The sequence below is a fragment of the Paenibacillus sp. J22FR83 genome, from assembly GCF_059691955.1.
The window spans coordinates 288,358-346,028 of record NZ_JCAUAM010000005.1 but is presented as its reverse complement, the minus strand read 5'-3'; the positions used below and the strand labels follow the sequence as shown (position 1 = coordinate 346,028).

General features: G+C 44.6%; 49 protein-coding genes and 1 pseudogene (1 of these 50 running past the window's edge). 32 read left to right on the top strand and 18 right to left on the bottom strand.

Translation table 11 applies throughout. The annotated features are described in order from the left end of the window. From AC58PV_RS12095 to AC58PV_RS12015, 17 genes are all read left to right on the top strand, one after another. A protein-coding gene (locus AC58PV_RS12095; RefSeq protein ID WP_497432478.1) for a carbohydrate ABC transporter permease crosses the window boundary here: on the top strand, positions 1-488 show its 3' portion. It extends 331 nt beyond the left edge of the window; the window shows 488 of its 819 coding nt (coding positions 332-819); its start codon lies beyond the left edge, outside the window; its stop codon occupies positions 486-488. Positions 489-525: 37 nt separating this feature from the next. Then, a complete protein-coding gene (locus AC58PV_RS12090; RefSeq protein WP_497432477.1) occupies positions 526-2,094 on the top strand; it encodes a response regulator transcription factor in 1,569 nt (522 codons plus the stop codon). A 285-nt stretch (positions 2,095-2,379) separates the two neighbouring features. Then, positions 2,380-3,033, top strand: a complete 654-nt coding sequence (locus AC58PV_RS12085) for an SGNH/GDSL hydrolase family protein (RefSeq protein WP_497432528.1) — start codon at positions 2,380-2,382, stop codon at positions 3,031-3,033. A gap of 162 nt (positions 3,034-3,195) precedes the next feature. Beyond that, positions 3,196-5,244: a beta-galactosidase gene (locus tag AC58PV_RS12080; protein WP_497432476.1), complete on the top strand. Its 2,049-nt coding sequence runs from the start codon at positions 3,196-3,198 to the stop codon at positions 5,242-5,244. Beyond that, positions 5,244-7,709 (top strand): glycoside hydrolase family 95 protein, encoded by a 2,466-nt coding sequence (locus tag AC58PV_RS12075; protein WP_497432475.1) that lies wholly within the window; start codon positions 5,244-5,246, stop codon positions 7,707-7,709. Before AC58PV_RS12080 ends, AC58PV_RS12075 begins: the two co-directional genes overlap by 1 nt. A gap of 109 nt (positions 7,710-7,818) precedes the next feature. Beyond that, positions 7,819-10,419, top strand: coding sequence for a family 78 glycoside hydrolase catalytic domain (locus AC58PV_RS12070; RefSeq protein ID WP_497432474.1), 2,601 nt, complete (start codon positions 7,819-7,821; stop codon positions 10,417-10,419). Positions 10,420-10,437: 18 nt separating this feature from the next. Beyond that, positions 10,438-12,165: a glycoside hydrolase family protein gene (locus AC58PV_RS12065; RefSeq protein ID WP_497432473.1), complete on the top strand. Its 1,728-nt coding sequence runs from the start codon at positions 10,438-10,440 to the stop codon at positions 12,163-12,165. 55 nt (positions 12,166-12,220) lie between these two features. Beyond that, entirely contained in the window at positions 12,221-12,892 is a 672-nt protein-coding gene (locus tag AC58PV_RS12060; RefSeq protein ID WP_497432472.1) for an aspartate/glutamate racemase family protein, read from the top strand. Positions 12,893-12,894: 2 nt separating this feature from the next. Continuing rightward, on the top strand, positions 12,895-14,160 hold the full coding sequence (locus tag AC58PV_RS12055; RefSeq protein ID WP_497432471.1) for a ribulose-bisphosphate carboxylase large subunit family protein: 1,266 nt from the start codon (positions 12,895-12,897) through the stop codon (positions 14,158-14,160). Continuing rightward, positions 14,160-15,602 (top strand): four-carbon acid sugar kinase family protein, encoded by a 1,443-nt coding sequence (locus AC58PV_RS12050; protein ID WP_497432470.1) that lies wholly within the window; start codon positions 14,160-14,162, stop codon positions 15,600-15,602. The genes AC58PV_RS12055 and AC58PV_RS12050 overlap by 1 nt, the downstream gene beginning before the upstream one ends. A gap of 54 nt (positions 15,603-15,656) precedes the next feature. Continuing rightward, on the top strand, positions 15,657-16,757 hold the full coding sequence (locus tag AC58PV_RS12045) for a Gfo/Idh/MocA family protein (RefSeq protein ID WP_497432469.1): 1,101 nt from the start codon (positions 15,657-15,659) through the stop codon (positions 16,755-16,757). Between the two features lie 17 nt (positions 16,758-16,774). Next, positions 16,775-17,926 (top strand): CaiB/BaiF CoA transferase family protein, encoded by a 1,152-nt coding sequence (locus tag AC58PV_RS12040; RefSeq protein WP_497432468.1) that lies wholly within the window; start codon positions 16,775-16,777, stop codon positions 17,924-17,926. Positions 17,927-17,939: 13 nt separating this feature from the next. Continuing rightward, positions 17,940-19,100, top strand: coding sequence for a CaiB/BaiF CoA transferase family protein (locus tag AC58PV_RS12035; protein ID WP_497432467.1), 1,161 nt, complete (start codon positions 17,940-17,942; stop codon positions 19,098-19,100). Between the two features lie 34 nt (positions 19,101-19,134). Further along, complete coding sequence (locus AC58PV_RS12030) at positions 19,135-19,584, top strand: MaoC family dehydratase (protein WP_497432466.1); 450 nt, start codon at positions 19,135-19,137, stop codon at positions 19,582-19,584. A 14-nt stretch (positions 19,585-19,598) separates the two neighbouring features. Continuing rightward, complete coding sequence (locus tag AC58PV_RS12025; RefSeq protein WP_497432465.1) at positions 19,599-20,750, top strand: ABC transporter substrate-binding protein; 1,152 nt, start codon at positions 19,599-19,601, stop codon at positions 20,748-20,750. 18 nt (positions 20,751-20,768) lie between these two features. Next, positions 20,769-21,602 (top strand): amidohydrolase family protein, encoded by an 834-nt coding sequence (locus AC58PV_RS12020; protein WP_497432464.1) that lies wholly within the window; start codon positions 20,769-20,771, stop codon positions 21,600-21,602. Between the two features lie 30 nt (positions 21,603-21,632). Continuing rightward, on the top strand, positions 21,633-22,628 hold the full coding sequence (locus tag AC58PV_RS12015; protein WP_497432463.1) for a hypothetical protein: 996 nt from the start codon (positions 21,633-21,635) through the stop codon (positions 22,626-22,628). 809 nt (positions 22,629-23,437) lie between these two features. Here AC58PV_RS12015 and AC58PV_RS12010 read toward each other — a convergent pair. Next, positions 23,438-24,079 carry a peptide-methionine (S)-S-oxide reductase MsrA gene (locus tag AC58PV_RS12010; protein WP_497432462.1) on the bottom strand — a complete coding sequence of 214 codons (642 nt, stop codon included), beginning with the start codon at positions 24,077-24,079 and terminating at the stop codon, positions 23,438-23,440. Positions 24,080-24,315: 236 nt separating this feature from the next. Between AC58PV_RS12010 and AC58PV_RS12005 the strand changes: the two genes are divergently transcribed. From AC58PV_RS12005 to AC58PV_RS11975, 7 genes and pseudogenes are all read left to right on the top strand, one after another. Beyond that, complete coding sequence (locus AC58PV_RS12005; RefSeq protein ID WP_497432461.1) at positions 24,316-25,422, top strand: DUF2332 domain-containing protein; 1,107 nt, start codon at positions 24,316-24,318, stop codon at positions 25,420-25,422. 203 nt (positions 25,423-25,625) lie between these two features. Continuing rightward, a pseudogene (locus AC58PV_RS12000) lies at positions 25,626-26,057 on the top strand (2'-5' RNA ligase family protein); the annotation flags it as partial. 250 nt (positions 26,058-26,307) lie between these two features. Then, complete coding sequence (locus AC58PV_RS11995) at positions 26,308-26,517, top strand: PH domain-containing protein (protein WP_497432460.1); 210 nt, start codon at positions 26,308-26,310, stop codon at positions 26,515-26,517. Positions 26,518-26,648: 131 nt separating this feature from the next. Then, a complete protein-coding gene (locus AC58PV_RS11990; protein WP_497432459.1) occupies positions 26,649-28,016 on the top strand; it encodes a hypothetical protein in 1,368 nt (455 codons plus the stop codon). A gap of 978 nt (positions 28,017-28,994) precedes the next feature. Beyond that, positions 28,995-30,953, top strand: coding sequence for a carbohydrate-binding protein (locus AC58PV_RS11985; protein WP_497432458.1), 1,959 nt, complete (start codon positions 28,995-28,997; stop codon positions 30,951-30,953). Positions 30,954-31,320: 367 nt separating this feature from the next. After that, complete coding sequence (gene pgsA, locus AC58PV_RS11980; RefSeq protein ID WP_497432527.1) at positions 31,321-31,722, top strand: CDP-diacylglycerol--glycerol-3-phosphate 3-phosphatidyltransferase; 402 nt, start codon at positions 31,321-31,323, stop codon at positions 31,720-31,722. 115 nt (positions 31,723-31,837) lie between these two features. After that, entirely contained in the window at positions 31,838-32,302 is a 465-nt protein-coding gene (locus tag AC58PV_RS11975; RefSeq protein WP_497432457.1) for a GNAT family N-acetyltransferase, read from the top strand. A gap of 270 nt (positions 32,303-32,572) precedes the next feature. Here the strand turns inward: AC58PV_RS11975 and AC58PV_RS11970 are convergent, their stop codons facing one another. Continuing rightward, positions 32,573-33,604: a DUF4303 domain-containing protein gene (locus tag AC58PV_RS11970; RefSeq protein WP_497432456.1), complete on the bottom strand. Its 1,032-nt coding sequence runs from the start codon at positions 33,602-33,604 to the stop codon at positions 32,573-32,575. Between the two features lie 170 nt (positions 33,605-33,774). Here AC58PV_RS11970 and AC58PV_RS11965 point away from each other — a divergent pair, with 170 nt between their 5' ends. From AC58PV_RS11965 to AC58PV_RS11940, 6 genes are all read left to right on the top strand, one after another. Further along, positions 33,775-34,161 (top strand): hypothetical protein, encoded by a 387-nt coding sequence (locus tag AC58PV_RS11965; RefSeq protein WP_497432455.1) that lies wholly within the window; start codon positions 33,775-33,777, stop codon positions 34,159-34,161. After that, positions 34,127-34,603, top strand: coding sequence for a hypothetical protein (locus AC58PV_RS11960; protein WP_497432454.1), 477 nt, complete (start codon positions 34,127-34,129; stop codon positions 34,601-34,603). The genes AC58PV_RS11965 and AC58PV_RS11960 overlap by 35 nt, the downstream gene beginning before the upstream one ends. Positions 34,604-34,987: 384 nt before the next feature. Continuing rightward, entirely contained in the window at positions 34,988-35,332 is a 345-nt protein-coding gene (locus AC58PV_RS11955; RefSeq protein ID WP_497432453.1) for an ArsR/SmtB family transcription factor, read from the top strand. Positions 35,333-35,383: 51 nt separating this feature from the next. Then, a complete protein-coding gene (locus AC58PV_RS11950; RefSeq protein ID WP_497432452.1) occupies positions 35,384-36,022 on the top strand; it encodes an MIP/aquaporin family protein in 639 nt (212 codons plus the stop codon). A gap of 16 nt (positions 36,023-36,038) precedes the next feature. Further along, positions 36,039-36,461 (top strand): arsenate reductase (thioredoxin), encoded by a 423-nt coding sequence (arsC, locus tag AC58PV_RS11945; RefSeq protein WP_497432451.1) that lies wholly within the window; start codon positions 36,039-36,041, stop codon positions 36,459-36,461. Between the two features lie 5 nt (positions 36,462-36,466). Next, positions 36,467-36,955, top strand: a complete 489-nt coding sequence (locus AC58PV_RS11940; protein WP_497432526.1) for an ArsI/CadI family heavy metal resistance metalloenzyme — start codon at positions 36,467-36,469, stop codon at positions 36,953-36,955. A gap of 301 nt (positions 36,956-37,256) precedes the next feature. On the opposite strand, the gene AC58PV_RS11935 is transcribed toward AC58PV_RS11940, so the two are convergent. Genes AC58PV_RS11935 through AC58PV_RS11895 form a run of 9 tightly spaced genes read right to left on the bottom strand, consistent with a single transcriptional unit; the run spans position 37,257 to position 48,242 of the window. Further along, complete coding sequence (locus AC58PV_RS11935; RefSeq protein ID WP_497432450.1) at positions 37,257-39,068, bottom strand: putative phage tail protein; 1,812 nt, start codon at positions 39,066-39,068, stop codon at positions 37,257-37,259. A gap of 57 nt (positions 39,069-39,125) precedes the next feature. Next, positions 39,126-39,956 carry a carbohydrate ABC transporter permease gene (locus AC58PV_RS11930; RefSeq protein WP_497432449.1) on the bottom strand — a complete coding sequence of 277 codons (831 nt, stop codon included), beginning with the start codon at positions 39,954-39,956 and terminating at the stop codon, positions 39,126-39,128. After that, on the bottom strand, positions 39,949-40,827 hold the full coding sequence (locus AC58PV_RS11925) for a carbohydrate ABC transporter permease (protein ID WP_497432448.1): 879 nt from the start codon (positions 40,825-40,827) through the stop codon (positions 39,949-39,951). Before AC58PV_RS11925 ends, AC58PV_RS11930 begins: the two co-directional genes overlap by 8 nt. Before the next feature lie 29 nt (positions 40,828-40,856). Next, the gene (locus AC58PV_RS11920) at positions 40,857-42,176 is read right to left on the bottom strand and encodes an ABC transporter substrate-binding protein (protein WP_497432447.1); all 1,320 of its coding nucleotides are present in this window, start codon (positions 42,174-42,176) and stop codon (positions 40,857-40,859) included. A gap of 49 nt (positions 42,177-42,225) precedes the next feature. Next, on the bottom strand, positions 42,226-43,785 hold the full coding sequence (locus AC58PV_RS11915) for an FAD-dependent oxidoreductase (protein ID WP_497432446.1): 1,560 nt from the start codon (positions 43,783-43,785) through the stop codon (positions 42,226-42,228). A gap of 58 nt (positions 43,786-43,843) precedes the next feature. Next, entirely contained in the window at positions 43,844-44,965 is a 1,122-nt protein-coding gene (locus tag AC58PV_RS11910) for a hypothetical protein (protein ID WP_497432445.1), read from the bottom strand. Beyond that, on the bottom strand, positions 44,962-45,750 hold the full coding sequence (locus AC58PV_RS11905) for a creatininase family protein (protein WP_497432444.1): 789 nt from the start codon (positions 45,748-45,750) through the stop codon (positions 44,962-44,964). Before AC58PV_RS11905 ends, AC58PV_RS11910 begins: the two co-directional genes overlap by 4 nt. Then, positions 45,747-46,505 carry an SDR family NAD(P)-dependent oxidoreductase gene (locus tag AC58PV_RS11900; RefSeq protein ID WP_497432443.1) on the bottom strand — a complete coding sequence of 253 codons (759 nt, stop codon included), beginning with the start codon at positions 46,503-46,505 and terminating at the stop codon, positions 45,747-45,749. Before AC58PV_RS11900 ends, AC58PV_RS11905 begins: the two co-directional genes overlap by 4 nt. Before the next feature lie 12 nt (positions 46,506-46,517). Beyond that, complete coding sequence (locus tag AC58PV_RS11895; RefSeq protein WP_497432442.1) at positions 46,518-48,242, bottom strand: amylo-alpha-1,6-glucosidase; 1,725 nt, start codon at positions 48,240-48,242, stop codon at positions 46,518-46,520. A 230-nt stretch (positions 48,243-48,472) separates the two neighbouring features. On the opposite strand from AC58PV_RS11895, the gene AC58PV_RS11890 reads away from it, so the two are divergent. Next, positions 48,473-49,291: a helix-turn-helix domain-containing protein gene (locus AC58PV_RS11890; protein ID WP_497432441.1), complete on the top strand. Its 819-nt coding sequence runs from the start codon at positions 48,473-48,475 to the stop codon at positions 49,289-49,291. 109 nt (positions 49,292-49,400) lie between these two features. Here AC58PV_RS11890 and AC58PV_RS11885 read toward each other — a convergent pair whose 3' ends face one another. Continuing rightward, on the bottom strand, positions 49,401-50,318 hold the full coding sequence (locus tag AC58PV_RS11885; protein WP_497432440.1) for an AraC family transcriptional regulator: 918 nt from the start codon (positions 50,316-50,318) through the stop codon (positions 49,401-49,403). Between the two features lie 184 nt (positions 50,319-50,502). Here AC58PV_RS11885 and AC58PV_RS11880 point away from each other — a divergent pair, with 184 nt between their 5' ends. Beyond that, positions 50,503-51,918 (top strand): MFS transporter, encoded by a 1,416-nt coding sequence (locus AC58PV_RS11880; protein WP_497432439.1) that lies wholly within the window; start codon positions 50,503-50,505, stop codon positions 51,916-51,918. Between the two features lie 89 nt (positions 51,919-52,007). Here the strand turns inward: AC58PV_RS11880 and serC are convergent, their stop codons facing one another. The 6 genes from serC to AC58PV_RS11850 all read right to left on the bottom strand — a co-directional run bounded on the left by serC (position 52,008) and on the right by AC58PV_RS11850 (position 57,467). Next, entirely contained in the window at positions 52,008-53,090 is a 1,083-nt protein-coding gene (gene serC, locus AC58PV_RS11875) for a 3-phosphoserine/phosphohydroxythreonine transaminase (RefSeq protein ID WP_497432438.1), read from the bottom strand. A 263-nt stretch (positions 53,091-53,353) separates the two neighbouring features. Beyond that, on the bottom strand, positions 53,354-54,055 hold the full coding sequence (locus tag AC58PV_RS11870; protein ID WP_497432437.1) for a DUF421 domain-containing protein: 702 nt from the start codon (positions 54,053-54,055) through the stop codon (positions 53,354-53,356). A 99-nt stretch (positions 54,056-54,154) separates the two neighbouring features. Next, positions 54,155-54,847 (bottom strand): DUF7002 family protein, encoded by a 693-nt coding sequence (locus AC58PV_RS11865; protein ID WP_497432436.1) that lies wholly within the window; start codon positions 54,845-54,847, stop codon positions 54,155-54,157. Further along, complete coding sequence (locus AC58PV_RS11860; protein ID WP_497432435.1) at positions 54,844-55,749, bottom strand: LysR family transcriptional regulator; 906 nt, start codon at positions 55,747-55,749, stop codon at positions 54,844-54,846. The genes AC58PV_RS11865 and AC58PV_RS11860 overlap by 4 nt, the downstream gene beginning before the upstream one ends. Positions 55,750-55,840: 91 nt before the next feature. Beyond that, complete coding sequence (locus AC58PV_RS11855) at positions 55,841-56,830, bottom strand: SLAC1 anion channel family protein (RefSeq protein WP_497432434.1); 990 nt, start codon at positions 56,828-56,830, stop codon at positions 55,841-55,843. A 220-nt stretch (positions 56,831-57,050) separates the two neighbouring features. Continuing rightward, positions 57,051-57,467: a hypothetical protein gene (locus AC58PV_RS11850; RefSeq protein ID WP_497432433.1), complete on the bottom strand. Its 417-nt coding sequence runs from the start codon at positions 57,465-57,467 to the stop codon at positions 57,051-57,053. Positions 57,468-57,671 lie beyond the last annotated feature (204 nt).

Sequence of the window (57,671 nt, the reverse complement as noted above, 5' to 3'; positions counted from 1 at the left end):
GGCTTATTGTGCCGGTATCCATCGTGCCTACGATTAAGCTGCTTGGAGATCTTCATATTAGAGGCACTTATTTCAGTTTGATTATGTATTACACCGCAGTGCTGCTGCCATTTGCAGTGTTTCTGCTCGTGGGCTTTATGAAATCGATCCCAAGAGAATTAGATGAAGCTGCTTTGATGGAAGGCTGTGGGTATTTCCGGTTATACTGGCAAATCATTTTACCATTGCTGCTAACTGTACTCGTCACCGTCTCCATTGTCGTGATGGTTTCAGTTTGGAACGACTTCTTCGGTCCGTTCTATCTGATGACAGACAGCACGAAATGGACGATTGTACTGCAAATCTTTAATTTCGTGACGATGTACAGCACGAATTGGGGTGTTGTGTTTGCCTTCATGGTGATTGTAATCTCCCCTATTCTGATTATTTACTTACTGCTGCAAAGATATATTATTGATGGTCTGACAGCGGGTTCCATGAAAGGCTAGTGCAATTCAAATCCGAAGCTTTAAGGAGGTACAGGAAATGCGAAGAGTCATGATAGTTGATGATGAAAAGTGGATACGCAGAGGATTGATTCAATCCATTTCCTGGAACAAATGGGGCTTAGAGCTTGTAGGCGAAGCAAGTGATGGGGCAGAAGGATATGAAATGGCCATGGACAAAAAACCAGATCTGCTTTTCCTCGATATGCGTATGCCCGGTCTCGACGGTAAACAGCTGCTTGTCATGCTGAGCCAAGAGGTGCCGGACTTGTTAACGATCGTCATTAGTGGCTATTCGGATTTCGAGTATACAAAGGAAGCCATTCGCCATAAAGCATTTGACTACTTGCTGAAGCCGGTTAAAAAGGAAGAGCTCGCTGCGGTCGTGGAAAAAGCGCTCCTTGAGCTGGATCGACGCGAAGCGGATAAGCTTAAGGCAACCCGTGTCCAAGGAGGGGATTGGTTGAGGCATTATCTGCTGAGTACGGGGGAAAGGGGGGAAACTTTCGTTCCGTCCAGTTGGCAGATGGGCGAATATGCTTTGCTTGTTGGCCGCATGGACACCTTCCACGAGTATTATAATCTAGCAGGTCATCTGCCGGCTATCCATGAGCAATTATCCCGAATGAAGCCATTCCTTTTCGGGGGACGCTGGGAATATGAGCTTACGACGCTTCAGGAAAGCGGCCATGAAATGATCATTGCCATTAGGGGGGCGGTGCTAGATACCAAGGATTTTTGCAAACTGCATGCAACTGTGCAAAATGCCTTAAAACAGGCAGGGAGCGTGAGTTTCAGCTTTGGCTTGAGCATGAGGAAGCTGGAGATTGCCATGTTGGAGGAGGCATACAACGAAGCGAAAAAAGCTTTATCAAGCAAACCTTTGGTAACGGCAGGCAGCTTGCTTTTTGCAGAAAAGACTGGTATTCACTTATCTGGGAATTATCCACAGGATAAGGAGAATTCGTTCTTATGGGTGCTCCAATCAGGAAATATACAGGTTGTAGAACAAGAGTTTGAGCGATTGTTTGCTTCATTCGTAAGTGACTCTACGACAGTAGGGCATATGCAGTGGTGCGCGGATTTGCTTCTTCATGCGATTGAGAAGCAGCTTCAGGCGAAGGATATACGAGTTGAGGAGATCTGTGGTAAAAATACGCTGATATATTCCGAATTGATTCACCAAAGAAATGATTTGAGTTCTGTGAAGAAGCTATTCCAAGAGGATCTGATCCCTGCCGTGCTTGGCTTTTACAGCCATTCCGGTGAAAAACAAGGGGAAAAGGTTGTCAGCGAGTTGAAAAAATGGATGGAAAATAATTACGACCAAACCTTTTCTCTGCAACAAATTGCCAGCAGTTGTTTTTTTAATCCGGACTATTTAAGTCGGATTTTCAAAAAGATGACGGGGAAGAGCTTTGTCGACTATTTAACCGATATCCGCATGCATAAAGCCAAAGAATTGATGAATAAATCAAAATATAAAAATTATGAAGTCGCGCAAAAAGTTGGCTATGAGGATTACCGATATTTCAGCCAGATTTTCAAACGAAAAGTCGGCATGACCATCGGTGAATACCGTAAAGTCATCGGAAAGGCGGACCACTAAGGAGAGAAATAAGTGATGTCTAAACATCTAATTCCCGATACGCTTATGCTCGAAGAACGTGCGGCTCATGCCATCAATGCGATGATTGGCATGGCGGATCACGACCATAACTATATCCCGTTTTTTGCCTCGGTTCTGATGCACAAACCTGCCTTGGGCGGATCCTTACGCTGGCTAGAGAATCAAGTAGAATTAATAACGAACGCTATATTGCGGCCATTCTGCGATTACAATTTACGGAGCCGAATTATTTATAGAGTAGAAGATAGAGAGGTGCTGAAGAATATGCCGCAATGCAAGACGATTCTGTTCCAAGGCGATTCCATTACTGACGGTGGCAGGGGATGCAACAAAGATCTTAACCATATATTAGGACATGGCTATGCTTATATTATAGCCAGCAAGCTGGGGCATGAACTGGCCGAGAAACAGCCCTTGTTTATCAATCGGGGTGTCAGCGGAGACCGCGTTTTCGATCTGTACGCCAGGTGGAACGAGGATGCCATAAGTCTCCGACCCGATGTGATAAGCATCCTGGTCGGAGTCAATGACGCTGGGCGGATCATCAACGGAGAACACGTTGGTGCAACGGACCGGTTCGAGAGAGCTTATCGACATCTGTTGGATGAGACGTCTGAAGTACTTCCGGGAGCAGGTATCGTGCTGTGCGAACCATTTATACTCAAAGTTCCTCCAGTCTCCGATAGATGGGAAATCTGGCAAGAACGGATCGTGCGCTATCAAGATATCGTAAGGAAGCTTGCCGACGAATTCGGAGCCGTCTTCGTTCCACTGCAGTCCACTATTAATGAGGCATGCATGCTGGCAGAACCGTCCTACTGGATTTGGGATGGCGTTCACCCGACGGCGGCGGGACACGGTTTGATCGCTAAACAATGGCTATCTGTCGTTCAACAAAGCTGCCTTCGCATCGATTGAAGGTTATCACATGTGTTTATTCTGTGCAAAATCTAAAGCAAATTCATTAATAATGAACGCTGTATTACTGCCATTCTGCGATTACAATTAAAAGAAAAGATAGCGCTTACCAAATGTGTAATAGCACTAATTATTCTTTGAAGCCAAGGGGACGAATCGCTGATGTTTACGGAGAACTTACCGAAAATCATGTACGGAGGAGACTATAACCCGGAACAATGGCCACGCGAAATCTGGGATGAGGATATGCGGCTGTTCCAGATCGGCGGCGTTGATATTGTCACGCTCAATGTTTTCTCGTGGGCACTTAATCAGCCGGATGAGAACACATATCGTTTCGACTGGCTGGACGAGATGATGGATAAGCTTCATACACAGGGGATTAAGGTTTGCCTAGGTACATCGACTGCGGCACATCCTGCATGGATGGCGACGCGATATCCCGATGTCACGATCGTCGAGTTTGACGGCCGCAAGCGCAAGTTCGGACGACGGCATAATTCCTGTCCGAACAGCCCGACATTCCGGCTGTATTCGGAGCGTATGGCGCGAAAACTTGCAGAGCGTTACAAAGATCATCCAGCTTTGCTGTTGTGGCATGTGAATAATGAATACGGTTTGAGATGTTATTGCGACAACTGTGAGAAAGCGTTTCGCGTGTGGCTGCGTGAACGGTATGGCACGCTTGAGGAGCTGAACCGCGCTTGGTATACCCGATTCTGGGGCCATACGTTCTATGATTGGAACGAAATCGTGTTGCCAAGCTCGCTCAGCGAGCACCTCAGTTTGATCAATCCGGATGAAACCGCCTTCCAAGGCATTTCACTCGACTATGACCGCTTTAATTCGGATGCCTTTCTGGCTTGCTACAAGCTGGAACGGGATGCAATCAAGGCGCTAAGTCCGGATGCGGTAGTGACGACGAACTTTCAAAACAACGGCACGTACAAGCCGCTAGACTATTTCAAGTGGGCGAAGGAACTGGATGTGATTGCGCTCGATATGTATCCGGGAGACGACATGACTCCAAGCCAGATGGCGATGCGCTACGATTTGATGCGTGGATTAAAAGGCGGAGACCCGTTCTTGCTGATGGAATCGTGTCCGACCCAGCTTAACTGGCGCCCCCGCAATGCAGTGAAGCGTCCTGGCGTAAACCGTCTATGGAGTCATCATGCCATCGCTCGCGGTGCGGATGCGGTGATGTATTTCCAACTGCGCCGCTCGCTCGGCGCTTTCGAGAAATTCCACGGGGCCATGATCGATCATGCAGGCCATGAGAATACCAGAGTCTTCAGGGAATGTGCCAAGATCGGCAGCGAGCTTCAGCAGATCGGCGATACTTTGGTAGGCTCGCGCTCTGATGCGCGGGCGGCGATCGTGTTCGACTGGGATAACTGGTGGGCAATCGAGCATTCCAGCGGACTTACCGTGGATCTACGTTATATCAAGGAAATAGAGAAGTATTATGATGCCTTCTACAGTCGGAATCTACAGGTTGATTTGATTAGCGTGGAAATGAATCTGGCTGATTATGAGATTGTGGTTGCACCGGTGATGTATTTGCTTCATCCAGGCTATGCCGCACGTTTGGAACATTTCGTGGAGCAAGGCGGCACGCTGGTTACCACAACATTTAGCGGCATCGTGAACGAAAGCGATCTGGTTACGCCTGGCGGCTATCCAGGCGAGCTTCGCGAGTTGCTCGGGATATGGGTGGAGGAGATCGACGCACCGATGGAACATCAGCGAAATCGCGTCGTCATGACATCGCAGCTTGGGGAGCTGGAAGGCTCGTATGATTGCGGCGTTCTGTGCGACGTGATTCATCTTGAGGGAGCAGAGTCGTTTGCCGTTTTCGAACGCGACTTCTATCAAGGATTCCCTGCTCTCACACGTAACCGACGCGGAACGGGTGAGGCATGGTACGTTGCGACCTCGCCAGAGTCAACGATGCTGAGCGGACTGATTGGGCATTTATGTGAAACACGCGGCATACAGCCGTTGCTGGATACGCCTTCTGGTGTGGAGGCGTCCGTCCGCATCAAAAATGAAAAAAAATTCCTATTCCTGCTTAATCATAACGAAGCTGAAGCCGAGATTCAGATCGGTGCGGGCACCTACGTGGATTTGTTAACCTGCACTTCACACGAAAGTACCCTGCTACTTCCCGCGTTGGATGTGCGGATTTTGGCAGTCGTTCATGCGTAATGCACGAAGTGTTAAGAGCATACACAACACTAGGGGGAGCTAAACCAATGAGAGACAATAAAGGCGGTAAGCATATGAAGCTGTGGTACCGCCAGCCAGCTGAAGATTGGGTCGAGGCGCTGCCTATTGGCAACGGCCGCTTGGGCGGCATGGTCTATGGCGGTATTAAGCGCGAGCAGATTGCGCTTAACGAGGAAACGCTGTGGTCAGGTACGAAGCGGGGGCGAGAGCGCGAGGAGCCGTTGCGTCATTTGGATGAGAGCCGCAGGCTCATCTTCGCAGGCCGTTACAGCGATGCTCAAGCGGTGATTGAAGAACATATGCTGGGGCCGGCGGGCAATGCGTTTCAGGCGATGGGCGATTTGGAAATCGTCATGAGCCATTCTTCCTCAGTGGAAGATTACCGGCGTGAACTTGACCTACGCACCGGATTGTGCCGGACCGACTATGTGTCTAACGGTGTGGGCATAAAGAGGGAAATATTCGTGTCAGCAGTCGATCAGGTGATGGCGGTGCGGCTCGAAGCCGACCGATCGGGGGCAATTGGGCTAGAGGCGGCGCTCACCAGCCGGCTTAATTATGGTGTGAAAAAATGTGGCATCGATCGCATCATCCTTACTGGCGCAGCGCCAAGTCTGCTGGATCACGAGAAAGAGCTGTCGGAAGATACAGTCGTCTATGAGGAAAATCAAGGCATCCAGTTTCAGGTTCAACTACAGGCCATTCTTGAGGGCGGAATTGTCGAGACGCATGGAGGAAGACTAGTCGTGAAGGGAGCGGATGCTGTAACGCTGTTGCTTACCTCAGCAACCAGCTTTAACGGCTTTGATCGCGATCCCGCGCTCGAAGGGTTGGATCCGCGCCCGCGTTGCGACGCATGGCTGAACGAAGCGGCGAAGCTGAGCTACGTCGAACTGCGTGAACGCCATATCGCGGACATCACGCCGTACTTCGATCGCGTGAAACTGGAGCTTGACGCGCCAAGCCGTGAGGACATCCCGACCGATGAGCGGATCGCAGCCGTACTGGCTGGTCAAGCAGATGAGCGGCTTACTGAGCTATTCTTTCAGTTCGGCCGCTACCTGATGATTAGTGCTTCGCGTCCAGGAACACAGCCGACAACGCTGCAAGGCATCTGGAACAACATGACGAAGCCGCCATGGTCTTGCAATTATACGACGAATATTAATACGCAGATGAACTATTGGCCGGCTGAGGTGTGCAATCTCGCGGAGTTCCATGAACCGTTATTCGAATTGCTTGAAGATTTACGAATTGCCGGAGCGCGGATGGCAAAGGCTTATTACAACTGTCGGGGCTGGGCTTCGCACCATAACATCGATCTGTGGCGCAATACGACGCCTTCCCCAGGCTCAGCCAGCTGGGCGTACTGGCCGATGGGCGGCGTATGGCTGTGCCAGCATTTGTGGGAACATTACGCTTACGGCCTCGATCAGGACTTCCTAAGAAAAAAGGCATATCCAATTATGAAGGAAGCGGCACAGTTCTGTCTCGATTACTTGGTGGAAGATGAGGAAGGCAATCTCGTCTCCGTGCCTTCGACGTCACCGGAGAATACATTCATTGCACCCGATGGACAACGGGCTGCGGTAAGTATGAGCTCAACGATGGACATCGCACTTATGCGCGAACTGTTCACGAATTGTATAGAGGCTGCGCGTATTTTGGAAACGGATACGGCGTTCAGTCAATCCTTGCAGGAAGCGCTGGAGCGGCTGCTTCCGCTGCGAATCGGTCAGCACGGCCAATTGCAGGAATGGTTTCGCGACTTTGAGGAAGCGGAACCTGGACACCGTCATACCGCCCATCTGTACCCCTTACATCCGGGAAATCAAATTACGGTTCGCGGTACGCCTGAATTGGCTAAGGCCGCCCGTGTCAGCCTAGATCGCCGTCGCATACACGATGGGGAGGATACGATCGGCTGGTGCTATTCATGGAATATTAGCATGTACGCGCGTTTGGAGGATGCGGAGACGGCACATTCGTATTTGACGAAACTGCTTGGCAACCCATTTCCAAACCTATTCAATGCGCATCGCCATCCGAAAATCACATTCTACCCGCTCACCATCGAAGCCAATTTCGCTGCTTCGGCAGGCATCGCGGAACTGCTCATGCAGAGCCATGCCGGCGAACTGCATTTGCTGCCTGCGCTCCCGAAGGCATGGCCTTCCGGTCGGATCAGCGGCATCCGCGCTCGCGGTGGCTACGAGCTCGATCTGATCTGGGCGGATGGGAAGCTGCGAAACGCAACGATCCGAGCTTCACAGTCTGGACGCTGCCAAGTGCGCACAACTGTGCCAATTGCGGTTGAAGCCGAAGATTGGGATAAGTTCGAAGATGGAGTGATCGCTTTCACGGTCGAAGCCGGCCGAAGCTACACGATCACGTCAGACGTTGCACACATTGCCAAAGGGTCATCCACGCAAAAGAAGTCGTAAAGTCGCTGCTATTGATAGGGGATGACATAAAAGTTTGCCAATGATCCGGCACTTCTGCCTAGGTAGTTGTTGGCAATCTTTTTATTTTTGAGTTGGAGGTTATCGAACCATGATACGAGTCGCAAGTTGTAAAACCGAATATACACATAACCCCATTGGCCTTGACGTCCGTAAACCCCGGCTGTTTTGGCAATTGGACGCTGCATACAGCGAGGCGGTGCAGAGCGCTTATCAAATTAGGGTTGCTACTTCTCCCGATAAGTTTGCGCATGACCAAGCCGACATGTGGGATAGTGGAAAAGTTAGCACAAATGCTTCAACCCACGTGGAATATGGGGGTAAACCGCTTCAATCAGAAGGCGCGTACTATTGGCAGGTTCGTGTCTGGGACGGTGCGGATGAGCGATCGGATTGGAGCGAGACAGCATACTGGATGATGGGGATTTTATCACGCGGTGAATGGAAGGCGAAGTGGATTGGGCGCAAGTCCGAGGATGGACTGCTCATGCAGCCATCCCCCTATTTTAGAAAACAGTTTGAAGTTAAAAAAAAGGTACAAAGGGCTATTGCTTATGCGACAGCATTAGGTGTTTATGAGTTGAATCTGAATGGTGAGCGGATCGGTGATCGATTTGCGCCAGGATGGACGGATTATAACGTCCGCGTACAGGTTCAAGCTGTAGATCTGACAGATCAAATCAAGGTGGGCGAAAATGTTTTTGGCGTTATTTTGGGAGATGGCTGGTATGCCGGAACCGTTGGTTTTCTCGGAGATAAGGTATATGGAGAAAGACCCTTTTTCCTCATGCAGGTGAGCATAGATTACGAAGATGGAACCGTGGATAGGATCATAACGGATCATTCGTGGGCTACGAATAGAGGACCTATTCAATATTCCGATATGATCAAAGGGGAAACGTACGATGCAAGAGAGGAATTAATCGGATGGCATGAGGCTGGCTACGATGATTCGTCTTGGGAAATGCCAGATGTTCGCGCCGGGTATAACGGGCTGCTTGTGGCAGCCATAGAACCGCCAATCCGCATAACACAAACGATAAGACCGATCAGCATGAACAAGACAGCAGCAGACACCTATATCTATGATATGGGTCAGAATATGGTCGGTTGGACCTCAGTGAAGGTGCAAGGTGAACGTGGAACAACGGTGTCGTTAAGTCATGCCGAGATGTTGAATCCGAACGGCAGTTTATATATAGAGAACTTGCGCGAAGCTTGCCAACAAAATCATTACATTTTGAATGGAAATGGTCTAGAGAGCTATGAGCCTCACTTTACGTTCCACGGCTTTCGTTATGTGGAGCTGATTGGATATCCCGGAGAGGCCAATCTGGATACGATTGAAGGCAAGGTTGTCCATTCCGAAACGCCTGTGACGGGGAAGCTGGAGACATCGGATCCGATGGTGAACCAGCTTTATTCCAACATTACATGGGGACAGCGAGGCAACTTCTTATCGGTGCCGACGGATTGTCCGCAACGGGATGAGCGGTTAGGTTGGACGGGGGACGCGCAAATTTTTGCCCGTACCGCAGCTTACAATATGGATGTATCCCGCTTTTTCAGTAAATATGTGTGGGATATGGTGGATTGTCAGCAGCCTTCAGGTGCCTTCACAGATGTGGCCCCGGATGCCGGTTGGATTCGCTATAAGAACTGGAGTACTAGGCTGAATTGGTTCGCGCCTGACAACTCCGGTTGGGGTGATGCCGGCGTCATTATTCCATGGACGATCTATTTAATGTATGGCGATATACGAATTCTTGAAACACATTACGAGGCGATGGTCAAATGGGTGAACTATTTAACTAACACGACCGATGAGCTGGTACGACCGGGTTATGCAAATTATGCCGACTGGCTATCGATTGGTGCTGACACGCCGAACGAAGTGTTGGCTACCGCTTACTTTGCTTACAGCACGAAGCTGCTTGCGCAAATCGCAGGCGTATTGGGGAAAACCGAGGACGCGAACCAGTACCAGGTGTTATTTGACGATATCGCAAAAGCTTTCCGTAAAGCTTTTGTTGCGGAAGATGGCCGCATTCACGGCGATACACAAACGGTTTATGTGTTAGCGCTACAATTCGGAATCTTAACAGAAAACCAGTCTAAACAAGCGCTTGAGCATCTTGTCACTGATATCCAAGGGCGCGAGAACCGATTGTCGACGGGCTTTCTCGGCGTAGGCTACTTATTGCCAGTGCTAACGGACTACGGCAGTCTGGACGTAGCGTACAAATTGCTTCAGCAAGAAGCGTTTCCATCTTGGATGTATTCGATTAAACACGGGGCAACCACGATCTGGGAACGCTGGGATGGGTGGACGGAGGATCAGGGCTTTCAGACCCCTTCAATGAATTCATTCAATCATTACTCCCTTGGCTCTGTTGGGGAGTGGATGTTCCGTTATATGGCTGGTATTGAAGCGGATCCGCAATGTCCTGGCTTTCAACATGCGATCATAAGGCCTAAACCTGGCGGTAACTTAAGTTGGGTAAGAGCAAGTTATGAATCGTTGTACGGATGCATCAAAGTGGAGTGGCAGCTCTCGGATGATGGGACATTCCGTTTACATGTCGATGTACCTGCCAATACGACAGCAACGATCCATATGCCTGATCAACCAGCGACGCCACAACGGATTGGATCAGGAAGTTATCTGTTCGAAAGTTTATTAAAAAAATGATTAAGGAGTGATAAATAGATGTCTGAACGTCGTTTAATTCCCGATACACTTATGCTGGAGGAACGTGCCGCCCACGCCATTAATGCCATGATTGGCATGGCGGATCACGATCATAATTGTATCCCTTTTTTTGCTGCTGATTTGATGCATAAACCTGCCTTCATGACACATGGCGATTGGGATTACGGTTCATCGCATGGACGAATGATCGATGGTCTCATCTTGGCTCGTCATATGTCAGGAGAAGAGTTCGGCAAGGAAGTTGAAGAGCAATATCGCGCGAATCTGTTGTCTTTTTTCAAAGAAGACGGCATGAGCTATAGACAGATTAACCCAACCCATGATTGGGAGCCGAATGCGAATCTGATTGATCAGCGGGCTGTCATTTTATCCTTGACGTCATGGTATATGGAATCTGGAGATCCGAAGGTGAAAGAAGTGGCTGACCGCCATGTGGCGGCATTAAAACGCATCGCGATTAAAGAGCGGGATGTGTGGTATTATCCGGCTTCGGAGTATAAAGAAACGGGCTGGCCTTCCCGTAACGCCATTCAGCTGCGTTTAGCGCCCGATCCGGCAGCATTTTGCGGTCGTTTGGTGATGCCATTATTGAAATATCATGAGTTGACGGGCAATCAAGATGCGTTTGAACTGTGCCAATTTTTCACAGCGCTGATCATCGAACGTAGCGGCGTGTTCAATCAAGACGGCAGCTTCAACGATTCGCTGGCGTATCGGAGCGGGCATTTCCATACACGCATAGGCACGCTGGACGCGATCGCGAGATTCGGTGTATGGACAGGTGACGCAGCCATGCTGGCTTGGGTCAAGAAAAGCTACGATTGGGCGCTGACCAAATGTACGACTTTTGGGTGGACACCAGGCGATTTGCATGAACAGGCCTACGAACACGAAACATGCTCGCTGGTGGATTTAATTGCTACAGGGATTACTTTAGCGCAAAGCGGTTATGTGGAATATTGGGGAACGGTGGAGCGGTTCTTGCGAAACCATCTGGCAGAATCCCAACTGCTAGATCTGGATTGGGTGGAGCAAACAGACGATAAGTCCTGTGACATTCATGCGAACAAAAGCTTTTATAAAGTAGCGGAGCGCACGCGGGGCTCATTTGCTGGATACTCGGCGCCTAACGATTTTGTTTGCGATGTGATCGAAGGGCGCGGTCATATGAACGATTTGCAGATCTGTTGTCTAGGCTCTGGAACGCGCGGTCTCTTCATGGGTTGGAGTCACACGATCACGGAGAAAAAAGGTACGATCAGCGTCAATTTCCTTTTAAACCGCGGTTCGAAATGGCTGGATGTCAGCTCCTACCTACCTCATGAAGGGAAAGTCGTCCTCGATATTCACACGGATATTTCAAGGCTGCAGATTCGAATTCCAGAGTGGGCTGGCTTTACGAAAATCAAGTATGTGCGTGAACGAAATGGTAAAGTGATCGAGGGGAAGGGCAGCGAAGCGAGCAGCTGGGTAAACAAACATTTTCTCTTGCTTGGTTCCGCAGTCGCAGGGGAGAAAATCACAGTGACCTTCCCGCTGAGCTTACGCAAAACGATAGAGAATGCGGTTGGCCAAACATTTGAAACGGAATGGCGCGGGGACGATGTCGTGAATATCACTCCAAAAGGCAAGAAAAAGCCGTTGTACAGCGGACGTCAAGTGTTTGAAGAGGCGCCAATGCGTACCGGGGATTATCGCCGATTGGATAAGGAATTTGTCTGGTAAGGTATGGAAGCATTAGGGATTCGCTTGCCAAGCGGATTACATAAGGAGGAGTACGATGCAAACGGTAGTTGCCATCTACACAGGGCAGGGCTTAGCAGACCCTTTGAAAAAGGTATTTCAAGAGCTGCTGCCGGATATTCGGCTTATTTCGATTATTGATGATAGCTTAATCGGCGATGTGAATCGTGCAGGGCATATTCCTGATCTCGTGTCTCGCCATCTGGTTCAGTATTACCGGCATGCAGAGGAGCTTGGCGCAGACGTCATTCTCAATACATGTTCCTCTGTTGGGGAAGTTGCAGAGGAAGCGCGTTCAGCCATCGGGGTACCGATTGTTCGAATTGATGAATCGATGGCTGCCAAGGCGGTAGCCAGCTATGCGCGGATTGGCGTGTTGGCAACGCTGCCGTCAACCTTGGAACCGACTTTACGACTCATTCTGAGTAAAGCGGATGAAGCAGGAGCTCAGGTGCAGCTTGTGAGCGGACTCGCGGAGGGGGCCTTTGATGCTCTGATCAGCGGTAACCCGGAAGAGCATGACCGTCTATTGCTGGAAACGGCGAAGCGGGTTGCGGAAACGGCCGATGTATTGGTACTGGCGCAAGGCTCAATGGCGCGTATGGAGCAAGCGCTGGCGGAGGTGACCAGCAAGCCAGTTCTTTCTTCGCCTAGATCGGGCGTCGAGCAGGTGAAGGCGCTGCTTGCTGCTGCCTTGGAGGCGAAATGAGCATGAGTCAAGATCGCGTAACAGCTGTTTATTTGGTAGAAACAGCGTACACCTTGGAACGGGCAGCTGCTTGTATCGCTGGCGAACAGTCAACCGGTACGTTCACGGCTGTCCCAGGAGAGACATTGTCGCTTAAGGACCTGTATGGCGCAAAAATAGAGAATATTGAACCGCTAGAGGAAGTGAATTCCCCTTCACTTCCTGGGGCCAAGACGCCACTGAATCATGACGGTCTGTATCGTCGTGGACGTGTGACTGTATCGTTTCCTCTCCATAACTTCGGACCCTCCATGCCTAATTTAATGTCTGCTGTTGCTGGCAATTTATTTGAACTTCAGGAACTGTCAGGGCTTAGATTGCTAGATCTGGAGCTGCCGGACGCGTTTGCGGCGAGATATCCGGGTCCGAAATTTGGGATAGAAGGAACAAGGAAGCTGACGGGCGTCTATGATCGACCGATTCTTGGGACGATTGTGAAGCCGAGCATCGGATTAACGACGGACGAATTATCAACATTAGTAGGGAAGCTGGCGAGAGCTGGCATGGATTTCATTAAGGATGATGAGTTGAATGCGAATCCACCTTGCGCACCTTTAGCTGATAAAGTGAAAGCGGTCATGGAAGCTGTTGAAAGAGCGGCAGATGCCACAGGCAAAAAGCTCATGTATGCATTTAACATTACAGGTGATTATGATGAGCTTCAAAGAAATCATGATTTGGTTGTAAAAGCAGGTGGTACCTGCGTGATGGTTAGCATCCTTAGCATCGGGTTGTCAGGGCTTGCGTTTTTGAACCAGTTCAGCGAAGTTCCGATCCATGGTCATCGCAACCAATGGGGAATGCTGACTCGTTCGCCGCTTCTTGGGATAGAATTTACGGCCTATCAAAAGCTATGCCGATTAGCCGGCGCAGATCAGTTGCACGTGAATGGTCTAAATAGTAAGTTTTACGAAAGTAACGAATCGGTAGTTCGCTCTATAAAAGCTTGTACTTCCCCGCTCTTTGGCGGCTACAGCTCGATGCCGGTCGTATCCTCTGCTCAGTGGGCAGGAACTGCTCCGGCTACCTATGCAGCAACGGAAACTGTGGATGTCATGCACTTGGCCGGCGGAGGCATGTTGGCGCATCCGGATGGTCCCGCAGCCGGATTTGAGAGTATGAAGCTAGGTTGGGAAGCAGCGGTTCAGGGCATCCCCCTAGACACGTATGCGGCTCATCATCCAATTTTGCAAAGGGCGATTGAGAAATACGGGAAGGATGAGGGCTAGTGGACGAATCCCCTGTAGGAATAGGTCACAAAGTCTTAAGTTCAGAGACTAGACGGCTGCTCTGTTATTATGGAGATGATTTTACCGGTTCCACGGATGTACTCGAATCATTGTTCCATTCCGGATTAAGAACTGTCTTGTTCTTAGAGACGCCCTCAGCTGAAGTGCTGGAGCGATTTCCAGATGTTGCTTGCTTCGGCGTGGCTGGGGTGGGACGCTCCTTAACGCCAGAGGAAATGGAGACGGAGCTGCGGCGGATTTTCACAACATTAAAAGCAGCTGGAGCAGCCGTCGTGCATTATAAAGTTTGTTCAACTTTTGACTCTTCGCCTCGCACAGGTAATATCGGCAAAGCAGCGGAAATTGGGCGGGAAGTGTTCGGCGGCCGATTCATTCCGCTGCTGGTCGGTGTGCCGTATTTGGGCCGTTATACCTTGTTTGGCAATCATTTTGCCAAAGGTGGAAGGCAGGTACATCGGCTAGATCTCCATCCGACGATGTCCAAGCATCCTGTTACGCCAATGGCGGAATCCGATCTGCGAAAGCATTTGGCTCAGCAGACTGCTCTGAGATCAGCTCTATTGGATATTTTGGCGCTAGACGGCACTGATGCCCAGGTACGAGAGCGCCTTGAGAAGGTCATCCAGCAAGAAAAGCCGGATCTGCTTCTTTTTGATGTCTTGGATGAGCGGCGATTGGAAACAGCGGGAAGACTGATTTGGGAAGAGGCAGCGGGGCAAGAAGGGGTCTTTGTCATCGGCTCCTCTGGGGTTGAGTACGCATTAGGGGAAGTTTGGCGCAAATCATTAGGGACATCAGCAGGGAGGTGGGCGAAACCTCCAATAAGAGAGAAGAGGCAAGACTCTCCATCTCCCTCACTATCTCAACCACCCCTGCTTGTTATTTCAGGAAGCTGTTCGCCGGTCACAGAAGAGCAGATTCAACATGCCTTGCAAGCAGGATTTGTGGGTATTCGTGTACCAACGATCGAACTGATCATGCCAGAAACACGCGAGGCTGCCCGTGCGAAGCTGCAGCTAGAAGCTGGGCAGTGGCTTTCCCAAGGGAAGCATGTCATGTTGTATTCGGCAACAGGTCCAAATGATGCGAGCATTGAAGCTGTACGCAAGGTATTGGCCGCAGAGGGAATTAGGGCAGAAGACAGCAGCCGATTGCTAGGCATGGCCCTTGGTTCTGTAGCTAAAGAGCTAGTAAGTCAGCTTGGAATTAAACGTATTTTGATTGCAGGCGGAGACACCTCAGGGTATGTGACGAGGGAGCTAGGTGTGTATGCGATAGAATGTATAGCTGCACTTGATCCGGGTGGGCCGCTCTGCCGTGCTTATGCGAATGACCCTCAGTTTGAGGGTCTTGAACTAGTGCTCAAGGGCGGACAGGTGGGCACTGCGAATTTTTTTGAAAAGGTTGCTGATTATAGCTAACGTGCTAGTAGAGCCTTATTGTACGACTACGAATAAATGAAAAGGTGGGCTTACATGGACGTTAAAGATCACACTTCATGGTTGGATCTAGACTATAAACCGAAGCTGCCCATGAACAAATCTTTCGGTATCGGGATCGTGGGTGCTGGTGAAATCGTAAGCGAAGCGCATCTTCCAGCTTACCGAATGGCAGGGTTTAATGTTGTAGGGATTACGAATCGAACAAGAAATAAAGCAGAAATTGTCGCCAACAGGTATGGCATTCCCAAGGTATACGATACCGTGGAAGAAATGATACTTGATCCGGAAGTCGAGATTGTAGACATTGCGCTAACCGCGGATTTACAGCTGGATATCGTGAAAATGGCCGCTGCGGCCGGAAAACACATACTCTGCCAAAAGCCTCTTGCAGACAATTATAGCTCCGCTAAAAGCATCGTCGACATATGTGAACGCGCAGGCGTCAAAGGAGCGATCAACCAGCAAATGCGCTGGGCTCCCGGCATAAGGGCGAGTCACTCGATCATACAAAGAGGTTGGCTTGGAGAGCTGACTCAGGCAACCATTCAGGTTAATGTGAACACGAATTTTGCCAACTGGTCTTTTTTACGTCAAGTCGAGACGCTCGAAGTGATGTACCACAGTATCCATTACATGGATTCCATTCGATTCTTGTTGGGTACACCCGAATATATTTATGCGGATGGGGCCAAATTTCCGGGACAGGAAGTACAAGGCGAGACTAGAACGATGCTGCATATGAAATTCCCAGGGGAGACAAGAGGACTCATTCACGACAACCATAATAACTGGGCGAATGTGGAGGATTGGTTCGCGACCTTCCGGTTTGAAGGGACGAAAGGCATGATTAAAGGGACGAACGGCGCCTTGTATAACTATCCCGTGGGCAGAGAGGATACGATCAGCTTCATTTCGAAAGAAATTGACCCGAACTATTGGTTCAGCCCTTCGCTTGAGGGCAAATGGTTCCCACATGCATTCATGGGGACAATGGGAGAATTGATGAGAGCGATTGAAGAAGATCGCGAGCCGGAGAATAGTGTTCGGGATAATTTATTAACGATACAGATGCTATTTGCAGCCTATCGGTCAATGGCTGAAAATCGGCCTGTCCGATTAGATGAAATTCAATAAACGTCGAGGTGTAAGTGATGAGACCATTGGAAGGATTAGTGGTGCTGGAGTTTTGCCAGTATTTGTCCGGACCCTCAGCGACACTTCGTCTGGCGGATCTGGGCGCAAGGGTCATAAAAATTGAACGGCCTGGGTCTGGGGACGGTTGCCGCCAACTGCTGTTAAACAATCTTGAGACTGAGGAAGGCGGCGTTCTGTTTCAAACGATTAATCGTAATAAAGAAAGCTATGCAGCCGACTTGAAAAATCCTAAGGATCTGGGCAAGCTCACCAAGCTGATTAGTCAAGCGGATGTGTTGGTCGAAAACTTTCGACCTGGAACGATGGAGAAAATCGGACTTGGTTATGAGGATGTGAAAAAAATCAATCCTCGTATCGTCTACGGAACGGTCACCGGATACGGAAAAGAGGGACCTTGGAAAAACAAACCAGGACAGGATCTTCTCGTTCAATCCTTGACTGGTCTCGCTTATTTGAATGGAAATGGCGACCAGCCTCCGATGCCGTTCTCGCTTGCGATCGCGGATATGATGACAGGTGCGCAGTTAGCGCAGGGAATTTTGGCCTGCCTGGTTCGAAGAGGACGTACTGGTGAAGGCGGGTTTGTAGAGGTCAGTTTGCTTGAATCCATGTTGGACTTCCAATTTGAGGTGCTGACGACGTATCTAAACGATGGCGGACATCTGCCTGAGCGCAGCAACATTAACAATGCTCATGCTTATTTGGGCGCGCCATACGGGATTTATGAGACGCAAGACGGTTATATCGCACTAGCGATGGGTTCCATCGTCCGTCTGGGACAATTGCTCGAATGTCCGGAGGTGGCGGCGTTTACCGATCCGAAGGAATGGTTTACGCGCAGGGATGAGATTAAGGGACTTCTTGTCGAGCATTTGAAGCAGCGAACGACGGAGGAGTGGCTTAGCGTATTAGAACCTGCGGATTATTGGAGCTCTGACGTGTTTACTTGGGATAAATTAATGAATCATGAAGGGTTCAAAGTGCTGGACATGATACAGGAGGTAGGCCGTCCTGGTCAGCAACTGCTTAGGACGACACGTTGTCCCATTCGGATTAATGGTGAACGCATCAAATCCACGCAATGGGCGCCTGCCATCGGTGAAAACAACGCGAAGATTGAGATGGACTTCAATTTGATAGATGGATGAGAGCGGTGACAACATGAACGGAGTTACTTTTACGAAACCTCTTGAAGGCATGTTGGTGCTTGATTTCAGTCAATTCCTATCCGGCCCTTCGGCGGCGCTTCGTCTAGCTGACTTGGGGGCTCGTGTGATCAAAATTGAACGGCCGGTGATCGGGGACATTTGCAGAACGCTATATATATCGAATCTAGAGCTTGATGGCGATAGCACACTGTTTCATTCTATCAACCGTAACAAAGAAAGCATTGCAGCTGATTTAAAGAACCCTGAGGATGCTCATCTAGTAATGAAGTTGATTGATAAAGCGGATGTACTTATTCAAAATTTTCGACCGGGCGTTATGATAAAACTTGGTTTGAATTATGAATTGGTTAAGGAGATAAATCCAAAGTTGATTTACGGTGAAATCACAGGTTACAGCAACGAAGGTCCATGGGTTGGAAAGCCGGGCCAGGATTTGCTTGTCCAATCACTATCCGGTATGACGTGGTTAAATGGCAATCAAGGGCAACCGCCGACGCCATTTGGCTTGGCTCTTGCGGATATGTCGGCAGGCGCCCACCTTGTTCAAGGAATCTTATCTGGTCTGGTACGAAGAGGGGTTACGGGGGAAGGCTGCCACGTTCAGGTCAGTTTGTTTGAATCTCTATTGGATTTCCAATTTATGGAATTGACTACTTTCCTGAATGACGGCGGCAAGTTGCCGGTTCGTAGTGAGATTCACAATGCTCACCCGTATATGGGAGCGCCCTATGGGATTTACCAGACGAAGGACGGCTTCCTTGCATTGGCGCAAGGCTCTGTAACGGAGTTAGGAAAGCTGCTGGAATGCGAATCTTTACTGGATTATGTCGATCCCAATTCTTGGATTACAGAAAGAGATAAGATTAAAAGGATCTTGTCTGATCATCTGCTGCGAAAAATCACCAGGGAATGGCTAGAGCGCCTTGAACCAGCTGGTTATCACTGCGCGGAGATACTGAATTGGAACCAGCTTATGCAGCAGGAGGCTTTTCAAATGTTGAACATGGTGCAAGAAATAAAGCGCAGTAACGGTTCCGCTATGTTCACGACTCGCTGTCCGCTCCGCATTGACGGTCAACTGCTTACTTCAGCCAAAGGTTCGCCACGAGTTGGCGAGGATACGTTGAAAGTACGGAAAGAATATCAACTTTAATGTAAAAAGTTTTCATAGAGGTGATGACATGAGCATGCGATCCATTTTTTTCGAAGATTTTGAAGTTGGCGCTATCCGAGAAACGGTCGGCCGTACGATTACTGAAACTGATATTGTATTGCACGCGGGGCAAACAGGAGATTTTTATCCGCATCACATGGATGCGGAATGGTGCAAAACCCAAGATTTTAAGCAGCGTATCGCGCATGGTACTTTAATTTTTAGTGTCGGTGTCGGGATGAGTGCCGGAGAAATAAATCCAGAAGCGTTCTCATATGGATATGACCGACTGCGTTTTATCAAACCGGTGTTTATCGGGGATACGATTCACGTACGTATTTCCATCAAAGAACAAAGAGCTTACGCGAAGAGAGAGGATCACGGAATTGTCGTAGAACAAGTGGAAGTGATCAATCAGCATGGTGCCGCCGTATTGGTATGCGAACATTTACTATTGGTAAGGAAGAAATCGTTGCAAGGGTAGAATGGAGGATCTAGATGATTACGATTCGAGGGATGACTTGGCAGCATGAACGGGGAGTAAATCCACTGATTGCCGCAGCTTCCGACTATAACAGGATGCATCCGAACGTCAAAATTGAATGGGATGCTCGTTCTTTGCAGGATTTTGAAAATTATCCTTTGGAGCTTCTCGCTGATCGATATGAATTGATCATGATTGATCATCCTCACCTTGGTGCGGCTGTTTCCGAGAACCTTCTGCTGCCGTTAGATGATCTTGTATCTTCTTCGTATCTAGCCGATCAAAAGTTACAAAGTGTTGGCTTAAGCTTTGACAGCTATACATGGGAGGGGCGGCAATGGGCGCTTGCGGCAGATGCAGCTGCCCAGATTGCTGCTTACCGTGAAGATCTTCTTCAAGCTTCAGGATTAGAGGTGCCGCACAGCTGGGACGATGTGCTAGCGTTATCTAAGAAGCTTCCAAAGGGCAGTCAGATTGGACTTCCACTGGTACCAGTACACGCGTATGCTAGTTATTTTACATTATGCGCACAAATTGGCGGTGAAGCCTTCTGGAGCCAGGATGCGGATATCCCATATGCTGTTGGAGAAGAGGCGCTTAGCGTACTTATGAATTTACTGGCTGTTTCACATCAGCAATCAGCCACAGTCGATCCGATCGGTATGTACGAATTGATGTCAACGACTAATGAGATTGCTTATGTTCCTTTGATTTATGGGTACTCCAATTATGCAAGAGAAGCTTTCCGCCCTAGTCTTATCCGCTGCACGAATATTCCTTCCTCGAACGGAAGCCCGAGTGGGAGTATGATCGGCGGGGTCGGCTTGGCCATCTCCTCACGTTGCAAGTATCGTGAACATGCTGTCAACTTTCTCCAGATGACCGTAAGCGGTGACTATCAGAAATCTTCTTTTGTTCAAAACGGTGGACAGCCTGGGCATTTGAGTGCATGGAAAGATGCTGAAGTCAATCGGGTATCCCATGGATTTTTCACAGATACGCTGGAGACGCTTGAGCTCGGTTCTATGCGACCGCGGTTTAATGGCTATATTGGATTCCAAGACCGTGTAGGCGCAGAGATTCAGCAGTTTCTACTTAAGGGAACCGAAAGTTCACGGACACTCATTCATCGACTAAACCAACTGGTTCACGATTATAAAAAGTGAAAGATGGGAGGAACCTGTGTGAAGGTTGATTCACATCAGCATTTTTGGAATTTTGAACGTATCCCGTATCACTGGCCGACTGCGGAGACGAAATCGATTTACAGAAATATTGAAGCGCCTGAACTTGAGCCATTCTTGCAAGCGTGCGGCGTAGACAAAACCGTTCTTGTCCAGGCGATGAATCATTACGCGGATACGGACTATATGCTTGAGGTGGCCGAGCAGTATACTTGGGTCGCCGGTGTTGTCGGTTGGGTTCCTCTTGATCGGCCGGATGAGGTTTCGAGAAAGCTTGAAACGTATCTCAAGAACCCCTATTTCAAAGGTGTGCGGCATCTTAACCACGAAGAGCCAGATCCCGATTGGGTGATTCGTCCTGATGTAATGGAAGGGTTGAAAGTGTTAGCAACAGCCGGTATTCCCTACGATTTGGTGGCCATCTTCCCCGATCACCTCAAACACGTTCCAACTTTGGCTGAAAACATTCCAAATCTCAAGTTGGTTATCGATCATTTGGCAAAGCCGCCGATTCGGGAAGGCTTATTTCAATCATGGGCGGATGGCATGGCGATCGCCGCTCAGTATCCGAATGTGTATGCGAAAGTATCGGGATTGAATACGGCTGCGATCTGGGATCGATGGACAGCCAACGACATTAAGCCTTATATCCTTCATGCAATGGACGTCTTCGGATCTGGACGGTTAATGTTCGGCAGCGACTGGCCTGTGGCCAATCTTGCTGGGGATTACTGCAAAGTGTGGAACGAAACGAATCGCGCGATAGCGGACTACAGTCAGGCAGATCGCGAAGCCATTCTGGGCGGGACTGCAGCTAGGTTCTATAATTTGTGAAGAAGTAATATTTTATGGATGGAGGTAACAATGAAGAAAATATTGCCGATGAAATATCCAGAGATTACTTCCTATAGCATCCAGTCAAATGTACTTTCAATAATCGCAAATTATGAAGAGACATTGCCGTGGTACCACTCACATTTTGTACAACTCTGTTGTGGTAAACAATCATTAATGATAGGTTTTACAGACTGGGCTCATAATGACACGATATTTGTCCCCCGGCAACATGTCGATAATAGTTTAATAAAAAATAAATGGGAATCAAACATCTGCGAGTTTTTAATTTATTCAATTAATCTTGATTTTTATAATTATTTTTATATTGATGAATATTACATACCTGACTCAAATGCATATCAATCATATAAATTTGTTCATAACGTCTTTGTTTATGGCTACGACATTGAAGAGGAGATATTTTTTATTGCCGGTTCCTTGAAAGATGGCAAGTACATGTTCACTAGATGTACTTTTACTGAATTGGAGAATGCTTATAAAAGCGTTAGTCAAATCGAAGACTTGTTGGGAGGAGTATCTATGTATAAATACAAGAAGATCTCCGTTGATTTTGACCTAAACTTTCTCGCCAATTCAATAATTGAATATCTCTATTCGAAAAATTCCTTCCAATACGATAAACGACTTCATATGTATAAAGACGAATTTATTTACGGTATATCTGTATATCAGCATCTAGATGATTATTTAAGCCGTCTACTACACGGTGAAGATCAAAAAATTGATAAACGACCTTTCCATGCACTTTGGGATCATAAAAAATGTATGCTTTCTAGAATAAAATACATGGGGACCAACAACTTACTAAAGAACGCTGATAGTTTGTTTGTAAATTACCAAATAATTGAAAGAGAAACATTGTATCATAGAAACTCGATTTTGAAGTACTCCTTAACTAAAAATAAAGATGTGGTAGAAAAAACAAGACATGGAATAAACAGACTTGTAGAAATTGAAATGACAGTATTAAATTGTTTTTTGGAATCGATTAATCCGCTATAAATGTATGTTTAACAGTATCCAAAATAGGTTAATAAGGAGGAGAAAATGGCCTCATTCTTTCATATTTACTGTCCAGAGGGAGTTGAGAGTAAGTGTAGCCTGATTGTACGATTCCACTAATCTAATAGCTCACGCAAAAGCTGGCGGCGATGAATCATTAGAAGTCGTTCGTTCGTTTTCTTGAAACCTTTCAGGCTCGTCACAAAATGGCGAGTTCTTTTATTATTAATTCTGAGAAAACCCTAACTTATTTTTTTGAGGGGAAAAACATACCAATAAAAAAAGTGTATGACACTATATAATAACAATTGATCTGATGTCCAATGACACAAATGTGCCTACATAAGTTTAAATGCAATTGCCTGAGGAATCAGGTTTTTTTACTTTTATGCAGGAAGATTTGTGTCATCTAAAAATGCACAAATGTCCCAACATTGTAGTCTTGCGACATAAATTCACCTAGATTATAGATGGTCGATTTGGGATCGGTTCGAGATGGGTTTTGTTAGAACAAGTAATTTCAAAAGAAGAAAATAAAATGGATGCAAAGCTAACTGGTAGGATGAAGCTGGAATGTATGAAGTATTCCCATTTAAGAATCATTATGAATATTAGAAATACATACAAAAGGTTCACTACGCTCACGCAGAACGTAAAGGAAAGGGATCATTGGACGCAGCGCAAACAATGATCTCTTTCCTTTTTGCTATTGGTACAATTTTTTGTTCTAATGTATCAATAACTCTCCGCTCGACTAGAGCTTTAGTGTGGATTATTTCGTTTTTATTTTAGGTGGGAGCGCTACAGCGTTACCACCTAATCTCTTGAACCAAACGGATCAGCTCAGCCCGCTCGACTTCCCCGATCGGCCAACTTTGGATATCCTGGATCACAAGCGATAGGTTGGTAAAGCCTTTCGCTAAGCCGTTTAAACGTGCGGCCAAGGTAGCGTTCATCAGATCCTCGGGGGTAGGATAAAGAGGTCTCAGTTTCAGTACCGCATCAGGGTATCGCTTTAAATAATACTTTTGATGCCGTTCCTCGGCTGGATAGAATCCCTTTAAGGGAGCGATCTCAGTATCTGGTCTGTCTTTCCCTTTAAGCCTGAAGCCTTCAGTCACATTATTAATTGTGTTTTTCTGCAGCTCATCGCGGTATAAGACCAGAGACAAATATTGTCGGCCTTTATACTCGTTGATGTTCGGTGGATGATGGTGTTTCCAGAACAACTCGAGTATTGATTCCAAACTTACCCGTTTGGGATCAAAATCGAGCTCCACCGTCTCGGTGTGGTCGCCGAGCATTCTATATGTCGGTCCAGAAGTTGTTCCGCCTGCATAGCCTACACGTGTTCTAATCACACCGGGCATCTGTCCGAACAAAGCGTCAGGGCTCCAGAAGCAGCCCATGCCAAGAGTGATGGTTTTCATATTGTCATTGTCATTAACCATTGATGGACTGTCACCTCGTATTATGTTTAGAAATTATTATGTGCAAAAAAGAATGGAAAGTCTACACTGGGTATTGTCGGATGACAAACACATTGTCCGAATGTCGACATAAAAAAATAAACCACCCCGGTAAATGGCAGATTACTTCCAATGTTACCCCTCAACTTGAAGGTGTAAGTGATAAAAGAGCGCTATTAATATAATAGAAATATTAAAGCAATGTTTATCGAAGATTCATGTTAATAAACCACTATCTGGAAAAGGTGGTGGTCGTGTTGGATATCAATGTACTATCGGATAAGTTTAGGATTTTTGCTGAAAGAGAATGTCAAGACTCAAGCGCTCTTTATGAACATCTTGCTGGGAACATTGCACATGACTTGGAATTACTTAAACTAGCTACACACTCAAAACTAGGTCAACCAGTACCTAACCTTTTATTTGGGGCAGTTCATTATTTGCTTTTAAGTGGGGTAGAACATGAGTTGACCTCATACTACGCCAGCATAGTAGACAGACCAATGGAATCTACAGGAGCAATAAATTGTTTCAAAGATATTTGTAAGCAGAACGAAAAAGAGATCATTCAACTTTTAGAAAATAAACTTGTTCAAACTAACGAAGTTAGACGTTGTGCATATTTGTACCCCAGCTTTTGTCATATTTATGGAATAATCAAGAAGCCATTAACCCTTTTAGAAATAGGAACGAGTGCTGGCTTGCAACTCATGTGGGATAAGTATTCCTACTCCTATAAATCAAACCAAAAGTACGGATCTCTGCAGTCGACATTAGAAATAATTGCAGAGATTAAAGGAGATAAATTTCCATTATTGTTTGAGCATAGTCCACCTGTCATACGAAGAATCGGTTTGGATTTACACGTAAATAACCTAAACGATTCAGAAGATTACCTTTGGCTAAAGGCATTAATTTGGCCTGAGCATAAGGAGCGTAATTTGTATTTTGAGTCAGCTGCTCATTACCTAAAAAACCAGCCTGTCGAACTAATTGAAGGGGATGGGGTAGCCATGCTCCAGAATATAATTCCAACCGTATCTCTTAATTCATCAATATGTATTTTTCATACCCATGTAGCCAATCAGATTCCTGTTGATGATAAGAAAAAATTGATTGAGCAAATTCAATCCTTGGGTAAGGAGAGGGATGTGTTTCATCTCTATAACAATTTGTGGGACCTAGACCTTCATCTTGATTACTACATTAATGGGAATGAATACAAAGAGACGCTTGCAGAAACAGACGGACACGGTCGATGGTTTACATGGAAATTATTATTCTTCATTGCAGTCTTTTCTCTGCTAGAGGGCGGTTTAACATGAGGAATACTTTCTAAAGGGATAAATGTTTACGGAAAGTTGATCCGAGAAAAATATATATTATTTATAAAGGGAGTGTAAAAATGCCTTTTTTCATAGGAATCGTTCCACCAGAAGATTATAAAGAACAAATTTTGGTATTCCGTAATAAATAGGCTAAGACATTTCCAAACCGATGGGATAATAACGAATTTAGGGCTCCTGTTGAGCCTCATATTACTGTTAAACTCTCAAATGGACTTACGGAGGATATGAATTGGCTTGAAAAGGTAAGAGAAACATGTTCTTCATTTCCAATCTTCCAGTTAAATTTGTCTGAACCAGGAACATTTGGAACAGCAGTTACATTCCTTAGCGTTGAATCGAAAGCGATATATAATCTACACAAGAATTTGGTAGATGCGGTTTCCCCACCGCCCGAACTTATTGACAGTAATATAGAGTTGGATAACTTCATTCCACATTTGACTTTGGGTCAAACAAAATGGGGCATGAATGAAGCAGAAATTATAGAAATGAAATTGGCTGCAAGAGAAGCATTATCTCCTTTCCCAAGCTTCGATGTAACATTCGTGCGGGTATTTGATATCAAAACAAACGTACTTTTAGAAGATATCAAACTTGCCAAGTTGTTCTAATCAGTCATTGAACTAACGGCGAACTGTAGCTTAAAACCTACTATAAAAAGGCAGCAAACAACATGAAGTGACCCCTTAAAGTTAGACATATACATTAAGCAACCTGTTGGGCATGGGCTCGGTATTTTAGCAATTTCCTCTACGAGGGGTGAATTCCCGATACGTGAACTCATTTATATGTTGCGAAGTAATTGTGTACGTCCATCACCTAAAAGTCTTTTTGAATTTGCTCAAGGAAGTCCCCCGTAAAATGTCGAATAAACAGTACGAATACCATTTATTTTGGGAAAATGTAGAAATGGCAACAGAAATGAAAAGCATGCTAGAGTGGGTCTTTGTTTCAGAATGCCCCATTCCACAAGATGTTGAAGGTTTGCTCGTTAAGGGGGAAATAGCGGTAGCTGCCTATAAAACTTTTCGGGACAGTGCTATATTTACAAATAAAAGGTTGATTGGTTGATAGCTAATGCCCTTTTGAAAGGGTGAAGAGAAGTACCCAATGAGGTGCTTTATTATATATTTCTAGTATTTTCTTCCAATACTAAGCATGATACAATCTAGTGAATAGTCCTATCAGGAAGGGGCGTATTAATGCAAACACACCAACAACAGGGCAAAGCTGCTCAGCAGACAACGACGACCGGCACCGCCGAATCGTTGAATATGGTTGAAAATGAAACGGCAAAAGGCTTGTCCGGTGCAGCTCTTCAGCGTGCAACGAAGCTCCCGCAGGCTATGAGCCCGGCGCAGATGATGCATCTGCAGCGTACGATCGGCAACCGCTCGGTTGGCGATCTGTTCAAGCAGCAGTCAGCGGCTAACCCCGCTGCGAGATCCGTGGAAAAACCTGCGGAGCTGACAGCAGCCGCTGGTACGATTCAAGCCGCTTCACCATCCCAAAGCGATATTCAGCGTAAGGTGTATATCAAGCGGGCGCTAATTGGCGGCTACAGGAACAAGACCAAAACCGGCCGCGGCAACGAAGGCGCAGGCGAGCGGAATGTAGATAATATGATCGCGGACGGGAAATCACGCTATTTCAACAGTAAGGATGAAATGTCTCAGTACGCGGCGAAGACGACAGAGAAAATCGGGTATGTCGAGAAGACGGATACGTGGATTCGCATTCCGGATGAGCTGACGGTAATCGGGGAAATCCATACGGAAACTACGTTGGAAGATGTTGTGAAAGCTGTGGGGACGGATAAGTTCATGCACGAAGCCTACACCGAACGTCCGGCTGAAGCTGCCGATAATCCTGAGCTGGAAGCGGCTATAACGAAGCGAGAGGTTGAGCGCAATGCCAAGTTCGGTGGCATCGGCACAGGTCCGGGGGCTAAATCGCACTATGCGGAAAGTTTTTATCCGAAAGTCATTCGAGGCTTGCAAGGGATTGATGTGATTTACGATTATCGGGTCATGGCGTCGGAGGCAGAAAAGAGATTATTCGGTATGGCGATTCGATTTGCGGCGGGTGCAGATGAAGAATCCGTACTCTATCAGACCTATGCGGCTCAGGAAGATCTGTGGCAGCGAACCGCTGCCAGCCTTGAAGGCGATGGCCAATCGGCGGAGCCTTTAACGGAGGCCATGAAAGCTGCAAAGAGCAAGGATCTGTTTACTACGTTCGTTCGTGAAGTAACGGCTTACGCCACTACGAAGCTTCAAGAGGAGCAGGCACAGGCATCGGCTGCGGATAAGAAGGCTTTTGCCGACAATTGGCATGTGGCCAAGTCGGATTATGGTGCAGCGGATACCGAGATTATGAAAGCGGAGAAGGCCCGTGATTTCTCGATGTTCCAGCATATTAAGAAAGCGAAGAGCGAGGGGTATCTTTTGTACGGACTTGGCGATTTACATCTTAAGCGGCTTAAAGAGCTGCTCGCTGCTGAGGGCATCAAGTCGGTGAACATGAACAAGTTCATTGATGAACAGGAGACGACTCATCCGCAAACGTGAGGTGGTCTTCTAGGCTACATCGTAATAAAATAGCTTCAATCATGTCATCTTCCTATTGTTTTCGGCACTTATGGAAGTGTCCACCCGTTAGCTTAATACCATTCCCAGTCTAATACTATATTTTCACGGTCTAATGGTTGATTTTCTTTTAATATTATGAACAAATTGGTAGGAAACCTAGACTAAAAGTCGAAGATAGAAAAAGATATTGCATCGAGTATAATAGAAAATATAGTAAAAAAACAAATGCCATTCTTTGTTATTAGAGTATCTAAAGAAGATGATCAGCCAATTGTTATATATAGTAATCTGAAAAAGCCTTCATAAAAACGGGGAGGCTTTTTTTGTTATAAAGACAAAAGAAGTGTCGGGTGACAAGAACATAGTAACATTACTACCGGTGGTGCAAGTCCGGGTTCATAAGTGTGTGTGTGGCGAGAACAGGCCGCATAGTTCTTTGGTTTTTTCAATTGTCATTTTATTTTGTTCCTGAAGGTGTCTCCAAGTTTACTTTTGGGACAGCCAATTTTTTCTTTTAACTGAACTGCATGCACCAAGAAAATAATACTTTATTATTTCATAGATAGAAGAGGGGGATGAAGAGCGAGCGCTGCTACTACGCTACAATAACTAGGTTTCTTCATATTGGAATAAGGAAATAAGCCATAAGTGAGTATTTTCAAATATTTGCATTATCTTGGAAAAGAATAAAAATGCGCAGGGGAGGCATGTCCGCAGGGCGGAGGTGGCCACCCTTCACTGTATAAAGCTCCTGCAGAAATCTGCCCTTAAAGTGGGCTTACCCGCCTTATCCGGATGCGCCAGTCCGTTTATAATCAGGTTGTAAGCGAATACATTAGGGATATATAAGGGGGGAAGCTGAACAGGGATACGTCGACTTTCTGAAAAGAGTAATAGAGCATCACTGGTAACTGATGATAGAATTTTTTCTAAAAAATATGAAAGAGGTGTTTATTTATGCTAAAAAAGTTAAGCTTATTAAGTTTAATTGTTTGTATGCTCGCCAGTCTGTTACTTGTCGTTCCTTTGACAGCAAGTGCGGCGGGTACAATTGTAAGCTATCCATTACCGTCGATTTATACCACGACCAGTCAATACACGGTAACAGCAGACTCTACAAATATACCGGTAATCGACACTTCGGCGGTATTTGTAAACTATAATTATTGTAATTTCTCTTTTTCAGGTACGACTACAATCACAATAACAGCAAGCGAGACAATCAATACCTATAATATTTCTCCCAAAGCTTTGGGAATCACTGCAACAAAGAGCGGAAATACACTTACATTTACACTTTCATCACCAACATATCTTATCGTTAAAATCAATAACCTGAAGGATCTGGTTATTGCGGCAGATGCTCTCGAAACCAATGTTCCGGCTTCATCCGGTACAGGTATATACAATGTTAAAACGCAATACGGTGCCGACAGTACCGGTGCCTCTATGGCTACAACTGCAATACAAAACGCCATAAATGCGGCGAACGCAGAAGGTGGCGGTATAGTATACGTTCCAGCAGGAGTTTATAAGTGCGGAAACCTTGTTTTAAAAAGTAATGTTTCGGTTTATCTGGAGGGTGGTTCAGTTATAAGGGGTTCAGGAAATCCGAGCGATTACACTACCCATTTTCATAAGAATTCTCTGGGTAAGGATGGAACATGGTTTATTTATACCGAAACAAATGCAAACAATATTAAAATATACGGCAGGGGGACTATTGACGGCAATGGCCATTATATGAGAAATACAAACAATTATTTGAACAATATTCTTGTACCCTTGCAGAGCAGCAACTTCAAGGTTGACGGCATAACAATAAGAGACAGCGGGGGCTGGGCTACGATCGTTACCAGATCTAATAACGTAACCTTCCAGAATACAAAGCACTTCAACAACAATGAACTTGATTATGAAAATGATGCAATAGATATTCAAGAGAGCCAGAATGTACTCATAAAGCATACTGTAGCAGTATCGGAGGATGACACCTACTCATTTAAGACCTGGGATGTAGCAACTACCGATATTGCTGCTAACTGGCCCGGAACTCCTGAGAACCAGTCAAATGTAGTTGTGGATGATGCTTTGGCCTGGAGCAGATGCGGAGCATTCAAGGTTGGAGATGGAGTGAAACAGCTTCAGGATGGCATCGTTGTTAAAAACTCTTATGTATACCGGAGCTGGCGCGCTTTAGCGGTAGGTCATCTGTATGGGACTCCAGCGGCACAAAACATTATTTTTGACAATATAGATGTCGAAGGCTTCTGGCCAAGGTCCGGCGTTCACTCCAGATGGTTTGATCTTTCTGCAAAAACCGGTCCGATCAAAAATGTGGTCTTTAATAATATCAATTTACGCGCTTTAGGTGAAGTTTCAATAATGAAGGGTTGGAGTGATACATCTACTGTCTCCGGAGTTACATTAAACAATGTTCGCGTCGGTGGAGTTGCGGCAACTAATTTGACAGATTTGAAAATAACAGATACGAACAGCTATGCGGCAGAACCAAAATTCAACACATTGAAATTTGAAGCGGAAGGCTATAACCTTAGCTCAGGTGTTCTTTCCTATGAATCCAGCACAGATGGCGGGCTAAATGTAGGTGGAGGAAGCAATGGCGACTATATAGCATTTAAAAATGTAGACTTTGGCAGTACAGCTAAAACAAGTATTGATCTGAAGGTTGCATCGGCTAATTCCGGCGGAAGGATCGAAATCCACTTGGATAGCCCTACAGGCACTATGTTGGGTTATTGGACGGCAGAAAGCACAGGCGGATGGCAGACATGGTCAGTCAAGAATATCTCGCTTAATGCCGGGACAGCTGTAGGAACCCATACGGTATATGTTACTTTTGTTAAGTCAGATTCAAGCACAGTTGCAAATTTAACTTGGTTCCAGTTCAAATAGAATGGAAACGGTTTGATTAAAGTTTTTTCCTACGACTGACTGACCAACTAACACAAAAAAACAGCAAGTCTTCCTATGTGAAATAGGGACTTGCTGTTTGAGTTTTTAATTATGAGAATGATGGGGAATTTGTGGTCGGGTGACAAGAACATTATCTCATTCCCGACGGACGAGGTCGGAGAATTTTTGTTGGCTATCAACAGTCGTAAGAATTGGGTTGATTCCATTTTTCATGCTGGCATTTCAACAGTACCCATCTTGGATCGTGGAGCAGTTTGGCTTTTTGAATTATATAAATCAGTATGGACTGTATTGGGCAATCGCAATATTTATCTTTGCATCAGCTACAGACAAGTAAGATGGTTATATAGCACGCAAATATAATCAGATAACGAACTTCGGTAAGCTTGCAGACCCGCTAGCTGATAAACTTTTAATATCGGCTGCGTTGGTAATGATGGTTCAACAGAATATGATTCCTTCTTGGATAGTAATTGTAATCATTGGTCGGGAAGTAATGGTGTCTGGCATTCGTACAATTGCAGCGGCAAAGGGAGTGGCACTTGCAGCTGATAAACATGGGAAAATGAAGATGGTGCTACAGGTTGTTGCAATCACCGCTGTTTTATTAGGAAATTTCCCGTTTTACTATTTTACAAGTTACCCTATTGATCTCCTAATCATGATGTTAGCTGTTGGTTTGACAGTTTATTCTGGATACACGTACATGAAAAACAATTATCGCAAACTGCAATTGGATAACTTATGATATCTCGTAAGCAAATCGATAAATCGTTGAACTAACTGGAGCTATAGTTGAAATAATCATCTGAAGTTGGTCGGCTTTGAAGACGACTGGTTCTCGGGAATTGAGGCGTTTATATATGAAAGAGAACAATATCAGGGAGATAAGAGTAACTGACTATCACGATATTTATCTACTTAATCAAGAATTTAACCCGAATCTGCATACATTTACCGCAGATAAAGTAAGAGAGAAGATTGATATCATTACAGCGAAAACGCAAGACATCATCTTTGTATACGAACAAGACACTGAGGTCATTGGATATATTCATGGAACCCCATATGAATTACTTTTTTCCGATTCATTAGTAAACGTACTGGGGTTTATTGTTAAAGAACGCTATAGGAATCAAGGTATAGGTGGCATGTTAATAGATTGTTTGGAACGGTGGGGAAAGGACAACGGATATTCTGGAATAAAGCTGCTAACCCACCCAAGTAGAGTACATGCTCACAAGTTTTATGAAGAGAGAGGCTATCGGTTTACCAAGGATCAAAAAAATTATATAAAAAATTTAGCCGATTGCAGTAAAAATTATTGAAGACAAAGAAATAAAGATGAGCGTAACTGGACCATCATACAAGATGGGAAAGTTGATTATAGAATTTATAAAAATCGTTGAATACCGTTAGTCCATTAACCTAACGTAAGAACGTTTGTTCAAATAAAAGAGAAGTTCTATACAAAGAAACCACTCACTTGTTAATTAGTGGTTTTTTCTTCATATGCTGATGGATATCTATGGCCAAATTTGTACGTTAATAAAACAACCTACTGGAATGGGGCTAATGGCAGGATCAACATGCTTTGATTACCTAGCAGATTTATTTTCGTTTAGGATCGTGAGTGCTAGTTCAAGAACATAACGACTCTCATGTATTAATTCTTGTTGAAGCTTATGTTGAATGAATGGGATTATAGTCACCCCGAGTTCAAGTATACGTTCGTACACTTCGTAGTCAGTTCTCCAATATTTCAGAACACTGTTTTCGCCAAACTCACCACCCTCAATCGCTGAAATCCAATAATTAAATTGTTCTTCGATTGGCTTTTCCTTTATGGTTAACACAACCTGATTAAAAGCATTATCTTTTTCCTTTAAATCAAGCATAGCCTGATAAAGTTTTTCTTGAGGCACACTTCGCCTTACAAGTGAACTAAGAGTAAGGTAATCTCCGCCATCACCGTCAGCTGATGAAACGTAGGCGATAAAATCATCAGTCTGGTTAAGTTCGATAAAATCACTTTTTAGTCGTTCAATAACATCGATTGCAATCAAGTAAAGCTGGGAATCGACAATCTTTTTTTCGAATATATAATTTTGCGTAATTTCCAAATAATCCGGTTCCTCTAAGCTAATACAATAGTATAAACTTAATATTCCTTGCAACTGCTCAGGAATATCCTCAAACATAAAATCGTAATCGCCTTCACCGTATTTAAATTCGTTGTAAACCTGTTCTTTAGTTTTATTGTAATGTTCATATTTTTTTTCGAGATACATCCTCTGATTTCTTTCATGAGCACGTTCAACTCTTTTATTTAGCGCTTCTAAATTGTTTATATAGACGATGTAACTTCCATGTGTAGCATCCGTGTAAATTGAGAAAGTATAAACGTTTTTATTGTCATTGGATGCAGAAAATTCCTGAATGGTTTTCTTGCAAAAGAAATAGAGTAAGTCTTCAATCTCTTTAGAAGAAACGAATTTACCTTCATTTCCATCTAATGACTCCATCTCAAGAATTTCTTTTTCAGGAGTACAAACCAGATATACACCATTATTTTCAAGTTCACGTTTCCCATTAATCAATCTAGCGATATGTACATCGTATGAACTCATATATTTCACATCCTTAAGAATAATAGATAAATTCTACCATTAGAATATATTCTTGGATACACTCTTTGGTTAATGATTCTTACTCATCGTTAGTTAGAGAGGAAATTCACTGAAATTCATTTAAGAAAGGCTTAATTATATGAATTGTTGAAGTAACGGGCCAGATTAGTGTGGAAAGAGGAGAAAGTTCGAGGCCTAACGAAAAATATGTTTATTACCTTTTTGGGGGCTTTGAACATCGTGAGAAGGTAGGCACTTTATCTAAAGTTGTTGGAGGCATATGCACGATCGACTCTGTTTGCCCAACAAAAATGGCTTGTGTGGGTTGCGGTGCGAAGGTGCCTAGACCAGAGTTTAAAGATGAAATAGAATCTTTTTATAATTGGGCAGATGAAAGTGAAAAGCGGTTTGAAAAACTAAGTTTGCCTAGTGAAGCAAAAAAGATGAAGATTGTAAAAGATCGAGCTAAGATCGAATTGAAGGAAATTCAATTGATAGAAAAATCACAAAAGGATGAGTTATATGTTCCAAAAATCCATATTTCCTCAAACAAATGAACGAGAATGGCTTCAGTCATTGTACGATGAAAAGAAAAAACGTTCATTTGAACTTGGCGTTAAGGCGATTGATTTACTAGTCAAAGAAGGTTCTTCTGTTTCGTATCGCACTGTTTCAGAAACATCGATAAAAATCGACTCTGAAGGAATCGGCATCCATCCAAACACTATTCGTAAGAATAAAGAGCTGCACGCATACTTTTCAAAACACATATCAGCAAAGCTTTATAAGCCGCGTAAGAGCTCTCGAGTACCCATTGCAAGTGATCTGGATTCGTTTAAGCAAATAAAGCAGGATAGGGACATAACTCGCGTCAAACAACGGTATATGCAACTAACTAAGAACGAATTAGTTGACCAATTGATTCAAATGGAACAATACATTGCTAATCAAAATCAGCACTTGTTGAAAAATCAATTCGAAAGCTTCAAGAGCGAATAATACTTGGATCCGTGTATTACTTACTGGTAATATGCGGATTATTTCTTTTAATCAATTTTTTTTGATTAATGTATTGACTCCACTTTTTATTAGTGGTAAATTTAGGTTGCAAATTAAATCAAAAAAACTTGATTAAATGAACGGGAGGAATTACAATGAATTTGAACTTTTACTCGATAGAAAGCGAGATGCTTCAGCGTAAATTGGGAAATCGAAAAAGAAGCAGCTACTGCTTGGCAACAAAGTAGTGAGAGGGATCAGATTCAAATATTCAAATCTCTGATTTCAAAGTTCAAAGCTGCAGTTAATACTACTTCAACAAATGTACAAACTCAAGCAGTTTGCTGCAATTGCTGCTAAAGTACGAAGAAGGGTGGAGACCCAATGATTAAAGAAATACCACTTAAGCAAGCCAATGAGCCAAACGTATCCTTAAAAGAGTATGAGTCCAAATTTAAAGCACTTGCTGATGAAAAGCGATTACAGATCATGTATGAGCTTACTCAACGCGGAAACACTTGCGTCTGCGACCTTACAGAGATCGTCGATATGCCACAGTCTAAACTCTCATATCATTTGAAAATTCTGTTGGATGCAGGAATGATTACAAAGGAAACGCGCGGCACCTGGAGCTATTACGAGATCAATCAAACAGAAGTAAGTAGAATCCTGTCTGAGCAGTTATGCTGCATTTTTAAACCTGCCCGGAATGATAGCGATTGCTGCTAAATTTTTTTTGAATAATAAATCAATTTTTTTTGATTTAGTTTAGGGGTTAAAATGAAGAAGAGGCTACTTGCAGAATTTATTGGTACTTTCTTTTTGGTCTTTGCCGGCCCAGGTGCAATCGTAATTGACGACTTCACCAAGAGCATTACGCATGTTGGGGTTGCCGTGACCTTTGGATTGGTCGTTATGGCTCTCATATATACGTTTGGGCATATTTCAGGTGCTCATTTTAATCCCGCGGTTACAATCGGTTTTTTGGTGCGTGGCGATATGACAGCAAGAGATAGCCTATATTATATCGCCATACAGTTTGCCGCAGCGACTGCCGCGAGTTACACACTTCGTTTGCTATTTGGTAATATTGCGAATCTAGGTGCCACACTGCCAAATTCAACTGTTGGACAATCGTTTATTCTTGAGTTCATTCTAACGTTTGTTCTAATGATGGTCATTTTAGGATCGGCAGTACACGGTAAAGCAGTCAAAAACTTCGCTGGTATGGCAATTGGAGGCACAGTTGGACTCATGGCGATGTTTGCCGGTCCTATAAGCGGAGCCTCAATGAATCCGGCACGATCGTTGGGACCGGCTATCATTTCAGGAGTAACAGAACATTTATGGCTGTATTTAGTGGCAACTGTTCTTGGTGCTATAACTGCCTCACTGACATACAAACTATTACATGAATAAGGAGAATTGATGCAAAATGGAAAAGAAACTGGTGTATTTTCTTTGTACGGGAAACTCCTGCAGGAGTCAAATGGCAGACGGGTTTCTGAAAGCGTTGGGTAGTGACAAATATGAAGTGAAGAGTGCTGGATTGGAAGCACATGGACTTAACCCTCGAGCAGTCCAAGTTATGAAAGAAGCTGACGTTGATATTACAAATCATACATCAGATGTAATCGACCCTGAAATCCTTCAAGAAGCCGATTACATCATTACGCTTTGCGGCCATGCAAACGATAATTGTCCGGTTGTACGTAATGATAAAGCAGAGCGATGGCACTGGGGATTTGAAGATCCAGCAAAAGCAACTGGTACAGAATTAGAAGTAATGGCTAAATTTCGTGAAGTTCGAGATTCCATTAAAAACCGTATAGCGCGGTTTGTGAAAGAGGGGAACTGACCATGATAAAAAGAATGCATGTAGCAGTAAACTGCAGCGATCTCCAGAAGTCCCTGGATTTTTATAACGCGTTTTTCGGAACAGAGCCAACTAAAATTAAAGAGAATTATGCCAAGTTTGAGCTTGAAGACCCAGCGTTACACTTTTCCTTAAATGTTCGTTCATTTGAAAAAAATGGGGTTCTTAACCATTTGGGGTTTCAAGTGAATGATACTAAAGATGTATTGGCGATTGGAGAGAGACTCCGCCAATCAGGTTTGCTTCTAATTGATGAAATGAACACAACATGTTGTTATGCAGTGCAAGACAAAGTTTGGGTTTATGATCCTGATGGAAATGCATGGGAAATCTTTTATACAAAAGAAGATTCGGAATTTGAAAGCGCAGGACCACGTGATGATATTTCACTTTGTTGTGCTCCAACTGAAACTACTACAGCAGCAACAGCCGAATCTTCATACTGCACAACAGGTCCGACCACCAAATTAAATTAGAATCATTCAAGAATGAGAAAACTTGTTGCAATTAAAAATAATCGACTGCCCTTAAAGGGCAGTCATTTTTGTTTGGGTGGGTGGGTAGAAACAAACACACAATATAAATAAATCCGATCTTATTAAATTCTATTCTTGAAAAGAATCGATCGATATTTATAGTGACATACCAAGACTTTAAAAGCCATGCCATTATAGACATATACACAATACCAAGACTTTAAAAGCCATTATAGACATATGTATAAAATACGGATTTTGTGAAGTAGTCTGTATTCTTGTATCATCATAGATTTTCAATTCAATTTCTCTTAAACTTATATTTCCCCCCAACTATTGGTAGTGTCAGACTAACCTCCCCAGTCGCGCCGGCATTAGTGATTTTGAAACCTATATAATCGAGGGATATGGTTCCAGAAGTTGAGATAACTTGTAACGGCTGTGGAGATTTTTCTACATAAAGATCCTCTGAAGTGGGGTCTATGGCATATAAGCTCTGGCCTCCACCTCTGATGGAGCAATTGCTGTAGCAGACGTTACGTATGATTTCTAACTTGTTTCTCTTCAAGGTAAACCCACGCTTCATGAGGGGTACTTGACGTGAATCAACAGATTCGCAGTCCTTATAGACCGCATTTCCAATGGCGGTTCTTACCTGAGCTGGTACGGTTGTAAGGATGAATGAGGAACCATATCCGTAAGGGTCGTCAGGTTGATTAACCGTATTGCAGTTGATTGCCTTGCACCGAATATAGGAACGCTTCGCGCTATCCGCGGAGAAGGACAAATCCGAGAATCCTGCGTACTGCTCACTGTCAGCGATGCAATCAATCAATTTGATTTCACCTTGAACGGCTTTAACGCCATCTCCTCCATAATTCATGGAGTAACCAAATGAATTACCTTTTGTGCTGCAGCGATCAAAGACGATATCAATGGGCACACTGGCTGCAGTTGGTTTCAACAAAGTGACTAGGAAGCCACGCCCTGTATTCCCTTCTGCCACACATTGGATGAAGCGTATATTTTTCAGTAGATCCAATTGGCCGTTCGGCTCAATATCAACTCCACTCTGTGGAGCTGTCCCTTTCGTGTTAGTAAAGCGGCAATTTTCCACAGTGAGACCATCCACAGAAATAACGGACAAACCTTGTCTGCGATTATTATCCGCTCGACAATTACGGAGCACAATATTTCGGCAGAAACCCACTGTCGATTCGAAATATCCGATATAGAATCCGTCTCCGCCGCTGTCAGTAGCATTCATATTCTCAATGGTAACGTTCTCAGAGCCGCTGATATCGAAAATGTGGGCTTGTTCCCCTGTCGTATATGCGGCTTTGTTCATTCGTAATGTGGAACCATTACCGTTGATATACACGTTTTTTACAGTTTTGATCCGAATTAACCGTTCGTACACTGGACTTACCCGACTAAGCGTGTCTATTGCTTGTATGATCGTTCCCGGCTCTAGCTCGATTGCGATTTGGCTTGGAATGAATAGCTGACCCGTTAAGTAAAAGCCAACTCGCTGCTTTGGAATAAATAATTTGTGGTCAGAAGAAGCATTCAATGCTGCTTGTAAAGCCAACGTATCATTCGTTACGCCATCACCTTTGGTACCGAACCAGGTAGCGATAAGGGTATCCCCGAAGATGCGTTTGAACCGTTTACCGTTAGTTGATACAAGTACAGTCCCCGTGTTGTCCGCGGTAGTCGTATCATTCGGGTCATATCGGAAGAATCCTTCCTGCATCTCATTCGTTACGTAGTAAGCTAAACTCGGATTAGGTTCTAGCTCAGACCTCAGATCCTCCAACTTAACTGCAAGGCACAATTGCATATCCAACAATTCAAGCAATTCTTTCTTTCGATTTTTATTGATTATACCATATACAGAAGCGGTTACAGTTTGATCTTTGGCGAAAGCAGTGGACTTACCCACTCCCCCCAACAATCCTGTTGAGATTGCAGCAACTCCACCAAGCCCTAATGTAGCTAGCAGCTTCCTGCGGCTAATTAAGGGTTTATTATCCCGCTCTGTTGTACCCTCTACGACCGCTTTATTTACACCTTCTTCTAAATCATGTAAGTGGTTAGTTTGGTTAGACATAGCTTTAGTCACTCTCCATTTCCCGGCAATTGGGTAATAAGTAGGGTTTCAGTAAAGTCAACCTTTTAAACCTGTGGAAGCAATTCCTTGGACGAAGTACTTTTGAGTAAATAGAAAAACAAGGAGTACGGGGACAATGGTAATAACGGCACCAGCCATGATGAGCGTCATCCGATTTTGAACTTCGTTTTTCAGAAACAGCAGCCCAAGAGGCAGTGTAAACATTTGCTTATCTTGTAAGTAAATAAGCGGCTCTAACGTGTTATTCCAGGCGCTCATGAAGGTAAACACAGCTAGTGCTGACAAGGCAGGCTTCGCTAACGGAAGATATATTTTATAAAAAATTTTCCAAGGATTCGCTCCATCTACCCATGCTGCATCATACAGTTCTTTGGGCAGTGTTTTATAAAACTGGTGCAGCAGGAAGATGCCAAAAGCCCCGCCAAGGAAACTACGCAGAATAAGCGGATAATAAGTATCAAGTGCACCGACAGATTTCCAGATAAAATAGGTAGGTATCATTGTAATTTGAGATGGCAGCATCATTGTACCTAGCATCGCTAAGAAAATAAGGTTCCTTCCACGAAATTGGAAGAAAGCTAATCCGTAGGCTACGATCGCACAAGAAGCGACGGTGCCGATTAAATCCATCAACGTGACGAAGATGCTGTTCATGGTGTATTGCAGAAAGTTTACCTCAATCCATACTTGCTTGTAATTATGCCATACGAAAGGTTCCGGAATCAGTTGTGGGGGGAAAGTTAGTTCAGAACCCGATGCTGTCAAAGAAGTCGAAAGCATATACAGGAAAGGCACAATCATAATAATAGACCCGATTCCTAATATCGCATAGGCAGTGTTTCTTAAACCGATGTTTGTTTTATTCATAATGCACCCACCTCTTCTCCGTTACCTTCTGTATAATGGTGATGAGCAGAATGATCAAGAACAACCCCCACGCCATCGCGGATGCACTGCCCATCTTGAAGTTAAGGAAAGAATCGCGGTAAATTAGAATATTAGGCACCATATTCCGATCTGCTACAGAAATGACATCTCCAAGCATAACAAGGAACACATCAAATGCATGGAAAGCAGAGATTGTTGAGAGAATCATCACCATGTACAGCATCGGAGAAACGATCGGCATCGTTATCTTCGTAAATAATGTCCAACCTGAAGCACCATCCATCCGCGCCGCTTCCAGCATTTCTTCCGAAATATTCTGCATGCCAGCTAGAATGAGTACCATCGAGTAGCCGGCTCCCTTCCAAATGTTAACGAGTGCAATGGAACCAATCACTAACCACCATTTTCCACTTCTTATCCAATCGACAGGTTGTAGCCCCAATGTGTGTAGAATCCAGTTTAAAAGTCCATATTCATTGTTATATATCCATAGCCAAATCATCCCCCCTGCTACCCAAGGTGTAATTACAGGTAGAAAAAAAATAATCCGGAACAATGATTTACCTCGGATTTGCTGATTGAGCAGATAGGCCAAAATAAGGGCAACGAACGTTTGTAGCGGAACGAATAAGATGGCAAAATAACCGACGTTGCGCATCGAAAGCCAGAAAACTTGCTGATGTAGGAACTGGTTCCAATTGCGCAAACCGATCCATTGCGGCGAGTTGAATAAATCCCACTTCGTAAATGTGATATACAGTGAAAATACAAAGGGGAACAAGAAGAATATGAGCAGCTGCAGGACAAAAGGTATAGTGAAGGCGAAGCCCCACCAGCCTTGTTTGCGCATTGGAACACCCCTTTCCAAATCCAAACTGTTTATTTGTTATCGTCGAGTACTTGTTGGACCTTTTGTTGAATTTCTTTGGCACCGTCTTCCGGAGCTCGCTTACCATCCATTATATCGTTCAGGATCGGTCCGGCAGCTGCTCTCCATTCGTTCCATGATGCGTTTTCATCTAATGTACCACCAGCTTCTTCAATTCCTTTTGTATAAGCTTTCTTGTTTAGTGGTTTGGTCGTCGATTTCTCGAGCTCCGCCAACGCTGTTTTCTTTACCGGCAAGCTTGTGCCGCTTTCCGAAAGTAAACTTTGCCCCTCATCACTCAAATAATATTTGAGGAATGTCCATGCTGCTTCCTTCACATCGGGTTTCGATTTGGAATACAGAACCCATTGGTTCACAACCATCGGAACGAAGCGCTTGCCATCCATACCGATCGGCATCTTAACGGTATCCCAGTCAAGATCCGGTTTATTTTTATTGAGTGAAACCTGAGTTGCATACTGCATGAACGTCATCGCTGTCTTCCCATTTTCGAAAAACTTGCCTGTGGCTGCAGCTTCTCTTGTAGGACTAACCTTTAGTTTGTTAATCGTATCCGACCAGGCTGTTAGCCCTTGAATTGATTTTGGATCCGTGAAAGTTGCTTTCGTTAATGTCGAATCCAGCGAAGATCCACCGTATGCCCTCATCCAAGGCAGCCAGCCTAAAGTGATATTATTTCCTGCTTGAAAGCCGTAAATATCTGCTTTTCCATCACCATTGGTATCCTTAGTCAATTTCTTGGCAGCCTCAATCATATCATTATAAGTCCAATCGTCCGTTGGCAATGGGATGTTGTTATCTTTGAATATTTGTTTATTAAAAGCCAAAGCACCTGGGTTGATACCATGCGGAATTCCATATATTTTACCATCCAGTTTAGCGGAAGTAAGAGCACTTACATAATCATCCGTTCTCATGTCGCGTTTAATGAATGGTTCTAAGTTCTCCGCGACTCCTCGTTTCCCGTAACCAAGTACAACGGCATTTTCTTGCAGCCATAGATCAGGGGGATTATTTCCTGCGATGCGAGTAACGATTTTGGTTACAAAATCCGCCCATGGCGTTTCCTCGATTTCCAGTGTAATGTTCGGATACTTCGCTTGAAAGTTGGTTATGATTTTCTTGCTAGTGATGTCATAACCGCCCGGCAAACCGATTTTCAGCGTGACATCTTTTAATGGTGCTGGTGTTGGCGATACTGCAGCTGTTCCACCTACACTGCTTGGTAAAGTATCCGCTGGTTTCTCGTTTGAACAGGCCGTTAGTGATAGTACTGCAATGATGCCAATAGCAATTGTCGTTTTGTTCATGAGTATGACCTCCCTTTAAGAACAATTTCAAATGAATGACATGTGGAATTTATGAATTCAACTGTAGAATTTGACCATCCAGAAGAAGTTGTTTTCGCAGCAGTCCGTAATCCAGATCCTGCAACGCGCATTGATGCTCCAGTGCCAAAGCTGCTGCTGTAGCTGCAGATTGGCCTAAAATCATAAACACAGGTTCCATTCGTATGGAGCCATAGGCGATATGTGAGGAAGACAAGCATACTGGTACAACAAGGTTTGTGCACTCCTCGCCTTTGGGAATAATAGCTCGATATGAAATCGGATATGGCCCTTTAGGACTGATTTCAACATTCCCTTCATTAATACACCGACCGTCTAGAACCAATCGCCTGCAGTTGTGGGAGTCCATCGTATAAGCGGCTAAGCCTACCGAATCCGCTTCTATTTGGAAGTGGCGACAATGATGTTCTGTCATGACAACGTCAGAAACCATACGCCTTGCCTCACGAATATAAAGTTGGTGAGGCCACCCGCCGGTAGTGGTAAATTCATCATCCGGAAGCCCCCACGTCTTTACTTCCGCTCGAATAGTTGCTGGGATCGTATCATCGTTGGCCAGGAAATATAGCATGCCCATATTATAATGAAGATGCTCCTGAAAGAGTTTCTCACGATCCGCATAGCGTGCCTCAGGCCAAGCATAATTATGTCCAATGTAATCCGTTGAAATGGCTCCCCAATTGTTCAAATCACTCTTGTTACCCGGCATCACTTTATTGAGCTTTAATGCATCCCAAACACCGTTACGGATATATCTCGCCAGTAAGGCGAATTCATCGCGATTATAGTTAGGTGGTTCTGGAAAAGGGAGCTGATGATCCAGGTTATTGCTCAAACAGATGCGGAAGTTATATGCCTGCACAGAATCATCACCCTGTCCTTGCACACCTGGAGTGGCAGTAGATAAGCCCGGAAGAAGACCGCTATCTATTTTACCTTCTCGTATATATGGGTCTACCCACGCTGTAAAGTTATGTTTGGGATGACCAAAATGGATCCCGTTCAATATCTCTTTATACACGGTGTTAGATTCTCTGCCCACATGATAGGAAATGCCAGCACGAGCAAGCAAATCTCCCTCATAAGATGCATCTATAAACATCGGTGCCGTGTACATACTTCCGTCTTCCATTCTGATTTGCGTAATGCGTCCTGATTCAAGTTCTACGGAGTCCAGATGTTGCTCAAAAAACACTGAGATCCCATCTCGCTGTAACCACTCCAGAAATATCCGTTCCGCCACGTGAGGTTCCAAAGCCCAAGTCCTTCCATCCGGGTCGTCGCTTCCGTAGTGCTGACCAAGTGCTTGATAGAACTCACTTGAAATCCCACCAATAGCCATGGTATTACCTACATCGGTACGTCCGAGGCCACTTGCTGTCATTCCTCCTACATGTTGACTGAACTCTGCAATCACCGCTTTAAGTCCCATTCGACTAGCTTGGATAGCTGCTGCTATGCCTGCTGGCGTACCGCCGTAGATGCAAAGATCGGCCTCAATACGAGTAGGCTGACGAGGTAGCGGTTGCTTGGGCTTATAATAATACAAATTTGAAAAGGTACTCATCATGACTCCTCCTCCATTCAACTTGCAAGTAAATTTGTGTCCATCAGCTACTAATCTTCTATCAAACGATGTTCTCAGGTGGAGTGTAACGGATAGAACGGAGCTGCGGAGTGTCTACCTTTCTTCCAAGATGAAGAGATTCCATGGCCAGATTGATCATTCCAGTTGTGAGGAAAGTCCGCTCCGCACTGACGGGAGAACGATTGGTCAGTACCATCTGCTCGATCAGACTTGTCAGCTTCTCGAAATGGTTGTAGGGTCTACCCATTCCGCTTTCACAACGGGCTGCTGTAATCTCACCATGAGCTCCACGAAAAGCAAGTCCCCACTCCCTGATATAACGCTGAAGCTGAAGAACGTAGCCTTTCAAACCGTCGTTATATGCAATAGTGAACAAGACAGGTACGTCCACATGATCCCTAGGATGACCAGGTAGCACATCTCTAACTGTGCTTAGTGCCTGCAACATGAGCTCCTCGGGAACTTCGCCTCGATCCATGGCAGCCCAAACAGATCGCCCCTCCAGCGCATGAACAGATCGAATCCCGGTCTCACCGCCATGTCTTTGTTCGGCTGAAGCTTGCAGCACCTCCATGCCATGAAAGCCATAGGATTCGACTCCAAGCCAACTAATCACAAAAATCTCTTTCACCTGGTGAAGTTTCTTCGATGAATAATTGGGTATTTGGGGAACGTGCGGAATAGAGGAACCTCCGAGAAAAGGCAATTCCCTCTTCATCAGCTCTCTGTAAATCCATTCCGCATCCTTCATATGATAAGTCAAATGTTTATCATTAAATATAGGAATAGAGAGGCCTAAACGATCCATTGCACGAAATGTTTCTTCAAAAAAACGACGGCGCGGATACATCTTTTGACGCTTCTCGTTCCAAGGGTAGTCTCCATGCTCGCCTATTAATAGAACACCATTAATCGGTATCCCGACATGTGGAGCAGCAATAGCCTCCTCAATGGATGTGTAGATAGGTATACCCCTCTTTTGCGCTTCCGCAGTACCAATATCGTTTAAAGGAACCTGATCCAGATAAAGCGAAACAACTTCGATTTGCGGAGAATACCCGAACATGCCTAGCAGGCGTCCAATGATAACTTCCGCATGCGAATCAGGGCGATATTCAGTTACGATGGCAGCTACTTTCTTTCGCTCGTTCTGAGAGTTCATGGGGTAACCTCGACACCTTCATTCATCCAATTACCGACCTGAACGAGCCAATGTGCCGTTGATTCAATGATCGCTTGTAAATACATGGCACCTTTGCCTGCATCAGCCGGGAGCGTGGAATCTGTGTAACCATCCGTACCCGTTAAGAGACTATGTTTACCGACGAAAGTGCCCGGAGGACCTGTATGAATCCAAGAATGTTGTGTATGCGCAAGGCTATTCATTGCATCCCTACGAATCAAATGCGGTTCTAGTGAAGCAATTAGAGATGTTTCGAAACCTCCAGCATGACCAGGAACCATGCCCATCTCATCCGCTTCAAGTTCGGTAAGAGCGGTTTTGGATAAACTCCAATAGGAGGCAGAGGCGGTCCAGATGTCATACTGGACGGCTAGATCTTGAGCAGCCTGATGCATCAAAGGTTCATTGCCACCATGTGCGTTAAGATAAATGATTTTACGAAACCCACTCTTTATCAGACTTTCACCTATGTCTTTCAACATGAGTAAATATGTCGATGATGAGAAAGATAATGTACCCCCGAAAGCCAAATGATGCTGTGAACACCCTATCATAAGCGTTGGAGCCAATAATAGCTTCGTAGACACCAAAGCCCTTTTACAGGCTTCAAAAGCAATATGTTCACCGATAATACTGTCCGTATATACCGGAAGATGAGGACCGTGCTGTTCCGTTGCGGCAAGTGGAATAACTACGGCATATCCCTCTTGCGCTTGACGTTTAAGCGTTTCTCGCGTACCATGATGAAACTTTAAATCGCTCATAGCGCAAATCCTCCATCTATTGTAATTAAAGCGCCAGTAACATATGAAGCAGCATCTGATAGCAGAAAAGCAGCCAACTCTGAAACTTCATCAGGCGTTCCCGACCGACCAAGTGGCGTTTGCTTGGCGACTTCTTCCTTGAAGGAAGGAGGAAGTGTACTTAACGCTTCTTCAGTTTTGATGTCTCCCGGCAGAAGCGCGTTAGCTCGAACCCCTCTGTTGGCGTAATCAGCAGCTATGACACGGGTCATCTGATTCACACCTGCTTTGGCAGCACCGTAAGCGAGACAGGTTGGTTTTACCTTTTGGCTTAAGACAGAGGAAGAATTAAGAATAGCCCCTCCTCCTGATTGAATCAGGAGAGGTAGCGCATATTTATTTACCAGAAATGTACTTGTCAAAGTTCCTAAGAGAACTTGATTCCATTCCTCTAAAGTGAGCTGCACGGCGGGTTTGGATATTTGTGTATAGGCATTGTGATATACGCCATCCAATCGACCCCAGTGATTCAGAATATGTTCAATCGTCATCGTAACTTGCTTCTCGTCTCGCACATCCGATTGGATGTAAATCCATTCCATTGGGAGAAATGAAACAATCGTTAGTTCACTCAACTTTCGATGAGCATCCTCGGGATCCGCAAGGTCCGTTACTACGACCTTTGCTCCTCTTTCAAGAAATAACCTAACGGCTGATAATCCTAATTTGCCCAGAGCTCCTGTAATGAGAATTACTTTACCACTTAATTGAGCCACAGGTTGTTCCTCCTAAGTCTGTTCCATGATAAAGCAAGCCGTCAGTGCCGCCGACCAATGAAAATCTCTGACAACGTCCATCTTCTGCCGAATATTATACGTACCTGTTGGCGGGCCCTTGCGATCACATTCAGTAGGAGGCAACTGATCAGCCGAATCAAAATACTCAAAGATGACGCCATATTGTTCATAGTATTTTTGTACCATTTGGATGCTTTGCAGACCAAGTGTTTTTGCTTCTACTTCTCTACCTTGCCGCTTAAGTCCGGTATAGACGAGGTAGTTCATATTCAACCAAACAGGCCCCCGCCACATATCCGTGCTATACGTTTTTTCAGAGACTGCGGTAGTTGGGATAGGGAAACTAGTTTGAAAATGATTGGGATCCTGCAGGATGGATATCAAACGGTCTGTGCGTTCTTGGGGTACATGTTTTAGGAGCAGTGGTAGAAAACCACTTACCGCCTTTACTCGCGTAAAGTTTCCGTCCATGTCTCGATCAAAATAAAAACCTTCGCTCTCGTCCCACAGTAATTTTTGAATTTGATCGCTAAGATCAGCAGATTTTCGCTGCCAATGCTGAGCTAGTTCGGTTTCTCCGAGCTCCTCAGCGATTAATCCAATGTAGTGAGCATCCTGAGCGACAAATACAGAAAAATCTACGGCATCCAACATAGCCGCACGATCAAACCGTGGGGAATTATCCATACCGGATTCTCCAGAACGGCATAATGGATTGCCTTCAATCATCCATTCCAGCAGTCCATTCCCATTATGGTCGCGATGCGTTATATCCCAATTAACATAACGTTCGAGAATAGGGAGTGCATACCGCAGATTGGAACTTTGTTTGGTATATTGGAAATTCTCCCAGATTCCCCATGCCAGAATTGGTGGCTGAGTCATGTCAGAGCCTGATCCATCTACTTTGTATGTATGGGGAATCATGCCATCCTCACGCTGGGTGTCCAGTACAGATTGGAGAAATTGCCAGGACAAGTCTGGGTTCAACTCATTCATTGCAAACGAATGGAAGACAGAGTCCCATAACCACATCGCTTTGTGAGGAACACGGTCAGGCGTGGACCAGTGCTGACGAATCACTCCTTCAGGAGCAAGGGTGTTGACCTTCATCACACTTAAGCATTTTAGAAGCAAGCGTTCATTCAACGGATCCTGAAGGTGAGGTACATATTGATAGTATTGCAGTCTGGCCTCAACTTCCTCCCAGCAATCGAATGACAGTCCCTTCACGACTCGGCCGACAGCTTCTTCAATTTGTCGTCCGTAAGCTAATGCCCATCGTTCCTTGACTCTTAACAACGCGATAACATCCTGTCCATTCGCTGACTCTGTAATGAATAGCGACTCCTCTGTCCAAGATTTGCCTCCATCTTCTTCTTCAAAACTTAGTTCGATGTCAATCGTTAGAGGAACCCTGCCAATAAGCGTATGCCAGCTCTGATAAACAGCCAACAGCGGACCTTCCTTCAGTTCAGTTAAGAAAACATCTCCCGTAGCAATTCGAACATCACCAGAATGAGGAATGATAAATTGCAATGTTCTTCTTCTCGGTGTATGAAATAGTAGACTGCACGCTTCTCTCCCTACCGTAGCAACAAATTGAGAATCCGAATCCGTTTGCCCGTCATAGCCGGAAAAAGCAAACAACGCGCCCTCTTTCCATATATTGGGTAGATTTTTCTGGATATCTAACGCTTTCTTGCTCCACGCCAAATGTGCTCTCTCCTCTATAACTCGTTTTATTGATTTTATTATCTCGCAATTCAGATAACAGGTTATATAGAGAAATTTGCTCATTCGTTACATGATTTTGCTCTTTTTCTCATTTCAGCTCGAAATACACTATGGTATACTCAGAATTATCTGATAGTTAAGGCGGGTGAACAGCGATAGACATTTTGAAGAAAATTGAACCCTTCGAGGGTAGGCGTTTCCCACTACGAATGACCGAAGTCATTAGCTGTTTTCACTTAGTAAGACCGCACTGGCATGAACATCTTGAATTTATACAAGTTATTGAAGGTGAGGTTCAAATTCTTATCGACAATCGAACCTTTGTAGCGCGTGCACCACTTATACTTTATATTAATAGCTGCAAGATTCATTCGATGCAATCGTTAAACGGCCAAAGCAGCACCATCCACGGGATGATCTTCGACACCACCTTATTAACTGGCTCCTCGGAACATTCCGAGCTACAGCATCTATTCGCTCATTTCATTCAAACAGCTCCTATCCTAGGTCCTATCCACCCCACACATCCGTTGTGGAATGAATTGAATACCCATTTTGAAATCGCATACAAAGAATATGTGACGCAAGAAATCGGAAGTGAGCTTGTCATCAAATCGTCACTATATCGCATGATGATCCCTTTACTTCGGAGCTATCAGCAGGAGCTTTCTCTTTCAAAAGACTTGAACAAAAGCTTCGATCAATACAAACGGCTTAAACCAGTTATTGATTTTATCGAATCCAATTACGCTCGTAAGATATATACCGACACTCTCGGTGGGCTGGTAAATTTAAGTCCTTTTCACTTTACTCGTTTTTTCAAAAAAGTAACGGGACATACCCCGATGAACTACATTAACCGTTACCGGGTAGAAATGGCCAAACGGCTACTGATTGAACACCATTTAAGCATTACACAGATTGCAGAACGTACAGGATTCTGTAATGTTAATTACTTCGATAAAGTTTTTAAAGAAATGAATGGATTCACTCCGCTGGAGTTAAGGAAGCAATTTACCGATGGATAAACAACTGCGAATACCTAAAAAGCCTTAGCGCAAAATCTGCAGCCAAGGTTTTCGCCGTCTAGTCAATGTGAAAGGTACAGAATGCGAACTTCTACCGGAATTGAAGGTTTTAACTACTCTCGAACGCTTCCGGTACTGGTTTTCTATGGAATGCTTTGATATCTTGCAGCGGCGGTAGTCCGAAGAGCCGACGGTATTCACGACTGAATTGAGCTGGACTCTCGTATCCGACCTCCAACGCAGCGGCCGTCGCATTTACGGAGCCGTTCATCATGAGCCGTCTGGCTTCCTGAAGGCGGAGCTGCTTCTGATATTGCAGTGGAGCCATCGTCGTGACTGCTTTGAATTTGTGATGCAGTCCTGAGACACTCATCTTGGATGATTTCGCCACCTCTTCGATTGAGAAGGTTTTATTGTAGTTTTCCTTTATCCATTCAATAGCTTGACCAATCCCTTCATTCTGCTGCTCCATGAATGCTCGTTGGACAAACAAGTGCCCACACTCTCCCGTAAGTAAACGGTAAATCATCTCACGTTTTATCAGCGAAGACATAAAGCGAATTTCCGCCTCTGGCTTGCCCCGCAACTCCAAAAGTCTGATGAATAAGAGCTGCAAATGTTCATCAGACTTACCAACATAAGCTCCAGGACCCAGCTTTCCGTCAATCGGCGTCACACTAATACCGGCATCCCTCATAACACTCGCAATTTCTTCTATCGCTATATCGATTCGTAAGCCGAAATACGGTGATTGCCCTGTAGCGCCAACGACTTGTCCGGAGGCTGGAATGTCCATTAATGATACCAAATAATCCCCCGCGCTATAGTAAACCATTTCCTCGCCGAGATGAAGTTTTTTAGAACCTTGTAGAATTAGGCAAAAAGATGGAGTCAGAACGCCAGGAATAATTGCCGTCGGCCGGTTACGCCGGATCAGCGAAAAGAAAGGTATCGACGTCTCCGTTCGACCTTCTCTAAGATTAAAGGAGTCTACAATATTCAATATTTGTGCTAATTCGTTCCCCAAAGATCATCCCTCCATTCGTATTCCTTCCCCTATTATACGGCCTGCTTCAAATATCGCCAACCTTTTTATAATAATATTGAAATATCGATTTGCAGTATTGTGCAATTTTAAAGCAGGAACGAGCTACTTACCCATGCGGAATCGCGTCATAATAAGGCTATACCTTGAAAGGGAGGAATTCCTCTTGAATGAACATTCGAAACGTATTATTTTGGCTTTGATTGTCGCCTGTCAGTTGATGATGGTACTCGACACATCTGTGCTAGTTACTGCATTGCCTGAAATCGGCCGTACACTACACCTGTCCACGGCGGCTTTAACTTGGGTGCAGAACGCTTATATTTTGGCGTTCGGAGGCTTCCTCTTAATAGGAGCACGAGCGGGTGACATCTTAGGTAGAAGAAAAACATTCAGCTTCGGAATCGCCTTGTTTTCACTGGCCTCCATCCTAGCTGGCATGGCGCCATCCGCTACGCTTCTGCTCGTGGCTCGCGCTATGCAAGGCATAGCAGCAGCGATCGCGACACCGTCTGCGCTCGCCTTGTTATCAGTCAGCTTCTCGGAAGCTCGCGAACGCTCGAAAGCCATCGCCGTCTACAGCGCTGTAGCCGGAGCTGGCGGCAGCGTCGGCCTCATCGTTGGCGGGCTGCTGACTGATTTAGTTTCTTGGCGCGCCGGTATGTTCCTCAACGTACCCATCGGTATCGCTTTGCTTCTTATGGTGCCTCGCTATATGCAGGAAACGGAGTCGAAATCGGGCCGACTGGATATCATGGGAGCCATGACTTCGGTGATCGGCATGACGGCCCTAGCATTCGGTTTTGTTCAAGCTGCTTCTGCCAGTTGGGAAACTCCGGAGGTATGGGGTTCTCTTGCTCTAGGAGGCGTCTCACTTGCAGCTTTCGTGTGGATCGAAGCAAGGGTGAAAGAACCGATCACACCTCTACGCCTATTTGCCAACCGCACGCGATCGGGAGCCTATTTAGGTAGGCTGTTGCTTTTGTGCGGGAATTATCCAATCTTTTTCTTCGTCCCACAATTTCTGCAGAACGTCCTTCATTTCAATTCGCTGGAGGCTGGACTCGCGATCATGCCGTTCACGGTCATACAGTTTGGCATGATGTATGTCATGCCTTCGCTTGTAGCACGGTTCGGGAATGCAAAAGTATTAATCGCCGGATTACTAATTGCGATCGCAGGTACAAGCTGGCTGAGTCAGCTATCAGCTGATTCAAGCTATTTCACTCATTTGTTTCTTCCTTTAATCGTCATGGGATGTGGTGCGGGGATGATCTTCCAGCCTTTCACGACACTAGGGTTATCTGCTGTTGATGCCAAGGATGCAGGTGCTGCATCTGGACTTGTCAACGTTGCTCATCAGACAGGAGCATCACTAGGACTCGCAGTATTGATTGCCGTGTTCGAGGCTGTGAACCGTCAGGCTGTTCCTTCGGCTACGACTTTTACCCATGCAATATCTATCTCAATTGTGGGTTCAGCCGTATTCTTGACGGCTTCTCTTCTAGCGGTTTTGATCTTTCTACTACCAGCAGACAGGGCGCAACGTAACGCCGTGGTTGCAGTACGTAAAGCATCCTAATGTTTCTACAAATAAACCAGGGAGCAGATCTATGTAACGATCTGCTCCCTGGTTTATTGCTTTTTCCTTCAACGTATTAATTACAGCCATTACCCATTACGCTTTTGAAAATCAATCATGAATTCAGCAAGATCCTTACAAGCCTGAAAAGGTACTGCATTATAGGCAGATGCACGTAATCCCCCGACACTTCGATGCCCAGCTAACCCATCAAAACCATGCATTTCGGATTCCTTAACAAAAAGCTTCTCCAGATCTTCATCTAACATTCGCCAAGTGATATTCATCATGGAACGAGAAGTTTTTTCAATTATTCCCTTGTAATAACCGCCGCTATTATCAATAACATCATAAAGAAGATTTGCTTTTTGGATATTAACTTTTTCTATTTCTGTGACTCCTCCCTGCCGGTTAATCCATTCAAGTACAAGCTTCATCATATAAATCGAATGAACTGGAGGTGTATTGTAAAGTGATTGGTTTTGAGCGTATGTTTTGTAATTTAAAATTGCTGGGATGGAGTTCACACACGCATTCAGTAAATCATCACGAATGACCACTACCGTCGCTCCTGCGGGTCCTAGGTTTTTTTGAGCCGATGCGTAGAACATTGAAAAATCACTAAACTTAAGCTTGCGACTAAGTATGTCACTGGTCATGTCACCAATCAGAGGAACTGAGCTAGTCGAAGGAAAATCTCGAAATTGCGAACCTTCAATCGTGTTGTTGGTGGTGATGTGAATATAAGCAGTATCTGGCTCTACGTTTATGTTATTCACAGAAGGAAGACGACGCCAGTTTTCTTGTTTACTACTAGTTACAATTTTGGCATTACCTATAGTTAGCGCTTCTGTATAAGCCTTTTCTGCAAAACTACCTGAAAGAACATAACTGCCATTTCTTTTAGACGACATCAAATTTAACGGTACCATTGCAAATTGCATGCTTGCACCGCCACTCATAAATAAGACTTGATACCTCGAAGTCAATCCCAAGAGCTCAAGCATCATTTGCCGCGTCTCCTCAAATAATTGCTCAACATCCTTACTGCGATGAGACATCTCCATGATGGACATTCCGTTCCTATACGCAATAAATTGGTCTTGTGCCTGGTGCAAGACTTCAAGCGGAAGAGCTGCCGGTCCCGGATTGAAATTGTTAATACGATACATGTTGCCAACCTCCTCAGTTTTGTGAAAACGCAAAAACGCCCTTCGTCTTATTGGGACGAGGAGCGTTTGCTCGCGGTGCCACCCAACTTGATCGAACATAACTGCTCGATCCTCTTGGTTCCGCGATAACGGTCGGGGCCGGCTAACTTAGGAACATCATTGGAAGAATGTTCTTGACGGAAACGCCTCCGAGTTGGATTCTCTTCATAGGCTTAATTCTGTTATTGAGTTAATATTCAGTTAACTCTATTACCAGTACTTTGTCAATCATTATTTGCTCGTTTTTCCTTAAGCTGATAATACAGACCACTCGAATCCGACCATTCCGCGAAGAGCACGGATGTATGATTTGGAATTCCACTAAGCTGCAGTAGTTGATCCACCCAGGTCCTGTCTCGTCCTAAGCGCTTCAATGTATCCTCATTGATGCTGCCGTTTTCAATAATATAGGAGGGCAAGCTGACGCTTCCCTGTCTCTCCTTGGCATTGCCACTGAACTCTTCCGGGTTCTTCTGACGGAGTACGCTGATGCTGCCGTTCGTCTCGAACAAAGCATATGCCACTTCACGCAATGAGAATATATTATTTTCCCGAAGCAACATCCCTAATTGAGCGAAATCGAGATTGTTGCGTTTCATCGCTTTGAAATCGACCACGCCATCCCGAATAATCAAATCTGGCGTTCCCGCGGCATAGCGAGATATTTTGGGGAATAATGCGATAAATTTCTCTAACCCTAGCGCTAGTACTGTCCATATAATTAAAGCAAATAGTAGATGGCTAAGATGAATCTCATCATCATAAATCGTATTTCCGACCAGTTCACTGAGCATTAAGGAGGAGACAAAATCAAAGGCCGTCAATTGAGAAATTTCTTTCTTCCCCAGTAGTCTGGTCATGATCAGAAGACCTATTAGAGAGACCGTAAGCTTAACTCCGATACTTACATATAGACTGGCATCCATCAGCATCTTCCCCTTCCCTTTTCTTGGTAGTATACCATGAACCTAGCAGATGCCGTTAGACCATATAAAAACACGATACCACATAGGTACCGTGTTTTATTAACTTCCTAGATTCTTAAAATCCTGTAGAGATTGTGATATTTCACTCCAACGATCAGGAATCCCCTGCTTATTTTCGCAATAAACGACCTGTAAAAATTGGGATACATGCATGACTTGCCCTTCCACAAGAACCTCGCGAATCTCAGAAGGCTTCGTAGGTACATCGTGTTCCCTTGCAAGCTCAAATTGGTCGAGTGGCACAAACATGTTCAAACTTTTTCTATAGTTACACCGATCGGGGTATCTTGGAGAGCTTCCTGAGTCATATTTAGATAACTTAACAGCGTCATAGCATTCAGTAAGCAAAACATGGGCATCAAATTGAAGAATGGCAAACGCTTCGTCTGGTTCTCTTCTTCCATACATCTCTAGCATTTTCTGACAATCCCGTTGAGTCGGCCAAAGAAATACGTGTTTATCCAGATAACTATGAAATTGTTGATGCGTTGTTTGTGGATCCATGACTTGATCCGCAATCCGAAGATGAGCATTCGCTACAAACCTATTTCCGTGAAATTGAACTTCTTGTCTTACTAACCGTCTCTCCTTCGATAGAGCTGGGTCAACTTCATGGCATGAATACAAGGCATCTACATGCGCAATGGAGGGCAAATTCCGTACTCTCGTAAAATGAAATAAGGATTTCCTTTTTAAACTGCTCGTTATTTTATCAATAATTTCACTTCTCATAGGGATGTGCTTTCATCTTTTTTAATCATTTCTAAATAAGAAAGAATCAAATCAATAAAACCACTAGCTGCTTGACTCAAATACTTATCTTTATGCGAAACAATAACGACTTCACGGGACAATTGCGGTTTGACGATTGGAATTTTAATCAAATCTGCATAGTGGTACATGTCAATCAATGTTTTCGAGAGAATCGTTGCTCCAATTCCGGATCGCACTAAGGTAAATAAAGAGTCTACGGTCGTCGTTTCTATAAAAGGTTTTAATGAAAGCCCTGCAATTAGGCAGGTGGAATCTATGAATTGCCTGCACCGATGTGTTTCAGGAAACATAACAATCGGGGTTGTAACTAATTGGTCGAAATCGATGTGCGTGTGACTGGCCAAAGGATGAGTCGCGTTCGTCACGAAATAAAAGGATTCATGATAGAGCGAATGGATTGATAATTTATCGTTGTCTACAGGAAGTATCGAGATGGCAAAATCAAGCTCATTCAGAAGAACCCGTTCAACAACATTTTCATTCGCAATTAACTTTATGTGTATGTTCGGATATTTTCGATGAAAGTTGATTAATTGTGTGGAAACGAGTTCATTTAATTCGCCTGGCAACGCGCCGATCGAAAGAGTTCCACGTTCTATTTGCTGGAGTTCTTTGATTTGTTCACGAGCCTTAGCTAAGGAACCGATGGCTATATGGGATTGCTTGTACAAAATCATACCTGCTTCAGTAATCATTGTCTTCTTGCCAATGCGATCAAACAATCGAACATCGAGCTCGTTCTCCAGCGCTTTAATTTGATGACTTAGCGTTGGCTGCGTAATCCCAAGTTTTTCGGCAGCGCGAGTGAAATGGAGTTCTTCACACGTCGTCATGAAATATTCTAATTGTCTCAATTCCATGCTCTGATTCTCCTCGTGATGTATGCACCATTCGTTCTATTTGCCTCAAATCAGTTCAGATGTATTATTCGTTACAGCAAATGCGATCATACTAACCTTGCAGCAATTTACCGGTAAACAGAATGTTCAGTGTTCGAACAAACAGTACAACAAGCACGATACTAAGAAAAGATAGAATGGCCGCGGCGATCGATATGAACATCCAAGAATCAACGAACATGGCATACTTCAATGCTGCATTGCTAAGTGCAGCCAAGGGGAAACTTACAGCCCACCAAGAAGCTCCGAAAGGGACAGACTTTCTAAATATTTTAAAGAACATAATGACGAATAAAAATAAGCCAAAGTAAAACAATAATGCTGAGAAACTGTCTATGCGACCCATAACATCCGTATAACCTAGGAAGCCAACTTCAAATGGTGCAGTCAAAATCATCATAGAAGGAATTAATCCAGCTGGCAAAGGTTCTTTATGAATTAATCTTGAGACAATAATAACGAACAGTACCAACGCAATCATACTTCCCATAGCTAAACACAGCAAATTGACTTCGTGCGCCCAAGCAAATGGCATCGTGCCGCCAGCAACAGCTACGTCAAGCGTAGCCACACCTGGAATCAGCAAAGGTGGAACGACATGTCCAGCTTCTAAATTGCCTTTAAACAATCGTGAAACAAATACTAAAGCCAGCCCTAACGTAGTTACAGTGCCGAAGATCCAAGCAGTCTGGCCCATCGTTTCATTGTAATTACCTATCACGGTTGAAAGTAGAAGAATCGAAATGGTGATCGTACCGAAAAAGTTGCCTAATATAGGATGATTAAATTCACTTACAACTTTCTGAGGGTATCGTACCCACTTACAAATATAGCCGATACTTAAGGCAATAAACATCGCTAACGCTATAATTCCGATTACATCTCCAATGACTGGGGAAGTGCCAAAAAGCTTGCTTGCCTGTCCCCAAGCTGAAGACAATCCTGAAATTCCCATGACCGAAGCGAATAAATTTACTGGCAGGAACTGGACCGAACCAATGCTTCTTTTGTAATTCTGTATGGGGCTTGCTAATGTAGTCATAGAAAGGAGTCACCTCTGTGTTGGATTTATCCTAGCGAGGGTCACGGTACTTGATGTGACTGCTTTCCCTCTAGGAACCCCCTTATCTTACCCCTTCCCTCAGAGAGTGATCAATGTTGTTGTTTCTATTATTTCTATAGATTCAACGACTAGTTTGAAAAAAATCCACTGCTAGAGCGGATCTAAATGGTACAATACGAAATATGGTTAAAGCTGACGACTAAATAATATCAAATCGATAATAGCAGGAACTCCGATCTGGATATCGATTACGAATCCGCAAGTCTTGCTTAGTGACTGAGATCCACCCATTTTTCTCAAAAAAAGTGGATGAACTTGCTGCGTCGCAAGGCGTATCCAAGAAAATAGTTGTTGCTCCTTGCTGCCTTGCATACTCCAGAATAACATCACACAATTCTTGACCATACAGGTGCTCAACTTCACATTTTTCGATATATATATAAAACTTTTTAATATGAAAGATATCATGCGTATGCAGTTGATGCGTTTGAGCATCTAAGTTGTCAGGCACTTCATCGTTAACTTGATTAACCGTAAACTCATTCTGTTTGAAAGATAACGTGAGCTCAACAAATTCCTCAGAATCACGATGTTGTACTTGCCCTAAACGAATCATGTAACTTTCCCTCATTCATTCAAAATGTATTCAAACCAAGCATGCTGCTCTGAGTCTCCACTCCCAGACATACATTCCTCATCATAACTAGAATTGATCACGTTGTAACCATCCACTCATCAAGAAAACTAACCATCCAAGTTTTTCCTATAATCCTTTTAATTAACGCACTTCATTTTAATAACTTAATAAAATATTTTTACT

Coding starts and splice junctions, on each gene's coding strand:
- AC58PV_RS11925 (WP_497432448.1), bottom strand. CDS start 40,827: ATGCGCAAACAAGGCTGGTGGGGCTTCGCCTTCACTATACCTTTTGTC.
- AC58PV_RS11950 (WP_497432452.1), top strand. CDS start 35,384: ATGAAGAAGAGGCTACTTGCAGAATTTATTGGTACTTTCTTTTTGGTC.
- AC58PV_RS12035 (WP_497432467.1), top strand. CDS start 17,940: ATGAACGGAGTTACTTTTACGAAACCTCTTGAAGGCATGTTGGTGCTT.
- AC58PV_RS12090 (WP_497432477.1), top strand. CDS start 526: ATGCGAAGAGTCATGATAGTTGATGATGAAAAGTGGATACGCAGAGGA.
- AC58PV_RS11865 (WP_497432436.1), bottom strand. CDS start 54,847: ATGAGAAGTGAAATTATTGATAAAATAACGAGCAGTTTAAAAAGGAAA.
- AC58PV_RS11915 (WP_497432446.1), bottom strand. CDS start 43,785: ATGATGAGTACCTTTTCAAATTTGTATTATTATAAGCCCAAGCAACCG.
- AC58PV_RS12025 (WP_497432465.1), top strand. CDS start 19,599: ATGATTACGATTCGAGGGATGACTTGGCAGCATGAACGGGGAGTAAAT.
- AC58PV_RS11955 (WP_497432453.1), top strand. CDS start 34,988: ATGATTAAAGAAATACCACTTAAGCAAGCCAATGAGCCAAACGTATCC.
- AC58PV_RS11985 (WP_497432458.1), top strand. CDS start 28,995: ATGCTAAAAAAGTTAAGCTTATTAAGTTTAATTGTTTGTATGCTCGCC.
- AC58PV_RS12055 (WP_497432471.1), top strand. CDS start 12,895: ATGAGTCAAGATCGCGTAACAGCTGTTTATTTGGTAGAAACAGCGTAC.
- AC58PV_RS11930 (WP_497432449.1), bottom strand. CDS start 39,956: ATGAATAAAACAAACATCGGTTTAAGAAACACTGCCTATGCGATATTA.
- AC58PV_RS12070 (WP_497432474.1), top strand. CDS start 7,819: ATGATACGAGTCGCAAGTTGTAAAACCGAATATACACATAACCCCATT.
- AC58PV_RS11990 (WP_497432459.1), top strand. CDS start 26,649: ATGCAAACACACCAACAACAGGGCAAAGCTGCTCAGCAGACAACGACG.
- AC58PV_RS12030 (WP_497432466.1), top strand. CDS start 19,135: ATGCGATCCATTTTTTTCGAAGATTTTGAAGTTGGCGCTATCCGAGAA.
- AC58PV_RS12015 (WP_497432463.1), top strand. CDS start 21,633: ATGAAGAAAATATTGCCGATGAAATATCCAGAGATTACTTCCTATAGC.
- AC58PV_RS12010 (WP_497432462.1), bottom strand. CDS start 24,079: ATGGTTAATGACAATGACAATATGAAAACCATCACTCTTGGCATGGGC.
- AC58PV_RS11970 (WP_497432456.1), bottom strand. CDS start 33,604: ATGAGTTCATACGATGTACATATCGCTAGATTGATTAATGGGAAACGT.
- serC (WP_497432438.1), bottom strand. CDS start 53,090: ATGTATCGTATTAACAATTTCAATCCGGGACCGGCAGCTCTTCCGCTT.
- AC58PV_RS11995 (WP_497432460.1), top strand. CDS start 26,308: ATGTCGAATAAACAGTACGAATACCATTTATTTTGGGAAAATGTAGAA.
- AC58PV_RS11975 (WP_497432457.1), top strand. CDS start 31,838: ATGAAAGAGAACAATATCAGGGAGATAAGAGTAACTGACTATCACGAT.
- AC58PV_RS12065 (WP_497432473.1), top strand. CDS start 10,438: ATGTCTGAACGTCGTTTAATTCCCGATACACTTATGCTGGAGGAACGT.
- AC58PV_RS12060 (WP_497432472.1), top strand. CDS start 12,221: ATGCAAACGGTAGTTGCCATCTACACAGGGCAGGGCTTAGCAGACCCT.
- AC58PV_RS11870 (WP_497432437.1), bottom strand. CDS start 54,055: ATGGATGCCAGTCTATATGTAAGTATCGGAGTTAAGCTTACGGTCTCT.
- AC58PV_RS11960 (WP_497432454.1), top strand. CDS start 34,127: ATGTTCCAAAAATCCATATTTCCTCAAACAAATGAACGAGAATGGCTT.
- arsC (WP_497432451.1), top strand. CDS start 36,039: ATGGAAAAGAAACTGGTGTATTTTCTTTGTACGGGAAACTCCTGCAGG.
- AC58PV_RS11910 (WP_497432445.1), bottom strand. CDS start 44,965: ATGAACTCTCAGAACGAGCGAAAGAAAGTAGCTGCCATCGTAACTGAA.
- AC58PV_RS11860 (WP_497432435.1), bottom strand. CDS start 55,749: ATGGAATTGAGACAATTAGAATATTTCATGACGACGTGTGAAGAACTC.
- AC58PV_RS11850 (WP_497432433.1), bottom strand. CDS start 57,467: ATGATTCGTTTAGGGCAAGTACAACATCGTGATTCTGAGGAATTTGTT.
- AC58PV_RS11890 (WP_497432441.1), top strand. CDS start 48,473: ATGACCGAAGTCATTAGCTGTTTTCACTTAGTAAGACCGCACTGGCAT.
- AC58PV_RS11855 (WP_497432434.1), bottom strand. CDS start 56,830: ATGACTACATTAGCAAGCCCCATACAGAATTACAAAAGAAGCATTGGT.
- AC58PV_RS11935 (WP_497432450.1), bottom strand. CDS start 39,068: ATGTCTAACCAAACTAACCACTTACATGATTTAGAAGAAGGTGTAAAT.
- AC58PV_RS12045 (WP_497432469.1), top strand. CDS start 15,657: ATGGACGTTAAAGATCACACTTCATGGTTGGATCTAGACTATAAACCG.
- AC58PV_RS12080 (WP_497432476.1), top strand. CDS start 3,196: ATGTTTACGGAGAACTTACCGAAAATCATGTACGGAGGAGACTATAAC.
- AC58PV_RS11905 (WP_497432444.1), bottom strand. CDS start 45,750: ATGAGCGATTTAAAGTTTCATCATGGTACGCGAGAAACGCTTAAACGT.
- AC58PV_RS12085 (WP_497432528.1), top strand. CDS start 2,380: ATGCCGCAATGCAAGACGATTCTGTTCCAAGGCGATTCCATTACTGAC.
- AC58PV_RS12040 (WP_497432468.1), top strand. CDS start 16,775: ATGAGACCATTGGAAGGATTAGTGGTGCTGGAGTTTTGCCAGTATTTG.
- AC58PV_RS12005 (WP_497432461.1), top strand. CDS start 24,316: ATGTTAATAAACCACTATCTGGAAAAGGTGGTGGTCGTGTTGGATATC.
- AC58PV_RS11920 (WP_497432447.1), bottom strand. CDS start 42,176: ATGAACAAAACGACAATTGCTATTGGCATCATTGCAGTACTATCACTA.
- AC58PV_RS12075 (WP_497432475.1), top strand. CDS start 5,244: ATGCACGAAGTGTTAAGAGCATACACAACACTAGGGGGAGCTAAACCA.